The sequence below is a fragment of the Acinetobacter sp. BY419 genome (assembly GCF_019038395.1).
In the GTDB taxonomy this organism is placed as follows: Bacteria; Pseudomonadota; Gammaproteobacteria; order Pseudomonadales; family Moraxellaceae; genus Acinetobacter.
In genome coordinates this window covers 1-57671 of the sequence record NZ_JAGFXZ010000014.1, presented here as the reverse complement: position 1 = coordinate 57671, position 57671 = coordinate 1, and the positions used below count along the sequence as shown (strand labels likewise).

Here is a 57671-nt window from a genome sequence, read left to right as displayed (position 1 = left end):
ATAGACAACATGGCTCACGGAACTCCACCCTGAAACTCTGCTACAATATTGCCAATTTTTTCATATTGATCGAATTTGATCTCGAATGCTGTGCATTGAGCAGTAGGTGTATTTCATGAGCTTTAAGCAAGAACTGGCGGCACAAGTCGCCCAGCGACGTACGTTCGCTATTATTTCCCACCCCGATGCCGGTAAAACCACCATGACAGAAAAATTGCTGTTATGGGGTCAGGCTATTCAGGTTGCTGGGATGGTAAAAAGTCGTAAATCTGACCGGGCCGCTACATCGGACTGGATGGAAATGGAAAAAGAACGTGGTATCTCGATCACGACGTCGGTAATGCAATTCCCGTTTAAAGACAAGATGATCAATCTTCTGGATACCCCGGGACATGAAGACTTCTCGGAAGATACCTACCGGACTCTAACCGCAGTCGACTCGGCACTGATGGTGATTGATGGTGCAAAAGGGGTCGAAGACCGGACGATTAAATTGATGGATGTGTGTCGTATGCGCGATACACCGATCATTTCATTTGTCAACAAAATGGACCGTGAAATCCGTGAGCCACTCGAGCTTCTGGATGAAATTGAAAACGTTCTGAAAATTAAATGTGTCCCGCTCACTTGGCCGCTGGGTACTGGTCGTGATTTCGCGGGGGTATTTAATTTAATCGAAGAAAAATTCTACGTTTATAAAACTGGTTTCGGTTCAACGATTCCTCAGATCGAAGTTCGTGATGGTTATGACTATCCTGATCTTCGTGAGAAAGTCGGTGAGCTGGCTTGGGCGGCATTTGAAGAATCACTTGAGCTGGTACAGATGGCCAATGAGCCTTTAGACCATGAAGAATTCCTGGCCGGACGTCAAACACCTGTCCTGTTCGGTACAGCCTTGGGTAACTTTGGGGTTGACCATGTTCTGGGTGCATTCGGTCAATATGCGCCGCCGCCTAAAGCCCATCCGACCCAGGACCGTGTGGTGGAAGCGGATGAAGAAGGCTTTACTGGTTTCGTGTTTAAAATTCAGGCCAACATGGACCCGAAACACCGTGACCGTATTGCCTTCATGCGAATCTGTTCAGGCAAGTATGAAAAAGGCATGAAGATGAAGCATGTACGTCTGGATAAAGAGGTACGTATCAGCGATGCCTTAACTTTCCTGGCCGGCGACCGTCAGCATCTGGAAGAAGCTTGGCCAGGTGATATTATTGGTCTGCATAACCATGGCACGATCCAGATCGGTGATACATTTACCTCGGGTGAGAAACTTCAGTTTACCGGTATTCCGCATTTTGCACCTGAAATGTTCCGCCGTGTCCGCTTGAAAGATCCGCTAAAATCCAAGCAGCTGCAAAAAGGTCTGAAAGAGCTTTCTGAAGAAGGGGCAACCCAGGTCTTTATGCCGCAGAACAATAACGACTTGATCGTAGGTGCTGTGGGTGTGCTGCAGTTTGAAGTGGTGGCTTACCGTCTGAAAGAAGAATATAAAGTTGATTGTGTTTATGAACCGGTCAGCATTAATACAGTGCGCTGGGTGTCATGTGATGACGAGAAAAAATTCAATGAATTTAAGAAAAAAGCCCATGACCAGTTGTCCATCGATGGCGGTGGTCATTTGACTTATCTTGCGCCAAGCCGAGTGAATTTACAGTTGATGCAAGAGCGTTATCCGGACATCGTATTCCACAATACGCGTGAACACTAAAGTCTCTGGCTTTAGGGCTAAAGTTTAAAAATATAAAACAGCTTCTCCGGAAGCTGTTTTATTTTATGCTACATTTAAGCAACTAATAACTTGATAGATATAGCAAAGAGAATGAAGCTCAGCAAGGAAGTCGTCCTCGGTTCTGTGATTGGTTTAAGTCTTGTCCTGAGCGGCTGTGATAAAAGCGAAAAAGAGTCCGCTATTAGCCCGCAAAACGAGAAAATTACCGCAGCTCAGCAGACTGCAGATGTTTTGCCCTATCTGAATATTCAAGAGCAGCCGGCCAAAATTGCCTTGCCGTTTTGTGAAAATAAAAACTGTATTAATCTGGATATTCAGACTTTGCATACGGTTGATCCATGGATGAATCAATGGATTGAAAAGCAGCAGGCCAAAGTGATTCAGGATCAAATCGGCTTGAAACAGGACATGAATTTACAGCAGGCCATTAATGCCTATGTGAAAAAATCGGATGCCTGGCAGGCTCAGCTTGATTTAAACAAGGCTTATGAGTTGTCGCTGTATACCCGCATTCCCTACCAGCGCAACCAATATGTATTGCTGCAGATCGGGGTCGATACCAAACAGGAAAATGTCAGCGTACATGAGCGTTATTATTTTTTTGTAGCCGATCGTCGCCAGCAGAAAATGCTGACCCCACTCGATATTATCGATTCCAAGCAGCAACTGCTGATGGATCAGATCATTCAGCAAGCTTATCAGACATGGCTCAAAGAAAACGATCAGGACGTTCAGCACAAAGCACCCAAAAAACTCTATTGGGGGCAGGCGGACTGGTTCTTTGATCAGGAAGGTATTGGTCTGCATTTTCGCAGTCATGAAATCAGCAAAGACGCCAAACAACTGGATATTTATTTAACAAAACAACAAACACAACAGGTCTTGAAAGCTGAGATCTATCAGCATATGTTTTAAAGCTGATGATTTCGCAAGATTATAGGTTCCAAACAGGTGAGTGAATGCCAATATATAAGAATATTTTTTGTCTATCCATACTGGCATCAGCGATCTTGCTGAGCGCCTGCCAGCCCAAGGGCAATGAACCGAAAGAGTCAACTGCTCCTGAAGTGGTACAAGCCGAACCTGAAGTACTTAAACTCAGCGGTGATACCGAAAAGCTTAAACTGACCATTCCTGAATGTGAAGATAAAAGCTGTCCAGAAATCTCGATTGAACGTCTGAACAGTAATCAGGGCTTTATTAATGAATGGATCGATCAGCAGATTCTGCAACAGTTGAAAAATATCCTGTCCGTGGATGCGATTGAACCGGCAAAAGTGACCACGGCCAGCGAAGCAGAAGTTGCTGCCTCTGAACCCAACGCTGCTTTGACAATGGTGCCGACACCAAAACAAGAGCTTGAACAGCAAGTCCAGCCCTATATACAGACTTTTTTAAATCTGGATAAAGAACTCAAAGCCCTGAGTGCCAGTCATAGCATCAGCCTGATGATTAAACCCAAGATTCTGAATTCAGGGGATCCATTGGCGACTGTAGTGCTGAACAGCAGTTACTATCTGGGAGGGGCACACGGCTCATCGGCACAGACTTATTATAATTTTGATCTGGAGCAGCAAAAACTGGTCAAGCTGGACGACATTATTGCGGCTAAACAAAAAGCCAAACTCGAAGCGCGTGCTTATGATGCATTTAAAAACTGGGTGCTAGAATCCAAGCTAGCCAAAGATGTAGCTGAGTATGAACAGGCCTGGAAGTTCAAGCTTACCGATAATTTCTATCTGGCCCAGCAAGGTCTGGTATTGCAATATGCTGAATATGAAATTGGGCCTTATGTGGCCGGTTTGCCGCGTTTGATGATTCCTTATGAGCAGTTGCAAGGCGTGCTGAAACCTGAATACCTGCCACACACAGAACAGGCTGCCTCTGAGGCACAGCCAGCGTCTGCTGCAAAAGCCAAATGACCTTAAAGCTGTTTGATACGCATACCCATTTTGATGTTCCCGATTTTGATCATGATCGGGAACAACTGGCGTATGCGGCCAAAGCGGCAGGGATAGAGCATCTGATCTTAATTGGTTTCTTGCAAAAGCGCTTTGCCGACCTGTTAGGAACTCACGACTTTATCAATCACCTGGAAAATGCACCGCAAAGTCATTTAGCGCCGGGCTTGCATCCGTTTTATATTGAACAGCATCAAATTGAGCATTTACAGGATCTGGAGCAGCTGCTTAAAAATCAAAACTGTATTGCCATTGCTGAGATCGGTCTGGATACGTTTTTAAAACAGCACAAACAGGCTGAAATGTTTCAGAAGCAAAAAGATTTTTTTGCTGCACAGCTTGAACTGGCACAACAATTCGATAAGCCGGTTTTACTGCATATCCGCAAATCACATGCGGAGGTTTTGCATATTTTAAAACAGCAGCAGTTTAAACAGGGTGGCATTGCACATGCCTTTGGTGGTGGTGTCGAAGAAGCCAAGGCCTTTATCAAGCTGGGATTCAAGCTGGGTATTACCGGGCAAATCACCAATCCAAATGCTAGAAAACTGCACCAGGTGGTCCAGTATGTCGGTCCGGAGCATCTGGTGCTGGAAACTGATTGTCCGGATATGACGCCCCTTTGTTGTCAAAGCTCGACCGAGCAGCGTACCCGCAATACGCCTGCAAATTTACCTTATGTGCTGCAAGGACTGGCAAAGAGCCTGCATATGAACAAAGAGGTACTGGCAGAACAGCTCTGGAAAAATACCCATCAGGCCCTGCATTTGGCCATTTAATTGAAAGCTTTTCACTGGGTTTTGGATTGTTAATTCATCATAAATAGAAAAAAGGTGCATTATGCAATTTCTAAAATGCTTGAGACTTGGCATCATGCATATACATTCTTTTAGGTGAGATTCACATGGCACAAGGACTTTTGGCGGGTAAGCGCTTCTTGATCGCGGGCATTGCGAGTAAATTATCGATTGCTTTTGGTATTGCTCAGGCATTGCATCGTGAAGGTGCTGAATTGGCTTTTACTTATCCAAATGAAAAGCTGAAAAAGCGGGTAGATGACTTTGCTGAACAGTTTGGTTCTAAACTGGTTTTTCCTTGTGATGTGGCAGTAGATGCTGAAATTGACAATGCATTTGCTGAACTGGCCAAACACTGGGATGGTCTGGATGGCGTGGTGCACTCTATTGGTTTTGCACCGGCACATACGCTGGATGGTGATTTTACCGAGATCACGGATCGTGAAGGTTTTAATATTGCGCATGACATTAGTGCCTATAGCTTTATCGCAATGGCACGTGCGGCAAAACCGTTGCTGCAAGTCCGTCAAGGCTGCTTGCTAACGCTGACTTATCAGGGTTCTGAGCGTGTAATGCCGAACTATAATGTCATGGGTATGGCCAAAGCCTCTTTAGAAGCTGGCGTACGCTATTTGGCATCTAGTCTGGGTCCGGAAGGTATCCGTGTGAATGCCATCTCTGCGGGTCCAATCCGTACCCTGGCAGCTTCAGGCATTAAATCATTCCGTAAAATGCTCGACTTAAATGAAAAAGTTGCCCCATTAAAACGTAATGTAACTATTGAAGATGTAGGGAATGCTGCATTATTCCTGTGCTCGCCATGGGCCAACGGAATTACCGGTGAAATCCTGTATGTCGATGCCGGTTTTAATACGGTGGGTATGAGCGCTGATTTAATGGCAGATGCGGAATAAAAGCCTGTTCTCTCCCTTAGGAGACGGCAGGGATGAGAGGCTTTTCATTTTCCCTCTCCTGCTGGGAGAGGGCCAGGGTGAGGGAATGATTAAAATCCCCCCTCTTTCTCCCTTTGATTAAGGGGGAGGTTACTCAAGATAATAAAAAAGACCGCTTAAGCGGTCTTTTTTAGATTTGAAGGGCAGCGATTAAGCTTGACCATCCACAGCAGCGGCTTGGGCACGTTGCATGTTGGCTTCAAATTCAGCATCGAAGTTGATTGGTGTCAGCAGTAACTGTGGGAAGCTGCCTTTAGTAACCATGTCATTGACTGCTTCACGCAGGAATGGGAACAGGATGTTCGGGCAGTAAGCACCAAGAATATACGGAAGACGCTCTTCTTCTACGCCATCAATCAGGAAAATACCGGCTTGAGTTACGTCTACGATAAACGCGGTATCACCTTCGTTGTTCGCTTGAACCACGACTTTCAAAGCCACTTCAAAATGGGTCTCATCAATTTTTTCTGCAGAAGAAGAAAGATTGATGTTTAACTCAGGCTGCCATTGTTTGGTAAAAACTTGCGCCCCAGGAACTTCAAAAGAAATATCTTTGGTATAAATACGCTCTAATGCCAATTGTGGTTGAGCTTGTTGTTCTTCACTCATTTTTTGATCCTTAATATGAAGTGATAATTTTAGTAAAAGTTAAGCCAGCAATTCATCAAGTTTGCCTTCACGCTCTAAAGCATAAAGCTGGTCAAAACCACCGATGAACTGATCATTGATGAAAATTTGTGGCACGGTACGGTGATTGGTACGCTGCATCAATTCAAGACGTACTTCAGGTGCTTCTTGCGACAGGTTAATCTCTTTATATGCCACACCTTTACGTTCAAGCAGCTGTTTTGCACGCACGCAATAAGGACACACAGTCGTCGAATAAATAGTAACTTCAGCCATGATCAATCTCCTGTTCGTGGATTATTTGCTTTTCACCAAAGGTAAACCTTGAGCTTTCCAGTTGCTGATGCCGCCATCAAGACGGTAGGCATCGGCATGACCTACTTGCTGTAGCGCAGTACCAGCCACCTGTCCAAGGTTACAAATGAACACCAGAGGGCGATCAGATGCTTTCAGCTCTTCAACATGCTTTGTAATCTGGCTATATGGAATATTACGGCTGCCACTGATATGACCCTCACGGAAGTCTTTTGCATCACGTAAGTCAATCAGCATGGCATTTTTTGCTTTGACTAAAATCCCCAGCGATTGCGGAGAAATTTTGCGACCGTTACGTTGACCTTCGACAATGAAGAACAAAACCACTAATACCGCGAGTGTTCCAAATAAGAAGGGGTGATTCCCCATAAACTCGAACCAACGTTCCACAATTCACCTAATTACAATTTTAAAATTGCCAAGAGTATAGCTCATAAATATGGTGATCAAAATCACCGCTTCAAGGGCCAGGGGTTAAGAAAATTAATTTTTTTGCTGTGCTTCAGTGATTTCGTCGATTAAACGTAAATAGCTGTCCAGTCGACGCGGTAAAATTTCACCTGCCGCGGCGGCCTGGCGCAAAGCACATTGTTTTTCATGTTTATGGGTACAGTTACGGAACTGACAATGTCCAAGCAGGTTTTCAATTTCAGGAAAACCGATTTGTACCTTATCTGAATTCAGATGCCACAAGCCGAACTCACGAATTCCCGGCGAATCGATCAGGGCAGCGCCTTCACCAAAACTGATCAAGCGTGTAGATGTAGTGGTGTGCTGACCCAGTGCTGAGTTTTCCGAAATAATATTGGTTTTCTGCGCTGCATCCGGCACGATTGCATTAATCAAGGTGCTTTTACCCACACCCGATTGACCGACAAAGGCCACGGTTTCATTTGCAAGACGATTAGATAATGCAGTCAGATCACCATCAGATTGGGTCTGCATCACTTCATAGCCCAGGTCTTGATATTCTTGTAGCAGCTTCACCAGAGGATCATTTTCTTTGAGCAAATCGGCTTTATTCATCACCAGCAGTGCAGGAATATCAGCATCGGCACAGGCCACCAGATAGCGATCGATCAGACCGGGTGCAGGATCAGGCAGCGGCGCAAATACAATCACAATCAGTGAAATATTGGCTGCGACTGGTTTGACCTTGTGATAGCGGTCAGGACGGGTCAGTAACGATTTGCGAGGATGAATCGCCGTGATAATTCCCAAACCGGTATTCGGATCGGCTTGCCATTTCACCCGGTCACCGGTGACCAGTAAATCCAGATTGGTTCGGGTATGACAGCGCCAGACACTGCCTAACTCGATTTCTTTCCAGAAAGGTTCAGGTTCGCCATCTTGTACCACCGGTTTTTCAGGATGAATGTCAGGAGTAGACAAAGCCTGCACTTCAAGTTGGCGGCCGTAGTGTTGCACCACTAAACCTTCCAGATCACTGGAGGTATCGAGATCTTCTTGACGTGTTTTCTGTTGTTTCTGAATGCGGCGCTGTTGTTGCTCTGTCAGACGACGCTTACGTATTAAGGCCATTCATATCCTAAAAAAAACGGGTAAATCAGATGGCAAAAATAGCATGAAGCAGCCCTAGAATGACACCCAAGATGTAATTAATTTGCTACTATAGTTTTTTTTAAACCCAATAAGATTGCACATTTATGAGCAGTACCGCTGATACCCGCCTGATTTGGATTGACCTTGAAATGACAGGTCTAGACACAGACAATGACCAAATTATTGAAATTGCGACGATTGTAACCGATGACAATTTGAATATTCTGGCTGAAGGTCCTGTGCTTGCGGTGCATCAGCCTGCACGTCTTTTAAATGCAATGGATGAGTGGAACACCCGTCAACATGGCCAGTCAGGTCTGGTTGAACGTGTGCGTCGTAGTAAATTGACGGCTCAGGATGCAGAACAGCAAACCATTGAATTCCTGAAAAAATGGGTCAATCCAAAATCCTCCCCAATGTGTGGCAACTCGATCTGTCAGGATCGCCGCTTCTTGCACCGCCTGATGCCTGAACTGGAACAATATTTCCACTACCGTAATCTGGATGTGTCTTCAGTCAAAGAATTGGCAAAACGCTGGCGTCCAGAAATCATGAGTGGACTCAAGAAAAATGCCTCGCATCTGGCGATGGATGACATTCGTGATTCAATTGCCGAACTGAAATATTATCGTCAATATTTCTTTATCATGAATAAAGACTAATTCCGATAGATGGAAAAGAGGCGTAAGCCTCTTTTTATGGTGCTGATGTTTTTTTCTTTTTATAGCGGCCTTCTATGATTTCAAATATAGCCCATGATACAAGCACCAAAATCAAATGGGTCTGGGTTTCATAGCGATCCAGAATCACAAAGCCAAACAAGCCTAAAGTCAGCAAACGAATAAAAATACTCAACCCATAGTTTTTCTGTTTTTGGCTACTGTAGAAATATAAATGTAACGCGATCAGTATGAAATTGAGAGTCAAAAGAGCATTGATGAGCACAGGGTTTGACTCCTATATTTAAAATTATATGTATAAATTTTATTCAATTATAAAGTGTTCCTGAATTTATCTTTCTGATTTTCCTGATGGATTTTGTATCGAAATTTTAGAAGCAGTAAAACAATGCTGACTTTGCTAAAATAAACCGTGATTTAACTGCTATTGATGACTTATGACTGATCTGCTTCAAGACGATGAATATGAGCGCCGCTTCGCGGGTGTTGCCAAAATTTATGGAGAAGACAGCTTTAGCCATTATGAAAAAAGTCATGTGATGGTGATTGGCATTGGGGGCGTAGGTTCATGGGCAGTAGAAGCTCTGGCGCGTAGCGGAATTGGCGAGCTGACCTTGGTCGATATGGATGTTGTCGCGGCATCGAATATTAACCGTCAATTGCCTGCCATGAGCACGACCTTAGGTCACGAAAAAATTGAAGTTATGGCCGAGCGGTGCCGTGCAATTAATCCGCGGATTAAAATTAATCTGATTGATGATTACCTGACGCCTGAGAATATCAAAGAAATTTTAGCTCAGACACCGGATCTGATTTTAGATTGCATCGATGATGTGAAAGCCAAATTTGCCCTGATGCTACATTGTCGCTTTAACAAGATTCCTTTAATTGTATCTGGCGGGGCAGGGGGTAAACTGGATCCGCTAAAAATTCGTGTTGCAGATTTATCTAAAACCGAACAGGACCCGATGCTGGCCAAATTGCGTGCTCAGTTACGCGGCAAAGGCATCTGTAAAAAGCCTAAAGAAAAATTCGGCATAACCTGTGTCTATTCAATTGATAATCCGTTCTCAAGCGCCGATGTCTGTGCCAGTGCCGGTTTGCGCTGTGGGGGGTATGGTTCGGCTGTGGTGGTGACCTCCAGTTTTGCCATGGTTGCCGTGGCAGAAGGGCTGAAAAAGCTGGATAGTAAAAGAGCAAAAGCCTGATTTGAAAAATAAAAGCACAGTATCTGTGCTTTTTTTCAAGTGGCGTTTAGAATGAACGGATTCATTCACAGAACAAAAATAATGTTTTGGAGCAGCTATGTGGTTTTTGCTGGTATTGGTTTTGGGGATAGGGGCTTTAGGTATCTGGATGTGGAAACGTCCGGATCCGGTGAAACGTGATCAGGCCAAAGCCGTGCAGCATGATTTATGGATTGAGCAGATTGATGCGCAGCTCAAACATGCAGCACGATTGAGTTCGGATCCGGAGCATCCGAATTATGAACGTGCCTATCAGATTTATCAGGGTCTTGCCCAGCAACAGGAAATTCCACAGGCTTATGTGGGTCTGGGCCTGATGCATCTGCAAGGTCTTGGACATGAACAAAGTACTGAAAAAGCCATCAGTTATCTGGACACGGCCTTTCGTCTGGGCAGCGATGAAGCAGCCTATCATTTGGGGCAGATTCATGATGATCATCGCTATCAGTCTGCTGATCAGGAAAAAGCACTGTACTGGTACCGCCATGCCATAGCACGCGGCAATCTGGATGCGCAGTACCGTATTACCGAGCTTTCTTCTAGTGAAGATAATAAAGATAGTCATCAAACAGATATGACGGCTGAACAACAGCGCTTGGCATTGCTGATTCAAAATGCCGGGCAGGGACATGCCAATTCGCAGTATCAGCTGGCCCAGTATTATCTGGCAGATTCAGCGTCCAAAGATTTAGTGCAAGGGATTCATTATCTGTTTCTGGCTGCACAGCAAGACCATTTGGCTGCCAATCAGCAGATTGCCGACTATTATGCGCGTGGACTGATTCTGCCCCATGACCAGATTCAGTCGCTGCAATTTATTAAGCGCTGTATCCGTCTCGGCGACCAGAAAGGTCTTTATGATTATTATGCCGGGGTACTGCAAGGTCGTATAGATACCGATCAACGACAGCGTGTGTTTCAGCATTTGTTACAGCAGTCCAAAGCACAGGCCGATGCGCATGCCAAGACTTTAATCGGGCTGGCATATTTTCATGGCTGGTATGTCGAAAAAAATGAAACCATGGCATTTCGTTACTGGTCAGAAGCAGCCAATAGCCAGCATATACCTGCACTATGCATGATTGCTGCACTGTATTTTGAACAGCACCTAGTAGCCAATGAACCACAAAAGGCATTTGAGTTATATCAGGCTGCCCACCAGCTCAGTCCTGACTATTTTTATGCCCAGATGGGTCTGGCACTGTGTTATTTAAATGGTGTCGGTACAGTGAAAGACACTGCCAAAGCTACCCAGATGATTCAGCGCGTGGCACAGCAATATTGGCAGATCAATGCCCAGTCTGAGGCAGATTTAATTTATGTAGTTGGACGTTTTTGTAGTCTGGCTGAATATCCATTACCGACACGCGACAAAGCCATTCAGTATCTGAATCAGGCTGTCGCTAAAGGGTCGAAAGAAGCTGCCTGGTTTCTTTATCAAACCCTGTCAGGTGTTTATCCTGTCTTTGTGAACAATGCAGAGCTGGCAAACCGCTATCTGCATCAGGCTGCACAATTGGGGCATGCCCAGGCACAGGCGGAGTTGGGCTTGAAGTATCTTAAAGGTCAGCAGATCGCACAGGATATTGCCTTAGGCTTGAGCTATCTGCAAAAGGCAGCCGTTCAGCAGAATAGTGTGGCACTGAATGCTTTGGGTGAAGCCTATGAACAGGGTCAAGGTGTTGAAGCCCGTATGGAGCAAGCCGTGCAGTATTATCAGCAGGCGGCCGCGCAGGTGAATGCGGATGCTTATAGTCATCTTGGTCGTTTATATACCAAAGGCATTGGGGTGGAACGGGATATTGGGATCGCGCGAGACTGGCTGGAAAAAGGCAGTTTGCTTGGGCATGAGCGATCAAATGAATTATTGAAAAATGTGAATGCTTATTTGCAAATGCAATAATTTTCCTCGAATCACACGAACTAAAAAAACCGCTGTTCAACAGCGGTTTTTTATGAGTCTAGCTGGATTCAAGGCAATTCCCGGAGGGGACTCCCGCCCAGTGCCTGCATTAAAGTCACATAGGCATTGTATTGGTTTTGTCGGGTTTGCACCAAAGACAACCGGGCATTCCGTGTAGTTTCCTGTGCATCCAGCAGGTTTTTCAAAGCTATAGCACCATTACGATAACGCACTTCAGTCAGACGCTCTGTACGTTCAGCTAGTTCGACATTACGTTGCTGTAATGCGACCTGTTTGGTCAGCTCGGTACGGTTCGACAGGGCGGTTTCTACATCGGCAAAAGCCTCATACATGGTCTGGCGATACTGGATAATCGCTTTCTCATATTCCAGTTCATTGACCTGTAAATCACGCTTCATGTCATTCCATTGCAGGAATGGCAAGCTCAGTCCGGCACCTAAGGCTGCAACCGGATTTTTAAGTGCATCAGACAATGACGTACTGCTGCCCACACCGGTACTTAAACTGCCGGTCAGGCTGATAGACGGATAATAACTGGCTTTGTTGGCATCCTTGTTGGCCAAGGCCTTGCGTAAACGCAGTTCGGTTGCTCTCAGGTCAGGACGGCGAGACAGCAGGCTTGCAGGCAAGCCGGCTTCAATCGCAGGCAAGGCAATATTGGGTAAACGTTGTGGTTCCTGAATCGAGAGTTGCTGTACTGGCATATTCAGCAGCACCGCAAGTGCTGTACGCGTTTCTACCCGTTGCTGTGCAATCTGGCTTAAAGTGGTCTGCTGGCTTTGAATTGCCTGTTCGGCCTGAGTCAGATCGAGGCCAGATACTGCACCGGCACGATATTGAACATTCACCAGATCGTAAGTACGCTGTGCAGTCGCCAGGTTCTGTTGCACCACACTATAACGCTCATTCAAATAAGCCAGCTGCCAATAGAGTTGCGCCGTGGTGCCGATCAGGCTTTGTGCAGTTGCCTGCAAGTCTTCTTCAGAGGCTAAGGCTTCCCAGCGAGCGGCTTCGGTCTGATTGGCCAGTTTGCCAAACAGATCCAGCTCATAGCTTAAACCTGGATAATTAATCCCAAAACCAGATGAACTACCACCATCCTCTAAATCAAAACTTCTACGTGTTGTCAGTCCGGCATCGCCAATACGCACCCCTTGCTGGCTCTGCGTTTGTCTGGCCTGAATCCGGGCCTGCTGTAAATTAATGCCGGCTACAGCCAAGTCACTATTGGCTGCCAGAACTTCATTCACCAGATTATTCAATTGTGGATCTCTAAATAAAGTCCACCACTGATCTGTCAGGACGTCGGCATGGATCTGCCGGCTTAAAGCCTGGTTATTTTGAAAATTGTTAGGCACCTGAAGAGCAGGTGACTCATAGGGGGTTTTTACCACGGCGGCACAACCGGCCAATGAGCTTCCCAGCAACAAGGCACTGGCAAGCTTGGTTAAATTCATTTGCATCTCAGATTCCTTATTCGCGAGAAAGTGCATCGACTGGATTCAGACGAGCGGCATTACGTGCCGGGATAAAGCCAAACACAATCCCAATCAGACTGGAACAGACGAATGCAGCCACAATAGAGGTCGTAGAATAGGCCATCTGGAATGTATCGCCGGCAAAATGGGTAATCAGCTGGCCGATCCCGAGCGAGAGCAGTACACCCAAAATACCGCCTAAAATACACACCAGCACCGCTTCGATCAGGAACTGCTGCAAAATGTCACTTTGACGTGCACCCACCGCCATACGTACCCCAATTTCCTGAGTACGTTCAGTCACTGACACCAGCATGATATTCATCACCCCGATCCCGCCAACGACCAGTGAAATCACGGCAATCGCTGAAATCAAAAGGGTCATGGTCGCTGTAGTCTGCTGGATGGTTTCACGGATACTGTCGGCATTCTGGGTAAACACATCCTGCGCACCATGGCGCTGTACCAGCAGGTTCAGAATTGCATTTTCAGCTGCTGCACTTGGGTATTCATCCTTAATTCGCACGATGATGCTTCGAACATTGGATTGCCCCAGCATACGGCTCATCACGGTGGAATAGGGCAGGTAGACATTCAGGCTGTCATTATTGCCCATCATGCCTTTTTGCGCGTCGATCACCCCAATAATCCGGCTCGGCACGCTACCCAGTAAAATCACCTGACCCACCGGATTGGTGCCATCCTTAAAGAACGTGTTTTTGGTGTTGGTATCAATCACCACGTCCTGTGCCTGTTGCATGACGCTAGTGCGGTCAAAGGGCTGACCAGACTGAAAGGTCATACCACGCACATAGAAGAAATCTTCACTGACGCCATTTATCGTGGTTGAGGCTTCAATTTCTTTATAACGGCCCGTGACACTGCTATTCACCGACGGACTGACACCATCAACATACGGCTGTTCGGCCAGCGCATCGGCATCGGCTGGAATCAGGGTTTTGGCTTGTGAGGAGCGGGAATTATCTCCAAAGCCCCGGCCCTGAAATACGGTAATGGTATTGGTCCCCAGACTGCTGATATTTTCCAGGATCTGCTTTTGTGAACCATTGCCCAGTGCGACGACCGAGACGACCGAAGCAATACCGATAATAATCCCGAGCATGGTCAGGAAAGTTCGCATCCGGTGCGCATTCATGGCCAGCAAGGCCATACGGAAGGCTTCACCCAAACGGTCAACCGCGGAACGCCATGAAGAAATCTTCTTTTTTTCATTACGGATCAGCGGCTGTTTTTCCAGCTCGTCTTCGACTTCAGGAACATTTGGCTGATCGGAAATGATATTTCCGTCCGAAATCTCAATGATTCGTGTCGCGTTTTTTGCCACATTATGGTCATGCGTGACCAGAATGATGGTATGACCCTTGGCATTCAGTTCACGCAAAATACGCATCACCTCAATACCGCTGTTCTTGTCCAAAGCCCCTGTCGGTTCATCGGCCAGAATCACGTCACCACCATTCATCAGCGCACGGGCAATCGAGACACGTTGCTGCTGCCCGCCTGACAGTTGACTCGGACGGTTCTGGGTTTTTTCACCCAGACCTAAATCGGTCAGAATCTTGACCGCACGCTCACGCCGTTCCGATGAATCCTCACCGGCATAAATTGCGGGAACTTCGACATTGCCGGCTGCGCTTAAGTCCCCGAGCAGGTGATAACGCTGGAAAATAAAGCCAAAATATTCACGGCGTAATTGTGCCAGTTCATCAGCTTCCAGTTCTCGGGTTTCACGGCCTTTGACCTTATAGCTGCCAGTGGTCGGTTTATCCAGACAACCCAAAATATTCATCAGGGTCGATTTACCCGAACCGGACTGGCCGACAATCGCCACCAGTTCACCTGGATAAATCTCCAGATTGACCCCTTTTAAAATCTGGACAGTGCCTTCACCCGCAGGGAATTCACGGACCAGATTTTTCACCTCGAGGAGAGGTTGCTGTTGTGAATTCATGCTTACATTCTCATTGGGCCACGGCTATTGCCACCACGTTTTGCTGCATCATTGGAGGTATCAGAGCCATCGGCAATCACTACCTGCTCACCACGTTTCAAGCCTTTGATCACTTGTGCAGTCGCACGGTTATTCAAACCGATCAGTACCGGGGTTGGTTTTGCAGTGCCGTCGGCTTGCAAGACACGAACCATGGCACGCTGTGCTTTACCTTGTTCAATCAGCGCACGTTCCGCTTCAGACAGGTTTAGGCGCGCTGGGCGCTCATCGGCAGGACGGTTGCCTTGAGCCGATTCAGCTTCAGGACGTGATGCCGGACCGCCTTCACCGCGAGAACCTTCACCACGATTGGCACGTGCCGGACGATTTGAGCTTTGAATCGCAGCGGCTGGAATGGTCAGCACATTTTTAGCTTCATCCAGTATGATATAAACTTGCGCAGTCATATCAATACGCAATTTGCCATCTTCATTCGGTACGTCAAATAAAGCGTTGTAATACACCGCAGAACTTGAAGATGAACCAGAGGCATTTGAATCGGTATTAATCGAATTTGGTGCAGGCTCGACCTGACGCAGTTTGGCGTAAATCTTTTTATCGTTATTGCCTAAAGTCGTGAAATAAACAGTTTGGCCTTTGTGGACTTTCATTACATCTGCTTCAGAAATTTCAGCTTTAATGGTCATGGTGTCGAGTTGGGCCAGTTTGACTATAGTCGGTGCACTCTGGTTGGCGTTCACTGTTTGACCTTCTTCGGTCACAATCGCCACAATAGTGCCATCCATCGGTGCCACAATCTGGGTATAGCCGAGGTCTTCTTTGGCAGTCGCCAGGGTCAAACGTGACTGTTCAATCTGTGCATTAATAGCTGTGATATCAGCCTGGGCAGTTTTATAGCTTGCCAATGCAGATTCTAATTCAGAACGTGAAGTCGCATCTTGTGCATACATGGCTTGCTGACGCTTGTACTCAGCTTCAACTTTGGCCAGATTGGCCTGTCTGACTGCCAGTTGGGCCATCTGATTTTTAATGCTGGCTTCTGCTGTTTTTAACTCGTTTTCCTGGCGGACAGAATCAATTTGGGCAATCAGCTGGCCTTGCTTGACCTGATCTCCCAATTGCACATACATTTTTTTGACCTGACCAGAAACCTGCGCTCCGACACTGACCATTTTGGTGGCTTCTAAAATTCCGGTTGCCAGTACTGAGCTTTCAATGTCTCCCACAGTCACCTCAGTGGTAATATATTGCGGAGGCTGTTCTTTGGGTTTGAGGAAATACCACCCTGCAGCGACTAACACAATGGCAATCACGGCTGCCATAATTAATTTCGTCGGTTTTATTTTTGGCATATTGAATACGAATTCGGATCAAAGATAGGGTTTGATTATAAAAGCGAAACTGGGATAAATCGTGAATTTTTTTAATTTATAATGAGAATTATTTTCTATTGACTGAAGTTTAAAAAATATAGCCCCTACAGACCATTTTAAGATGATCAATGAATAGATGTCTCTCATATTGAAGACAGGGTTTTGATTTTCTAAAGATAACACCGATATCGCTTAAAAGATTAATCATGTGGCTATTGAATAAAATGATAACTATCTCCAATAGTATTTTTCAAATAAAAGCGCTGCAAAGATAAAATTTATTGTGAATCAATAAAGACATCAAACCAAAAAAATATATTGGATTTGTTATGTGATATTTGTTCTTAGGGTATTTTTGGCTGAATTCTCATTTTTCCATTCGTGGTAACGAAAACCGATTGAAAATTAACTAGAAAAAAAATTTAAAAAACCCATGTTTTATATATGGATTTAAGTAAATAAAACTTGTAAGATCTAATTCAATATGAAAATAATGGTTATATCACTTAAGAAGAAAACGCACTTTTATTGTGCAGAAATAATACAAATTTAAATCAGAATTGATGAGGTTTAGAAGTGGAATGGAATGAAAGTTATAATATTGGGATTGACGTAATTGATAATCAGCACCGTCAAATTTTAGATTATATTAATGCCTTAGAAGAGATCCGAAGCACCGGTCAGCGTGATCGAATCAAAGAAATTCTGAATGATTTAATTGATTATACCCAGTGTCACATTTCAGCTTTGAAGAAAACCTGCTGGAACAAGTCAGCTATCAATATCTACCTTCGCATCGCGGTATACATGAATTATTTGTGAAACGATTAAATGATTATCGCCTAAAATTCGAGAAGGGAGAATCCATCGAAAACGATTTATATCGTTTATTGTCCAAATGGCTGATTAATCATATTCAACATGATGACCAGGATTATGTCGATGCAGTGCGCGATAATATGTTGAGTTGTCTACGTGCCCAGGAAACCAAAAAGGGCAAAGGCTGGTTTGCACGTTTCTTTAGTTAAGCGCTCGGTGTTAAAAACAAGCTTTGACCGCACATTTCAGCAATGGCCTGTAAGATGAGATGTTCAGGGTTCTCTTTGGACATCCCTTTAATGGCTGCATCAATACGGATTAACAGCTGTGGCCAGGTCAAAAAGCGTTGTGGGCTGAGACGGCGTAAAGCTTGCTGATACAGCCCGACTTTGGTTTTCCAGATCCCCAGTTGCAAGGCATTCTGCGGCTGTTCAAACAGCTGCATCAGCAGACGCATTTCCTTGCTGAGACTCCATAAAATCAGGCTCATTGGCTCGCCTGAAGCAACCAGATACTGAAAAATCTTAATGGACTGGGAAAGGTTACCTTGCAGCAGGGCATCACTTAAATCATAGGTGCTATAGCGTGACTGATCCTGTAAGCATGCATATAAATGATCAACCTGAATCACATCGATGTCAGCAAAGGTGTCGCTGACCCGCATCAGGCTGTTTTTAGCTGCCAGCAAGTTGTGTTCATGATGTTGTTCCAGCCATTGCCAGGCATCATTAGCCAGTTTAATCCCAAGTTTTCCCGCTTCAACGCTCAGAATCTGCTGACGGTCTTTGGGGTAATTTGCTACCAGCGAGACATTCACACCATTGGCATCAATCAGCTGAAAGAAACTGGATTTCAGGCTATTACTGTCCTGTTTGGGCATCACCACCAACAGCAGGTTTTGTTCATTATGCTGCAAATAGCTTTTCAGTAGCTTGATCGCACTGGCATCCGGTTTGATATTGCCATGTACTTCAATCGCCAGTTGGGTTGAAAACAGCGACAGACTGTTCAGGGCATTAAAGACAGTTTTCCAGTCAGCGACCGAACTAATGTCATAGCGCTGACGCTCAATATCCTGCTTTTGCCAGCTGCTGCGAAAGGCGTCAATTAAATTCTGTTCCAGCAAAGGCTCTTGACCATGCAATACCCAGGCACCGCGAGCTTCATCAACACGTTTTAAGGCTTGCAGATAATCAAGTTTCATAAGGCGGTCTTATTGGGCAGGTTGCACTGAGGTATTTTGTTTGACTAATGGTAAGCGGTTCGATGAAATCTGACGCGCGATCTGCTGCGCCACATCATCAATAATCACATGATCCAGAAACTTTTGTTCCTGGTCATCAGTGTTCACTGTTTCAATGTCATATTGATAAGAACGTGTGGCTACCACAGTCCGTGGTTCAGTGATCGGATTGCCTTGTGCATCTTCAATCTGGAATGTCACATTTAAACGTAACAAGGTTTCGACCAGTTTACCGTTCAATTCTAAACGGCGCGGCGTGTAATCGAGTACACGAAGCACATATGCATTTGGTGCATTACTCAATTGTATGCCTGCAGCCCCCAGGTAAACTGCCAGTTTTTCTTGCAGCTCATCCGTATCGGGTGGTAAAGACAGGCTCATGACAGAGTAGGCAATAGGAGCGGAGCTCGGATTGGTTCCTTTCAGATGAAAACCACAGCCGGCCAAGCCTGCACTCAGACCACAAGTTAAAACAATTGCTGCTAAACGTTTGCCCAAATGCATGTGTTGCCCTCTATGCTTCCCGAAGGGAAATATTTAAAATCCTGAACTGGATTGTAAAGTCAAAGCCCGTTGGCTGGCAACGGGCTTTGGTTGGGAATTGTGAAATCCTTAAATTCCCCTCTTTTTAAAAGAGGGGGTAGGGGGATTAAACCACCAAATTCACTAACTTATTCGGTACCACGATTTCTTTCTTGGTTGGACCGATCAAGAATTGCTGAACTTCAGGCAACGCTTTGGCCTGAGCCAAAATATCATCTTTAGAAGCATCGACTGATACTTCTAGCTTGCCACGCAGTTTACCGTTCACTTGTACCACAATCGTTTGCGTATTACGTGTCAGTGCAGACTCGTCCACAGCAGGGAACAGGGCTGAATTCAATTCAATCCCAAATTCAGCCAATAAAGTCTGGCTTAAATGCGGTGCAAATGGTGCAAGTAGAATTAACAGCGTGGTAATCGACTCACGTGCAACGGCAACATCGTTATCATCTTTTGCTTCAAACTTGTTGTTCGCATTTAATAATTCCATTAATGCGGCAATCGCTGTGTTGAATGCATGACGACGTTCAATGTCATCACCCACTTTCTGGATGGTTTCATGTGTTTTGCGACGTAAGTCCTGAGCAGCTGTTGAAAGCGCAGCTTTGTCGATGTTTGATGCCGCGTTACCTTTTTCAAGAAAGCCAGTTGCCAGACGCCAGACACGTTTCAGGAAGCGGTTTGCACCTTCAACCCCGGCATCAGACCATTCAAGTGACTGATCAGGTGGCGCAGCGAACATCATAAATACACGTGCGGTATCTGCACCGTATTGGTCAATAATCGATTGCGGGTCGATACCGTTATTTTTCGATTTGGACATTTTTTCCTGACCGCCGACCACAACTTCTTGGCCATCTTCTTTATATTTGGCAGAAAGCACCCGGCCTTTTTCATCTTTCTCAAGCTCGATATCTGCCGGGTTAAACCAGGTTTTCTTGCCAGATTCAGCTTCACGGTAGAAGGTATCTGCTAGTACCATACCTTGAGTGAGCAGATTGGTGAATGGTTCGTTGCCTTGAACGACACCTTCATCACGCATCAATTTGTGGAAGAAACGGGCGTATAACAAATGTAGAATCGCATGTTCAACACCACCGATGTATTGGTTTACAGGTAGCCAGGTTTGACCAGCTTCTGGTTTCACCATGCCATCAGTAAAGTCTGGCGATGCATAACGGGCATAGTACCAAGATGATTCTACAAAGGTGTCTAACGTGTCTGTTTCACGACGAGCATCGCCGCCACAACAAGGACATTTGGTCTCAAAAAATTCAGGCATTTTGTTCAGCGGATTACCTGAACCGTCTGGAACTACATCCGTTGGCAATACCACAGGAAGTTGCTCTTCCGGTACCGGCACCTGACCACATTTTTCACAGTTGATCATTGGAATTGGACAACCCCAATAACGCTGACGAGATACACCCCAGTCGCGTAAACGGAATTGAACTTTAGAATTCGCAAGTTCAGTTGGTTCTAATTTTGCAAGGAAAGCATCATAAGCACCTTGTAAATCTAGACCGTCAAACTCGCCAGAGTTTACTAATTTGCCTTCTTTCGAGCCGTACCATTCTTGCCAAGTTGCAGCATCAAAATCTGCATCGTCTGCGCCTTTGGCATCAATCACTTGTTTGATGCTCAAGCCATATTTGTTGGCAAATTCGAAGTCACGTTCATCATGGGCAGGAACAGCCATTACCGCACCTGAACCATAAGACATCAGCACGTAGTTGGCGATCCAAACTGGAACTTCTTCGCCTGTGACAGGATGCTTAACAGACAAACCGGTTGCCATGCCTTTTTTCTCGGCAGTGGCCAGATCCGCTTCAGCCACAGAACCCATACGGCATTCTTCAATAAATGCAGCCAATTCAGGGTTTGTTTCAGCCGCTTTCAGCGCCATTGGGTGTTCTGCTGCAACCGCAACATACGTCACACCCATTAAAGTATCGGCACGGGTGGTAAAGACGGTTAAACTATCGGCATAAATTTCTGGATTTGCAGAAGGGAAGGTAATGTCCATCCCTTGTGAGCGACCAATCCAGTTACGCTGCATGGTCAAGACCTGTTGTGGCCAGCCATCTTTCAGTGTGTCTAAATCATCAAGTAATTCTTGCGCATAGTCGGTAATGCGGAAGTAGTACATTGGAATATCACGCTTTTCAACCAGTGCACCTGAACGCCAGCCGCGACCATTTTCTACCTGTTCGTTGGCAAGTACAGTCTGATCAACCGGATCCCAGTTCACAGTTGAAAGCTTGCGGTAAATCAAGCCTTTTTTATAAAGCTGAATAAATAGCCATTGTTCCCAGCGGTAGTATTCAGGGGTACAGGTGGCAAATTCGCGATCCCAATCCACCGCAAGACCGAGTTTTTTCAACTGGTCGCGCATGTAGGCGATATTTTCAAATGTCCATTTTGCCGGAGCAACCTGGTGTGCAATCGCTGCGTTTTCAGCAGGTAGACCAAAAGCATCCCAACCCATCGGTTGCAGAACGGTTTCACCTTTGAGACGGTGGAAACGGCTGATCACGTCACCAATCGTATAGTTACGCACATGACCCATATGCAGCTTGCCACTTGGGTAAGGAAACATCGAGAGAATATAACGACGTGGACCTTCTACTTTGTCGGCAACTTTAAAGGCTTTGCGAGATTCCCAATCCTGTTGGACTTGAGGCTCAATCGCACTGGCTTGATATTCGGAATCAATATGAGTAGTCATAAACGTATCAGTGAATTACGGTGAAAAAGTCTGTTGCACAGCATAGCGCAAAATGTACCTAAAAGTGAATTTTGCACCGGCATTTCCCGAAGAAAAAACCGCTGTTCTATCTACAGGCGCCTTATAAAGCTACCGCGCGATTTTTAGATTGCTGCAAGGCTTCGTTTGCTTCACGTTGCTGCTGGTCCTGATGTGCAGGAACTTGAGGTGTTTGTTGCAGTTGTTCTTGAGACGTATTCTCGGTTTGCATTTCAGTTTCAGTAGTTCTAGACGGTGTCGGTGCCGAATTTTTCCAGCCATAGGTGTCCACTGTCGTGGATTTTTTCGCAGATTTCGGTGGTGGCGTCTTGGTGTAGTGTGTGATGCCTTTGGCATCGACCCATTTATGATACTGAATTGCGGAAGCGCTCATACTGAAGAGACTTACAGTAACAGCGCAACTTAAGCTGAAGGTAGATAAAAAAGATATTTTCATTGTTCTTGGGTCCCGGCTTTCTCGGCATGGAATACTGCAATTATTGTAGTGATTTTTTAAGTAAAAATGATGGCTTTTTATCTGCTTTATTCGAGGTTAACTGCTTATATAAGCTCGGCCTGGAGTTTAAGAAAATAAGGGGTAAATTTTCATATACAAAATTTATTGATAAACAATTTCCTTTAATTTAATAAAAATTCATTCATTTTTTTTATATAAGACATATTAAAAATTTATAAAATTAAACGAATAACCCTATGAATTTTATTGAATTAGATAAATATACCAGAGGGTAAATGCAGAGCTGTAAGCGGAGATTGCTGTTAAAAACAGCAGATTTGGACACTATAAGCATAAATTGGCTGTTTTTTAAACTTGACTTTAAAGCCTGAAAACACAAGAATGCTGCAATAGTTTTATATGCCTTAGATCGATCACCCTTCGACTAAGTGTCATTTCATGCAGTGGGCGATTTCTCTAGCCGAGAAATTGAACAAAGCTAAGCAAAATATGTTTATCCCAACATGTTTTAGGTCTTGTATTGCTCGAACAGCAAAGAGATCAGATTTTTTTCCTATTGCTATGAAAACTATGAAATTATTGTGCTATAACAGTGCAGACAGTTAACAAATGAAACACTGCAAATGCCTCCCATTTGTGCAGTGTAATAACATTAGGGTGAATCACGTTGGAACTTCTATCTGGTGGTGAAATGCTTGTTCGTGCATTAGCGGACGAAGGCGTTGAACATGTTTTTGGATACCCAGGCGGCGCAGTTCTTCATATTTATGATGCGCTATTTCAACAAGACAAAATCAATCATTACCTCGTACGTCACGAACAAGCTGCCGGTCACATGGCAGATGCTTACTCACGCGTAACAGGTAAGACCGGTGTGGTGCTGGTGACCTCAGGTCCGGGCGCAACCAACACGGTCACGCCAATTGCAACGGCCTATATGGACTCAATCCCGATGGTGATTTTGTCAGGTCAGGTTGCGAGTCATCTGATTGGTGAAGATGCCTTCCAGGAAACCGATATGGTCGGTATTTCTCGCCCAATCGTGAAACATAGTTTCCAGGTACGTCATGCCAGCGAAATTCCTGCAATCATCAAAAAAGCATTCTATATCGCCTCATCTGGTCGCCCTGGCCCTGTCGTGATCGATATTCCGAAGGATGCCACCAATCCTGCAGAGAAATTTGCTTACGAATATCCGGAAAAAGTGAAGATGCGTTCGTATCAGCCACCATTCCGTGGTCACTCAGGTCAAATTCGTAAAGCGATTGAAGAATTAATCAATGCCAAACGCCCAGTGATTTACTCGGGTGGCGGTGTAGTTCAAGGTAATGCATCTGCACAATTAACAGAGCTTGCGCATCTATTGGATTATCCAGTAACCAATACCCTGATGGGTCTTGGTGCATTCCCGGGCGATGATCCACAGTTCATCGGTATGTTGGGTATGCACGGTACTTACGAAGCCAACATGACCATGCACAATGCAGATGTGATTTTGTGTGTAGGCGCGCGCTTCGATGACCGTGTCACCAATAATCCGGCAAAATTCTGTCCGAATGCCAAAGTGATTCATATTGATATCGACCCAGCGACGATTTCAAAAACCATTATGGCCCATATTCCAATCGTAGGTGCTGTAGAGCCTGTGTTGAATGAGATGTTGAACCAGCTGAAACAGCTCGATGTTTCCAAGCCAAATCCTGAAGCGATTGCGGCATGGTGGGAACAGATCAATGAATGGCGCAAGGTTCATGGCGGTCGTTTTGAAGCAGGTGTTGATGGTGTAATGAAGCCACAACAAGTGGTTCAGGCATTGGACAAAATAACCAATGGCGAAGCGATCATTACCTCTGACGTAGGTCAGCATCAGATGTTTGGTGCGATGTATTACAAATACAAACGTCCGCGTCAATGGATCAACTCAGGTGGCCTGGGCACCATGGGTGTAGGTTTACCTTATGCGATGGCAGCGAAGCTCGCATTCCCTGATCAGCAAGTAGTGTGTATCACCGGTGAAGCATCGATTCAGATGTGTATCCAGGAACTTTCAACCTGTAAGCAGTACGGTTTAAACGTAAAAATTTTGTGCTTAAACAACCGTTCCTTGGGTATGGTGAAACAGTGGCAAGACATGAACTACGAAGGTCGTCATTCTAGCTCTTATGTAGAATCACTGCCTGATTTTGCCAAGTTGATGGAAGCATATGGTCACGTCGGTATTCAGATTGACCATGCCGATGAGCTTGAATCTAAGCTTCAAGAGGCAATGGCGATTAACGATAAGTGCGTATTTATTAACGTGATGATTGATCGTACTGAGCACGTTTATCCGATGTTGATTGCAGGCCAATCAATGCAAGATATGTGGTTAGCAAAAGGGGAGCGCACAGCATGAGACATATCATCTCTGTCCTTATTGAAAATGAAGCAGGCGCGCTTTCCCGTTTAGTGGGCTTGTTCTCACAGCGTGGCTACAACATCGAAACATTGAACGTGGCACCGACTGAAGATCCGACACTTTCACGTTTGACGTTGACCACTTATGGCGATGATCACAAGATCGAGCAAATCACCAAACAGCTTAATAAACTGGTGGAAGTGGTTAAAGTGGTTGATCTGTCTGAAGGTGCGCATATTGAGCGTGAACTGATGCTGATCAAAGTCAAGGCATTGGGTTCATCTCGTGACGAAATCAAGCGTACTGCCGATATTTTCCGTGGTCAGATTGTCGATGTAACGCCCACGACCTATACCATTCAAATTGCGGGTACGACCGAGAAAGTAGATGCATTTATTGATGCACTTGCAGAACACACCATTTTGGAAGTTGTGCGTTCGGGTGTTTCAGGTATTGCGCGCGGCGAAAAAGTACTAACAATCTAAATTTCAAGTATTTCCTCATCTTAATAAGAAGGGGGATCAGGCAATGTAAATTCAAGGACCATTGCCTGATTTAAACAGACAAACAAGCATTCAAGCGGAGACAGCAATGCAAATTTTTTACGATAAAGACTGTGACTTATCTATCATCCAATCTAAGAAAGTAGCGATCATTGGTTACGGTTCACAAGGTCACGCGCATGCGCTTAACCTTAAAGACTCTGGTGTTGATGTCACTGTAGGTCTACGTGCGAACTCTACTTCTTGGAAGAAAGCTGAAAATTCAGGTCTTAAAGTTGCTGAAGTTGCTGCTGCTGTAGCACAAGCTGATGTAGTTATGATCTTGACTCCAGATGAATTCCAATCTCAACTCTACCGTGACGAGATTGAGCCAAACATCAAGCAAGGCGCAACTTTAGCGTTTGCTCATGGTTTCTCAATTCTTTACAACCAAGTTGTGCCACGTGCTGACTTAGACGTGATCATGGTTGCACCTAAAGCTCCAGGTCATACGGTTCGTTCAGAATACCAACGTGGTTCAGGTGTGCCTGACTTAATCGCAATTCACCAAGATGCGTCTGGTAATGCACGTAACGTTGCGCTTTCTTACGCTTCAGGCGTAGGTGGTGGTCGTACAGGTATTATCGAAACTTCATTCCGTGAAGAAACTGAAACTGACCTTTTCGGTGAGCAAGCAGTTCTTTGTGGGGGTGCGGTTGAACTGGTTAAAATGGGCTTCGAAACTTTGGTTGAAGCGGGTTATGCTCCAGAAATGGCGTACTTCGAATGTCTACACGAACTTAAATTGATCGTTGACTTAATGTTCGAAGGCGGTATCGCGGACATGAACTACTCTGTATCAAACAACGCTGAATATGGCGAATACGTAACGGGTACTGAAGTAATTAACGAACAGTCTCGTGAAGCGATGCGTAATGCGCTTAAACGTATTCAATCTGGCGAATACGCGAAGATGTTCATCAACGAAGGGGCTTTAAACTACCCTTCTATGACTGCTCGTCGTCGTCAAAACGCTGCTCACGGTATCGAAGTAACGGGTAACAAGTTACGTGCTATGATGCCTTGGATTCAAGCGAACAAGATTGTAGATAAAGAAAAGAACTAAGTTCTAATTTCTAAGTCAAAAAGCCCTTGTTTTTAACAGGGGCTTTTTTTTATACAAAGTGGGGCTTTCCTATTTGGTACTTCGTTTAAAGCTGTGTTTTCCTCTCTTTTCGTGGCTTAGATTCAAGCGAACAAAATCGGTGAGAAAGAGAAAAACTGATTTTCTGAATTATATGCTATGAAACCCTGCGCAAGTGGGTTTTTTTATGGGTAATTTACTGATTTTTAATGGCAGAAAATATTTTTTGATTTGTTGATATATGTCCTATCTCTGCTTTTATAATTATCATGATAAGTAAGTTTTTGATCGCTTCATTAAGTGTGAAGTAAGAAAAAGGAAATGTAATTAAAACTCCAGAAAACTTGCAAATTAAAATTAATTTTTAAGTCTAAATAAACTATATTATGGGTAAATAATAGACCTCTTGCGGAAAGTATGCTTTTACCTAATTTTTGAATTAGCTAAAACCTTATAAAATATAGCTTGTGGCTGTTTAAATTTTGACTAACGCAAGAGGACTAATATTATAATTATATTAATTAAAAAGTGATATTTATTTTAAATAATTCAGATGAATAATAATTAAAATTCCCAGGAGGGAATAGTGGTTGGATATAAATAAACTTTTATTTAAAGAATCATGTAAGATTTAAAATTAAGTAATTAAATGTATTTGGGAAGAGAGGTGTTGAAATTTTTAAAAGTAGGGTATATTTGAAAAATAACAAAAAAATATCGATGTAATTATGATTTATATTGGATTTAATTGTAAATTGTAAGGCTTTGTAAAAATAAAAATGTAAAAAATTAGAACAATTGAAGTTTGTTGAAAATAATATAAGTATCAATATTTTATATTTGTATTGAGGTTTTGGACAAAGTTTATATATAAATATTAATGGTAAATATAAGCTCATTAATATTTGGTAACATTAAAGATTTTTTAAATAAATATTTATAAAATAAAGAATTTTTAATAAAAAATAAAAAATATAGTATAAGTCAATATATTGTGAATATTAGAGCTTCTGTATGTTTTTTTAGGAATAATAATAAGATGGCTGCACGCCTACATAACATTACTCATAATAACAAGAGTTCATAATGTAAGCGTAAAACTTAATAAATATATTCTTCCAAAAAGGAATGGAGCATACTCATGAATAAAATGACTCAAGCCGTATTGGCAACTGTAGTATTGAGCTTTGGTTTAGGTTCCACAGCAGTTTATGCGAATCAGGTTGCAGGAAAACCAGGTTCACATAAACCAGGTAAACATGGTTGTGGGGATAAGTGTGATGGAAAAATTGACATTGTGTTAGATGTTCCAAGACATTGTGATTTGGATGTGGAGACACCCCAATTAACACTTGCCCAAACAACGGGGGGGAATTGGAGTGACGCGGGTTTCTTTAATGTAAGCACAAATGCCCCTTATCGATTAAATATTAATGCACCAAACAATTTGCGTAGTGGTCAGAACACTGTACCTGTATCTATGACTACTACACGTGGTGGAAAAGCTTATTCTGGAACTCAAACAAGTACCAAAGGACAGGCTCATCGTTGGGATGTAGCAGCTACAGTGGCGGGTAGTGCGATTGCAGCAGCCGATGCTGGAACTTATCTTGGTACATATAATGTCGAAGTTCGATTCTAATAATAAGAAATTCATTCTTTATAAGCACTGAATGGATAGGAGATGTGTGAATCATCTCCTATTTTAATATTTTTTTATTGAATAATAACTATATAAATCTTGGGAGTAAAAAATGCATAAAAAAATAATCGGATTTTTTTTATTATTGCTATGTAGTGCTACCCTCTCTGCAGGAATAAAGTTTAGTCCGATCCAGTTGTATATTCAGGATTTTAAAAAACAGAGAAGTACGACAGTCAATATTGAGAGTACAGGGGTGAAGTTTTCAAAAATATATGAAATTTCTGCATTTAAATGGCAGCAGGATGAAAGGGGGGAAGATATTCTAGTCGAAGATAACACATTATTATTTAATCCAAGAACCTTCGAATTAAAGCCGGAAAGCAAACAAATAGTCCGGATCGGATTTAGTCAGCCACTTATGGATACTGAAAAGCAGCAAGCATGGAGAGTTATTTTTAAAGAGGTTACGCCTGTAGATGACACCTCAACGATCAACTTTTTATTTAATTTTTCCTTGCCACTTTTTGCGGGAAAACAATTACCTCCACAGCTTAATGTGAATCTGGAGAAAGTAAATGATTTGGCCTATTTGAAAGTGGATAATAAAGCCAAATCACATGCGAAGATTGTAGAAGTCATAGTATTAGACAGCAATAATAATGAAGTATTAAAAAAAGACCTGACTCAATATGTTTTGAGCGGAAATAAAATCAAATTTGAAATTGGGGAAATAAAAACTACTGGAAACCTGAAGTTAAAAATAAAAGTGGAAGAATATGGGGAATATTTAGAATACCCTATCAATGCTTAGAACGGATTGTAAGAAGAATAAAAAATAGTCAAAGGATGTGCTATGAAAGCCACTAAAATTCTCATGATGATCGTATGTGGTATTGGTGTGACGCCTGGAAAAGCAAATACGAACCTGGCAGAAAGCCAAAGAAAAGATCCAGAGATGTTAATCGTGAATATATGGATAAACGGCCTAGATTATAAAACTGAAGCAATTACTTTTACTGAGGAGGGGAAAAAATTTATTGAATGTGAACCCTTACATAATTTAGGAATCAAAGTAGAAAAGTTTCACCGTCATTTAAAGAAAAATGATTTTTGTTTAATCAGTCAAACAGGAATTACAGTAGAGGATGATTATAGTCTTCAGGCGATTAAAATTAATTTTCCGGTAAGTTATTTTGAAGATCAGGCTTATGATCTGGAAGTACTGCAGCCTGAAAAGGCAGATTTTGGAGGATTCGTTAACTACAGTCTATTCTACAGTCGAGATAGTCGTGATCATGAATTTAATACATTTTCAGAAGTGGGAATATTTAAAGATTACTGGCTATTTAAAAATGCCTTTTTATATCGTAATGAACCTGAAGGAAATGAACAGAAATTATTGCGGGTGAGCAGCAGCCTGGATTTTGAATTTCCTGATAAGTTTTTAAGATTAACAGTAGGGGATACCACTAGCCCCTATAGTACTTTAAATAGTTCTTTCCGGTTTGGTGGTTTAAGTCTCGGTACAATTTATACAGATCGTCCAGATTTTATTTACTGGAATATTCCTGCTCTGAATGGCAGTGCCAGCCTACCTTCGACTGTAGATTTGTATATCAATGGCATAAATTTATATAAGGATTCGGTTGTGCCGGGTAATTATAATCTGCCCGCAGGTTCAATCGTAAATCAGGCAGGTGATGCGCAAATTGTGGTGGAAGATATTCTAGGGAATAAAACAGTCAGAAGTTTCCCGGTATATATTAATAATCGTTTATTAAAGCCAAAATTGAATGAATATAATATCTCCTTAGGGAAGCTAAGATATAATTATGATTATGTTGATGATGACTATCGTGATTTTTTTACTAAACTATTTTTCCGGAGAGGACTCACCTCTTCGACTACCATGGGCGGGGATCTTTTATACAGTGAGAAAGTAAGTAATTTTGACTTATTATGGACCCAAGGGGTGAGTAAGTATTTTCTGCTGGATACTGTATTTTCGGTAAGTAAAGCCGATAAAGAAGACCAGCAGGGCTATGCGGGATCCATTGCCATAACACGGGATTTTACAAATTGGTCATTTGGGTTGAATAGCCGATATTTCACTAAAAAATATGAATATTTAAGTCAGGAAGATTATAACTCCAATATTAAAACTTCAGATATTATCTATTTTAATTTTTTTGATTTAAAAATTATTGACAGTTTAAATGTTAGTTATGTGCAGCAGTCAAGTTACTTGGCTGAAGATTTTTTGGAAGATGATCGTAAAATTTTAGACATTAGAGCATCAAAAAAAATAACAGATAATTTATATACAAGTTTGGGTTTTTTTAAGGATTTTGGCGATGGTGATGATGGAGGATTTAATGTCGCTTTTTCTTATGATTGGGGAGATAAAGGTCAGGTCTATCTAGATCATGATACTGATAATAACGAAACTGGCTTAAGTTATAGTCGAAGAACCATGACTCAAAATGGTTTTGATTATGTCCTAGGGGTAAATCAACGTGATGATGAAATTAATTATAATGCCTATGGTTTATGGAAAACCAGTATCGGGAATTTACAGCTTTCACACGATGAGTTTGAAGACCGCCGCAATTCACAGGCCATGTTTGACGGTGCCTTAGTCTGGCTAGGGAGCAAAGTGGCGTTGACGAAATATGCGGATAATGCCTTTGCACTGGTCAATGTAGATCAGCATTCAGATTTAGATATTTATCGTTCAGCCAGTTTAGTAGGAAGTACCAATAATAATGGCTACATGTTTATACATAATATAATTCCTTATATTAATTATGATATTTCTTTTGATCATAACCAATTGGCGATGGAAGAAACTTTTAAGCATTCTTCTAAGAAAATAATTGGCCTGGATCAACGTGGATATAAGCTAGATTTCCCTATTTATAAAACAAAGCGTATTGCATTAAGAATAAAAGACTTCAAGCAAAATAATCTAATAGCAGGATCAGAAGTGGTTGTTGATGGTCTAAGTACTGATTCGTCTTTCGTAGACAGTCAAGGGATGGTCTATTTATATCTGATTAAACCTGGTCCATATACGCTTAAAATAAAAACACAAGGTGGACAGCAATGCCAAGCTCAATTGGCTCTTAATCAAAATCAATTTCAAAATTCAGAAAATCAAATTTTGGAAACCATATGTAGATAGGTGTAGAAATGAAAAAACTTTTTTTATTTATTTTAATTGGCATGACGGGGATAGCAAATGCTCAGTATTGCTCAATTGATGGTTTTACGAGCCCGGAATTACGTCTGGCAAGTTACCAGCGTAGTCAATCCGCAACCTCTTTTAATATTTCATGTGATACAGGCTATTCAATCCTGTTTAATAGTCAGAATCTAGTCAGTTCAAGTGGTGTCAGCTATGTTTCCAATGGTCCTTATAAATTGCGGACCAAATTAAATTTGACCGGTGCAAATAATAACTTGTGGGGGGTGAGGCTCAATCAGGGGGCTGCCCAGCGACAAAAATACATTGTTTCTGTTCAACTTGAGGACAATCCCCTCAATGGTGTCCCGGCAGGCAGATATAGTGATCGGGTTTCGATAGATATTTCCTTTTAGTTTTAACAGGTTATTTTCTTAGAAATAAGCTAATAACTCGTGCAACTGATTTGAGATGGATATCAGATTGAAATATAAATTGAGGTGTAAAATGAATCTCTGTTTTGATTTATATGACTTTAATAGAGATTTATTTATTAGATTAGACCTCTTGCGTTAGTCAAAATTTAAACAGCCGCAAGCTATATTTTATAAGGTTTTAGCTGATTCAAAAATTAGGTAAAAGCATACTTTCGCAAGAGATATATTAATAATTTGAAAAACCGCTATTCCTTTTGTTTTTTATTATTCATAAGTTGGTCATATATTCTCCTTAGAGTATATTGAAAATATAAGTAGATAGGTGCGAGATGCAACAGATTTCCATCTCGGAATTATTAAAGCAACGCCCTGTTATTCATAAACTCCAGTTTGATTTAAAAGAACAACGCAAGCAGGCATTTCATAACAAAATAGTCTTAGCCGGTCTGATACGTTCCCGTTTGAAAATTGCAATAGTTGCTGAAACTTGGTCTCTTGAAATCAATGGTGTCGCACAGGATTTATTACAGCTTTGCAAAAGATTACAAAAACAGGGCCATAAGATTTTATTAATTCATCCGGAACAGCGAGAAGCCTGTACCGAATTTAAACCGCATAGCGAATGTCGGGTTAGAGTGCATTGCATTCCTAAATATAACAATTTGCAGTTTGGCAGACCGCAATTTCTAAAGATTCATCAAGCGGTTGAGGCCTTTACACCGGATGTTATCGATATCGTCACCGAAGGCCCTTTGGGTTTGGCAGCTCAGCAGCTTGCGAAATTCCATAAAAGTCCAGTTTCTAGCGGTTTTCCTTCGTCATTCCAGGAGTTTAGTCGTTTTTTCGATTTAACTTTTTTGCTTAAACCGATTCAGAGCTATTTAAAGTGGTTTCATAATAATACTGATTTGACCTGTGTCCCGAGTCGATACACTGCTCAAGCCTTAAATCAGTTTGGGGTAACGTGTCCCTTGGCAGTCGTGGGTAGGGGAGTCGATCCAGATACATTTTCACCAAAGTGGCGATCAGCAGATTTGCGCTATGCTTGAGGTGCTTCAAACGATACCCGCGTGATGTTGTATGTTGGACGGCTTTCTCCTGAAAAGGAAATTGACGTGCTAATCAAAACCTATTTTATCCTGCGCCAAGTTCGTCAGCAAGATATACATCTGATTATCATCGGAGATGGGGCCCGATCGAACTCGACTGCAACAGCTGAATCAGGATGGCAGCATTGTTTTACCGGTAGCCTGACAGGAGAGAAACTCTCAGCGGTTTATGCCAGTGCCGATGTATTATTCTGTTTCGCCAGTCAGGTAGAAACCTTTGGAAATGTGGTGTTGGAAGCGATGGCCAGTGGCTTGCCGGTAATTGCTTATGATGATGCGTGTTGCATATACAGCATGGTGAAAATGGGATGGTTGAGCAGACTTGGACATCGGCAGGATTTTATCCAGCAGATGCTCGGTTTGCCTGATCTGTAAAGATTGTGGCAGATGGGCGTACAAGCACGTAAAAAGGCCGAAAAAGTCGGTTGGCAATATCCAGTCTGGCAATTTGAACCAGCACTGTATTCACTGGTACAGCATCAGGAATACAGCATATAAAACAAAAAAGGAGCATCAGGGTGAAACTCCAGAATGTAAAAATTAAATTTTTAGAAATTGATTTAAAAGGTTGTGTTTATCTGAATCATTTTTCGCATTCAGCCCGTATTGCTGCTTTTTTTAAAATTATTAGTCGTTTGGGCAATGGTGCATTTTGGTATTTCATGCTGATACTGGTTTGGATCATGCAGGGCTTGATCTACACCCTGCAGATTGTTTATCTGATTCTGGGTAGTACCCTAGGTACCATTATTTATAAAATTCTTAAAATCAAAACTGTACGACCACGCCCTTATCAGGTGCATCAGGTGATCCGTCTGGGTGAACATCCACTGGATCATTTCAGTTTTCCCTCGGGACATACCTTACATGCCGTAATGGCAACAACTGTTTTAGGCTATGTTGCACCTTTATTGCTGATGTTAATGTTGCCATTTACGGTTCTGGTGGCAGTGTCCAGAATGGTGTTGGGCCTGCACTATCCAAGTGATGTAGCAGTGGGTGCAATTCTGGGTGGAATGATGGCAATTGCCATTGTACTGACCGCACCTTATCTGAATGTTGTGTTGTAAAAAAAAACAAGTGAAAGCCGGGGCAAAGGCTCGCAGATTTTTACAGATTTGTTAAAGTACGGCATCAAAGCAATTATGGTGAGAAATAGAGATGAGTTTACGTTGGACTGACACTCTCGATATCGCGATTGAACTCTACGAAGCGCATCCGGATGTGGACCCGCAGTGGATTCGTTTTACTGATTTACATGCCTGGGTATGTGCCTTGCCTGAATTTGAAGATGATCCGACCAAGTCTACGGAAGGTTTGCTGGAAGCCATTCAAATGGCATGGATGGACGAAGCACGTTAAGTGTCCGATTGAAAAAAGCATATTTTTACAGTGTAAAAGCAGAAAAATGCGCATTATCTCGGTATAATGCGCCAAATTTTCATGTCAACAATTGACTTAAGGAGCCTATCATGGCTATCGAACGTACTTTATCTATCGTTAAACCAGACGCAGTTGCTAAAAACCACATTGGTGAAATCTTTGCTCGTTTTGAGAAAGCTGGTCTTCAAATCGTTGCAACTAAAATGAAACACTTGACTCAAGCTGAAGCTGAAGGCTTTTACGCTGAGCACAAAGAACGTGGTTTCTTTGCTGACCTAGTTGCTTTCATGACTTCTGGTCCAGTTGTTGTTTCAGTTCTTGAAGGCGAAAACGCTGTTCTTGCTCACCGTGACATCCTTGGCGCGACCAACCCTAAAGAAGCTGCTCCTGGTACAATCCGTGCAGATTTCGCTGTAAGCATCGACGAAAATGCTGCTCACGGTTCTGACTCTGTAGCATCAGCTGAACGTGAAGTTAACTACTTCTTCGCTCAAACTGAGATTGCTCCACGTACTCGTTAATTCGCAGTATTCAAGCCAGATAAGTGTTATTATACTTATCTGGTTTTTTTATTCTCTGAATAATTCTTTGCTCATATATTGAGCTTCTCCTTTCATCTTTTAGGCATGGTTTAGGTAATATACACATGAGTACTGAAGTCGTCGCTGTATCTGCAGTTTCAGCTGCACAGCAACCATCTCCGTCCACTCCGGTACAGCAGAATGCTGTGGAAAAAGTGAACCTACTCGGCATGTCTCGTCCGCAAATGGAGAAATTCTTTGAGGATATGGGTGAGAAGAAGTTTCGTGCCGGGCAGGTTATGAAATGGATTCACCAGTTCTTTGTGACTGATTTTGCCGAGATGACCAATATCTCGGGCAAACTGCGTGAAAAACTGGAACGTATTTGTGAAATTAAAGCGCCCGAAGTGGTGCATAAAAACTATTCTAAAGACGGTACCCGAAAATGGGTATTCCGTGTTGGCGATGGTGAGGGCTCACTCGTCGAAACTGTATTGATTCCTGCTGAGCATCGCAGTGGTTTACGTCGCACTTTGTGTATTTCTTCACAAGTGGGCTGTGCACTGGACTGTTCATTCTGTTCAACCGGTAAACAGGGTTTCCAGCGCGATTTGACCCAGGCAGAAATTATCGGTCAGCTCTGGATGGCCAACTATTCCTATATGGAAGATGTGCCGGTACTTGAGCGTGAACGTTCAGTCACGAACGTGGTGATGATGGGCATGGGCGAGCCATTGCTCAACTACGATGCAGTATTAAATTCAATGCGCATTATGCTGGATGACTTTGCATACGGGATGTCGAAACGTCGTGTGACTTTATCGACTTCTGGTGTAGTGCCGAAGATTGATCAAATGGTGAAAGACATTGATGTTGCACTGGCAATTTCATTGCACGCACCAAATGACGAACTGCGTAATGAACTGGTGCCAATTAATAAAAAGTATCCTTTGGAACAGTTGATTGCGGCCTGTCAGCGTTATATTGCCAAAGATGGTAATGAAAGTTCGCGTAAGCATGTGACCATTGAATATGTCATGCTGGATGGTGTGAATGATCATCCGGAACATGCACAGCAAATGATTAAACTGCTTAAAAACTTACCTAGCAAGATTAATTTGATTCCGTTTAATCCTTTTCCGCATGCGCCTTATGGGCGTTCAAGCCGGAACCGCATTATTTCTTTCCAAAAAACTTTGTCTGATGCCGGTTTTGTGTGTACGATTCGTCAGACACGCGGTGATGACATTGATGCGGCGTGTGGACAGCTTGTAGGTCAAGTAGCTGACCGTACGCGTCGTGCGGAACAGTGGAAAAAGAAAATTGCGCAGTCGAATGAGATTATGCGTTCACAAGGATAATAAGAGGTCGCCAGTTGAGAAATCCAACATCTAAAATTGCTTTGATTTCAACAGTATGTATGTCTTTAGGTTTGGTAGCATGTCAAACGCCAGATTTGGGTCAGAAAGATCCTGAAAAAGCCACTAAAGTCCGTACCCAATTGGCGGCAGAATATTTAAGAACAGGTGATCTGGATGCAGCCAAACGTGCGCTGGATCAGGCACTTGAAACGACTCCGCGTGATTCTCAAGCAAATATGATGATGGGTGTGCTGCTGCAACAGGAAGGTAGTAAACTCAATCTTGAGAAAGCAGATGCTTATTTCAAGCGTGCGATTTCGGCAGATCCGAAAAATGCACAGGCACGAAACAACTATGGCACGTATTTATATCAGCTTGAACGCTATAATGATGCGATCGAGCAGTTTAAAATTGCCGGTGCGACTTTAGGCTATGACCAGCGCTTCCGTGCACTGGAAAATATGGGGCGTATTTACCTGAAAATGGGCGATGTAGTGAATGCTGAAAAATCATTCAAACAGGCGCTTCAGGCTAATCGCGATTCATATATATCAATGTTAGAGTTGTCAGAGATTTTTTATTTAAACCAGCAGTTCCCGGCGGCGACACAACTGTATCAACAGTTTGCGCGTGGTGTGGGACAGAAAAACCAGGGTGCTCGTGCACTCTGGATTGGCATTCGCACTGCGCGTGCCAGTGGTGATCAGTTGGGTATGCAGGTATTGGTTAACCAGTTACGTGCATTGTTCCCTGAAAGCCAGGAATACCAACGTTATTTGCAATTACAGTACAGTACTGAGGCCGTATGGAAGTAAATCCTAATTCACCTTCGAATCATTCGAGCGTAGCTCCAAATGCGTTAGGAAATATTCAACGTCCGGGCGAGTACTTGCGCCAGATTCGTATCAATCAGCAATGCGATCTGGAAGAGGTTGCCAAAGAACTGAATATTCCGGTCAAAACCCTGACTGCTCTTGAGCAGGATGAATATAAGTCTTTGCCTGAAGCAACTTTTATCAAAGGGTATTATCGGATCTATGCCAAATTCTTAGGTGTAGATGCTTCGAACATTATTCAGCGTTTTGATGAAATTTATACCAATGATACGGGGTTGTTGCCCAATCATGCCCTGAATAATTCCCCCATCAAAATTATGGGGAAATTGCCAGGTTCCAAGCGTGACCGCAATCGTAAGTGGTTAAAGCGCATTTTTATTACGCTGGTGTTATTGCTGATTTTAGGCGCACTGTTTGCCATGATTCAGAACTGGTCAAGTAGCAATTCACAAAATAGCAGTGAAGGCTCTGGCGTAGGCGCTTCCAATGTCGAGATTCTGAATCTGGATACAGGTGCTGCACGTTCTGGCAATCAGCTGAAACTTGAGTTTAATCGTCCGACCTCTGTCCATATTGTTGACTCGGCGGGCAATGTCTTGGCGACTGGTCGTCAGGCCTCGAGCTTGCAGCTGAATGGTGAAGCACCGTTCCAGATTCGTCTGGATGATGCATCGGCTGTGGCACTCAGTTTAAATAATGAAAATATTTCATTGTCACCCTACACTGTGAACGGAAAAGCAGAATTCCGTTTATCACCTTAATAGATCAAGAGTAGAGCAGAACAATGATCGTAAATCCAATTAAACGTCGTCCAACACGTAAAATTCGTGTGGGTTCAGTTTATGTGGGTGGTGATGCACCAATCAGTATCCAGTCCATGACCAATACTGAAACCTGCGATGTGGCAGCCACGGTTGCGCAGATTCAGCGCTGTGTAGATGTCGGTGCAGACATCATGCGGGTGTCTGTACCAACGATGGAAGCGGCGGCGGCATTTGGTGAAATTCGAAAGCAGGTAAGTGTGCCTTTGGTGGCTGATATTCACTTCGATTATAAAATCGCACTGGCTGTTGCAGACTTGGGTGCCGACTGTTTGCGGATTAACCCGGGCAATATCGGTTCAGAAGCAAAAATCCGTGAAGTGGTGGCTGCAGCACGTCATAACGACATTTCGATGCGGATCGGGGTTAATGCCGGTTCACTCGAAAAAGATATTCAAAAGAAATATGGCGAGCCGACCGGTCAGGCGCTGCTTGAATCTGCGATGCGCCATATCGATATTTTAGACCGTCTGGATTTCCAGGAATTTAAAATTTCAGTAAAAGCGTCCAATGTGTTCCTCACCATGGATGCTTATCGTTTGCTGTCACAACAAATTGATAATCCGCTGCATTTGGGTGTGACTGAAGCTGGTGTCTATCGTACCGGTTCGGTCAAATCTGCGATTGCCTTGGGCGGCCTGTTGATGGAAGGCATTGGTGACACCATGCGTATTTCACTCGCGGCAGAACCTGAAGAAGAAATTAAAATCGGTTTTGATATTCTAAAATCGCTGGGTCTACGTTCAAACGGGATTAACTTTATTGCCTGCCCAAGCTGTTCACGTCAGGAATTTAATGTAATTTCCGTGATGCAGCAACTTGAAGAGCGTTTAGAAGATATCCGTACCCCGATGGATGTGTCAGTGATTGGCTGTAAGGTCAATGGGCCGGGCGAAGCCAAAGAAGCGGATATTGGTGTGGTGGGTGCAAGTCCGCGTTCACTGGTGTACCGTAATGGTGAAAAAAGCCACTTAATCGATACCAATCAACTGGTTGATGAAATCGAGACCATGGTTCGTCAACGTGTTACCGAGCTTGAAGAAGCTAAATCTAAAGAAATTATTCGCACAAGTTTTCCTGAGTAGATCATGAGTTCAATCGTCGCAATCAAAGGTTTTAATGACATTCTCCCAACGCAAACCCCAGCTTGGAGACGTCTTGAACAGCATTTATCCGGTTTGATGGATGCTTATGGCTATCAACAGATTCGTTTACCCATCGTAGAACAGACTAACCTGTTCAAACGTTCGATCGGTGATGCCACCGATATTGTTGAAAAAGAAATGTACACCTTTCTGGACAAAGGTAATCCGCCTGAGTCTTTGACGCTACGTCCTGAAGGAACCGCAGGCTGTGTACGTGCCATGCTGGAGCATAACCTGCTTCGTGGTGCGACTCCTCGGGTCTGGTATATCGGGCCAATGTTCCGTTATGAAAAACCACAGAAAGGCCGTTACCGTCAGTTCCATCAGTTTGGTGTAGAAACCTTTGGTGTGGCGACTCCCGACATGGACGCAGAACTGATTCTGATGACAGCGCGTCTGTGGAAACGTATGGGTATGGCAGACAAGGTTCAACTTGAATTAAATACACTGGGTGAGTCGGATGAACGTGCGAATTATCGTGCAGCCTTGGTTGAATTCTTAGAATCACATAAAGGTGATTTAGATGAAGACTCACAGCGCCGTTTGACCACGAATCCACTGCGTATTCTGGATTCAAAAGATGCCAAAACGCAAAGTATCTTGGAAAATGCACCGAAACTTCATGACTTCATGGGTGAAGAAACTCTGGCGCATTTTACCCAGCTACAACAGTACTTGACCGAGGCAGGCGTCAGCTTTGTAATCAATCAAAAACTGGTACGCGGTCTGGACTATTACAACAAAACGGTTTTTGAATGGACAACCACACACTTGGGTTCCCAAGGAACCGTATGTGCAGGTGGTCGTTATGACGGTCTGGTGGGGCAACTTAAAGGCAAGCCTGATCAATCTGTCCCTGCTGTTGGTTTTGCCATGGGGATCGAGCGTTTATTGCTTCTGCTTGAACTGGTTGAAGACAATAAGCCAACCCGTGATTGTGAAGTATTCCTGGTGGCTGAACCGGCTTCTCAAGGTAAGGCTTTGGTCATTGCCGAGCAGATTCGTGACCAGCTTGAAGCAGCAGGCAGCAGCATTCGTTTAAAAGTTGGCTCCCAGGGTTCAATGAAATCGCAAATGAAAAAGGCCGATCAGGCCGGTGCTTTGTATGCGGCGATTTTGGGTGAACGTGAACTGGAAGCTCAGACTTTTACCGTGAAAGAGCTGGCAACCGCAGAGCAATCGAATGTACCATTTACGGAATTCGTTGCATTTTTTAGTACTAAAATTTCTTCAAAATAATCGATAAAACATTAGGAAAAGGGTAATCTCATGAGCGCAGTGGGTGATGAACAATTTGAAAGCTTAAAATCCTTTACGAAGAAGTATGGTTCTTCGATCATTTCAGGGATTTTAATTGCGCTGATTGCCTTTTTCGGATGGGAATATTGGCAGAAGAAAAACCTGGCAGAATCGCAAATGCACACTGCCAAGGTTCAGCAGTTGATGGATGATGCACAATCGGTGCAGGGTGATGCCTTTGCCAAGCTGTCTGAAACTGCAGATAAAATTGTCAAGGAAGCACCTGATTCAGCTCAGGCGATTCAGACTCAGCTGGTCATGGCTAAACTGGCATATGACAAAGAAGATTATGCTGCGGCCGAAAAAGCCCTACAGAAAGTTGAAAATTCGAAAGTAGATGATAAAGGCCTGGTTCAGGTGGTTAAACTTCGTCTGGCTTATGCGCAACTGGCACAGAAAAAATATGATGCTGCTCTGAAAACTTTAGAAGCAGTCAATGATCCTGCATTCAAAGCAACTGCCGATGAAGCGCGTGGCGATATCTATGTTGCCAAAAATGATATTGAAAATGCGAAAAAATTATATCAAAGTGCATGGGATGCTTTGACTGAACGTAAAGAAGAACGTCAGATTTTACAAATTAAGCTCGAAAGCGTAGGCGTGTTGGTCGATGATCCGGAAATCGAACGCCCAATTATAGAAACACAAGCGGAAGAAGCTGCATGAATAGAAAATACAAAATTACCTGTGCCTTGACTATTTTAACGCTTGCACTGGCTGGCTGTGCAGGTAAAACCACTAAAGTTCCAGAAGTAAAACCGAATCCACTTCCAAAACTGACTCAAGCCAAAACACTGGTCCCTGTATTTTCCACCAGTGTGGCGTCGACAGATGCTGCAGATCCGTTGCGTTTACGTCTTGATGCGGACAATGGCGTGGTTTTTGCGATAGATCCAAAAGGTGAAGTGTCTGCCTTTAAGGGCAATCAACGTCTCTGGCAGAAAAAAGTCAGCAAAGATGGTTTAAGTTCTGGTGTTGAAGCAGCTCAGGGAATTGTCGTTGTCGGCAATCAGAAAGGTCAGCTTTTTGCGCTCGACCAACAAACCGGTGAGCAAAAATGGACTGCACAATTAACCGGTGCTTTACTGGCTCCGTCCTTGATTCATGCGGGTCGTGTCATTAGCGTGAGCAATGACGGCACCGTGTATGCACATGAAATCGCGACCGGTACACAAGTTTGGACTTATAACTTACCTAATGTACAATTCAGTCTGCGTGGTATGGCTGCACCTGTTGCATTAGATGCACGTAATGTACTGATTGCATCTTCGAATGCTTATATCTATGCATTGGATGCCTTAAGTGGTGTACCAAAATTACAGCGTCGTGTGGCGGTTTCTGATGGACGCTCCGATATCCAGCGTCTGGTCGATATTGATGGTGAACCGGTCGTTGCAGGCCAGTTTTTGGTCACCACCAGTTATCAAGGTCAGGTCACTGTACTGGATTTAGCTTCACAACAGGTCGTCTGGAGTGAAGATGCCAGCAGTATCCAGCGTCCAGAAGTCGTGGGCAATGGTGTATTTGTGGCGCAAACCGATGGCAAAATCAAGGCTTTTGAGATTAGCTCGGGGCAACTGCTTTGGGAAAATGACCAACTGCTGAATCGCAAGTTAAGTAATCCGGTGATGCTGGGTACGGACCTGGTGGTAGGCGATCTGGATGGCGTTTTGCACCTGATTGACCCGCGTACTGGACAGATTACTGGCCGTTCGAAAACTTCGGGGGAAGTGCGTAACTTACGCGTCATCGACAACCAGCTTTATGTTTCTACACGCAAGGGCGCATTAAGCATTTGGCAGAACCGTTAATTTTAACGAGCCTTATGTTAAACTAGCCATAACCGTATTTTGTGAACGCGGGGTGATTGAAAAATCAATGCCCCGTGTTTTTATTTAGGGTATTTACCCCTTATATCTTCCTATACTTTCTGATGTTCAGGCCACTTTGACGCCTGATATTGAATAAAGGTTACTCTATGAAACCCGTAATTGCGCTCATTGGTCGTCCGAACGTCGGAAAATCAACTCTGTTCAACCAGATTACCAAGAGCCGTGACGCATTGGTGGCAGACTTTGCAGGTCTGACACGCGACCGTAAATATGGCGATGCAACCTATCAAAATAAATCTTTTATTGTGGTCGATACAGGCGGTATTGGCGAAAATGAAGGTGGGATTGACTCGTACATGGCAGAGCAATCCAAGACTGCCATTCATGAAGCCGACATCATCATTTTTGTGGTCGATGCACGTGCCGGACTGCTGGCTTCAGATGAACAGATTGCACGTGAACTGCGTACTTTAGGTAAAAAAGTCTTCCTTGCGGCCAATAAAGTCGATGGCGTACATGCTGAAGCTGCCCTGGTTGAATTTTACAAACTGGGTATGGGTGAGCCGCTGCAAGTGGCAGCCAGCCATGGCCGTGGTGTTCAGCAAATGCTGGAAGACGTACTTGCCGATGTGCCGGAAGATGAAAATCCAGAAGAGCATGACAAAAATACTGGTTTGCGTTTAGCAATTATTGGTCGTCCAAACGTAGGTAAATCAACGCTGGTGAACCGCTTGCTCGGTGAAGAGCGTGTGGTGGCATTTGACCAGCCAGGTACAACACGTGACTCGATTTATATTCCATTCGAGCGTGATGGCCGTCAATACACCCTGATTGATACTGCAGGGGTGCGTCGTAAAGGTAAAGTGGATGAAATGATTGAGAAATTCTCGATTGTTAAAACTTTACAGGCGATTAAAGATGCCAACGTGATTGTGGTGGTGGTCGATGCACGTGACGGTATTGTTGAGCAGGATTTGCACCTGATTGGTTATGCGCTTGAAGCTGGCCGTGCGATGGTCATTGCAGTCAACAAATGGGATAACATGACTGAATATGATCGCAAGCAATGTAAGCTCGATATAGAGCGTCGCTTCGATTTCATTCCATGGGCAAAAGTGCATTTGATTTCTGCCTTGCATGGTACAGGTGTGGGTGATCTGTATCCATCGATTCACCGTGCCTATGATTCATCTCGCTTGAAAGTATCACCGGCAAAAATCACGCAAATCTTGAACGATGCGACTGAAGCGCATCAGCCACCGATGGTTCAGGGTCGTCGTATTAAAATGCGTTATGCACATATCGGCGGACAAAATCCACCAACGATCGTTGTGCATGGTAACAAGGTCGATAAAACGCCTGCTGATTATCGCCGTTACCTCGAAAACGTATTCCGTAAAGTCTACAAACTTGAAGGAACACCGGTGCGGATCGAATTCAAAACCTCTGAAAATCCATTCGAAGGCCGTAAGACAGAAATGGATGAACGTATTGCAGCGCGTAAACGTCGTTATGTTCAGAAATTCAAAAAAGCCGAGAAGAAATTTAAACGTTAATTGCTTATTTTAAGTTTTTGATAAAAAGCCTGCTGATGCAGGCTTTTTATTTGGAGAAATAATAGAATTTCTCTCCCTATAAGAATGTAAATTCTTTTACACTCAAATCAATTGACATCTTTCATAATGGATTTACGTGGCTCGGCTGATTCAAATTCATCTGCATAAACTCTCTGATCTGACCTATCCTCAGTTATCAGACCGAAAAACTCAGGTTGCCGATAGGAAACGGGAAGTAGCGTGTTTACGCAATCAGCTTTTATCCCACTATTTTGAATCTCTCATTGAAGACCATCAGATTGTGCGGACGAGTTTTGGCAAACCTTATCTCCCTGCGCATCCTGATTTCAGCTTTAACCATAGCCATAGTCAAAACTTCTATGCATTGGCCACAAGCAGAAATATCCAGCACTTAGGGGTCGATATTGAAGAACTGAGCCGTAAAGTGCGTTTCGAAGCGTTGGCACAACACGCTTTTCATTCTGAAGAACTTAGGCAATGGCAGGCCCTAGACTATGCACCTGAATACTGGTTCAAGGTCTGGACCACCAAAGAGGCGGTATTAAAGGCTTCGGGTCTGGGAATCCGGATCAACCTAAATGAACTCAATACCAATATCCATCCTGAGCAGGATGGCGGATGCTGTCAGCATCCAGAGATTGGATTCTATGCCTATCAAAATTATACACTTGCTGGCTGTATGCTCACTGTGGCCTGGCAAAGTGAGCAGGATGGTCAAGGTTTCGAATTTCCTCAGATTCAGATTCATCAGTCCGTTTAAAAACCATTTATCGAAACAAGTCCTTTCTATTTTCTGGCAATCAGCAGGTTACTCAGGCGATTAACAAACTGCGGGCTCATTCGCGATAAATGAAATAAAAACTGGCTTTTGAATCCGACCGGATGATGAGTCGCTTGCCAGATTGAATCTTTGAGCTGTGCCAGTTTCAGAATGTCTTGTGCGACATCCTCTGCTTTTAAATGCACGCCCATTTTTTTAATACTTTCCGCCTGCATATCTTTGACCATCGAAGTACTGACGAAAAGCGGCATCACATCTAATACCCGGATCCCATGGGGTTGCCACTCGATATCCAGACTTTCAGTCAGGCCACGCACTGCAAACTTGCTGGTGGAATAACTGGCTAACTCGGCCTGCCCATAAATCGCCGATGCCGAAGATAGATTGATGACGCGGGCAAAAGAAGATCCTTTTAAATAGGGAAAAGCTGCATGACAGCCGTTTATGACCCCATTGACATTAATTTGCATGGTGCGCTGGTGGGCTTCAATCGGCGTCTGTTCAAAAGGTCCCGAATATAAAACTCCAGCATTATTCACCAAAATATTAATTTCACCCGCCCAGACTGAAAATTCAGACAAGGCTGTTTCCCAGGAAGCATAATCTGCCACATCCAGAAAACCGGCTTTGGCATGTTCGCCCAGTTGCTGGGCCAGCTGTTCAGCCTGTGCCATATTGATATCATAAATACCGACTTTATAGCCGTGCTGGTAAAACAGGGCGGCCGTCGCGGCGCCAATTCCTTGTGCTGCCCCACTAATCAATATACTGTGCATGTGTTTGATCTCCTTATTGTGTTTTTTTTTGAGCATAACAAGAAACAGGCATGTTGACGCGACTATTTGGTAAAAAAAAGAGGTTTTTGAAAATGGAACAACTACTCAAGGTCATGCGCGAATTACGTGAAAAATGTCCATGGGATCAGCAGCAGACCCCCGAATCACTGACCAAATACGCGATTGAGGAAGCTTACGAAGTAGAAGCTGCGGTACGCTCCGGAAAAGCCGATGATGTCCGTGATGAACTGGGCGATTTGCTGTTGCAGGTAGTGTTCCAGTCGCAAATGTATAGCGAGCAGGGCGCTTTTGATTTTCAGGATGTGGTGCAGGCCATTACCGAGAAACTGATTCGTCGTCATCCACATGTATTTCAGGCTGAACAATTTGCGCAGCTTAGTCCGGAAGATGTGTCACAGTTATGGAAAGAAATTAAACAGCAAGAAAAGCAGGGCAAGCCACGTTCACGTTTAGATGAAGTCAAGCATGCACCTGCTCTGGTGCAGGCAGATGAGATTCAAAAAAATGTCGCCAAAATCGGGTTTGATTTTCCCGATGTAGCGGGGGCGTATGGCAAATTAGAAGAAGAGCTGGCTGAGCTTAAAGAAGCTGTTTCCGGACAAAATTCCGATGAAATACAGGAAGAATTTGGTGACTGCTTATTTTCTCTGGTGAATGTTGGTCGTAAACTTGGCATTTCCAGCGAGATGGCATTATTGGGGACGATCCATAAATTCCGGACCCGCTTTGCCCTGATGGAAGATCAGGCAGAACAACAACAATTAGACCTGGAAAAGCTGTCAATGGTTGAACTTGATCAGCTCTGGGAACAGGCTAAATTAAAAATAAAACAAAGAGCTGCACATGAAAAAAATACTTTATCGAATCAGCCCGACATGGATTAATCTTCTTCTGGGTTTATGGCTAGGCTATATTTCTCTCGGCACTGCGCATGCAACCGCGACCGATTATATGGAATGGAAGACCAAACAGCAGCAACATGATGCGCGTCTGAAGAAAAAATCTGCCACAACCGCTTCATCAGAAAGCAATCACTATTTGGCCAAGCCTGCATTAGAAACGTCTTCTGCTACTGATAAAATCAGTTTAAATAGTGCAACTGTTGAACAATTACAGCAGTTAAATGGCATCGGTCAAAAGAAGGCTGAAGCCATTATTGAGCATAGACAAAAAAACGGTAAATTCAAAAGCATTGAAGAGATCCAGCTGGTCAAAGGCATTGGGTCGGGGTTATTTGCTAAAAACAAGGCCAAACTCGCCTTGTAAGGCGACAAAATTGGTCATGACTAGCGGATTGATTTGACTCGCAGGATTGACATAATCAAATTGCCCTTTAGTCGTGTAAGCGATATGATTAGCGTCATCTTAGAATTTTACGTTCAGACGTAGGAGACAGCGTCTTTTGCAAACTTTGCGCGCGTCAAAATGTGGTTTATCAACCGCTCAATTACCTTCTTATATTCTCGATGTGATTGATGCCTTAAACAAGGCAGGCTATGAAGCTTATATCGTGGGTGGTGGTGTTCGAGATCTGATGTTAGGTTTGAATCCTAAAGATTACGATGCAGTTACCAATGCAACCCCGGCTCAGGTCAAGGAAGTTTTCGGACGACGCTGTCGAATTATCGGACGGCGTTTCGAGCTGGCGCATGTCTATTCAGGGCGGGAACTGGTTGAAGTTGCCACCTTCCGCGCGCCACCCAAAAAAGCAGTCACCTCGGCCGCGGGAATGATTCTGCGTGATAATAACTGGGGCAGCATCGAGCAGGATTTTTCCCGTCGTGATTTTTCCATCAATGCAATGTACTACCAGCCACGTAAGGGCATTGTGCTAGATTTCTGCAATGCCGTGGATGATATTCACAGTAAAACGTTACGCTTACTGGGTGATCCGGCTTTAAGATTTGAAGAAGATCCGGTGCGGATGCTAAGAACCTTACGTTTTGCCGCCAAACTGAATTTCAATATCGATGAAGCCATTCTGGATGTTTTTACTCCGGAAATGACCCAGTTGCTGCGTGATGTTTCTCCGCATCGACTCTATGATGAATCACAGAAACTGTTCACCATGGGACACCTGAATCGGGTCTTGCCGATGCTGGTTGATTTCGGGATCTGGCAGCAGTTGTTTGCAGATATCCCGCCTGAAATTACGCCGTTTATGGAGCGTGCTGCGAAAAATACCGATCAGCGTATTTCGATTGGCAAGACCATCAACCCTGCTTTCTTCTATGCAGTGTTGTTATGGAAACCATTCCAAGAACGTTGTGAATATTATCTGAGCAAAGGTGTCGTGGCAGCAGAAGCACGTGCTCAGGCTGGCCTGGATGTATTAAAGCGTCAGGCGACCCGCACCATTATTCCACGCTTTGCGGAAACCTTTATTCGTGAAGTCTGGGAAATGCAGACCCGGTTGCTGAATCCAAAACCACAGCAAATTGAGGCCTTGTCTAGTCATGCGCGTTTCCGTGCCGGCTTTGACTTTTTGTTGTTGCGTGAAAAATCAGGCGATGCAACTGCACAAGGCATGGGCAGCTGGTGGGATGCTTACCAGCAAATGAGCGGTGACGAGAAAGAACGGGCTATTAGCCAGTATAACCGTCAGCGTGCCAAGAGCCGTCGTAAGGCCACTCAAGAAGAGCATTTGGAACAGAAACTTACCCCACAGCAAGATCTCACCGAGATTGAACCGTTAGTGAATGAACCTGAACCACGTAGCCGCCGTCCACGCAAAGCCAAGTTTGAAGACAAGGCGAAAACCCTGTCGCATGTGGCAGCCAGTGCCAGTGGGGAAATTGGTGCAGATCATCCGATTATGAAACGTAAGCGGGTGAAACGTGATCTTAGCCAGGTGGTGTTTGGACCAACACAATGATCGTGACGTATATTGGCTTGGGCAGTAACCTGGGCGATTCACGCCAGATTCTGGCAGAAGCTGTACAGAAACTGGCGACATTGGGACAGGTGAAAATCTCGCATCTGTATCAAAGCCCACCCATGGGGCCACAGGATCAGCCGAACTATTTGAATGCAGTGGTGCAGTTAAGGACTGATCTGGCAGCGTTAGAGCTTCTAGATCGTCTGCAAGCCTTTGAGCAGGATGCAGGGCGGGTACGTTTACGTCACTGGGGCGAACGTACACTGGATCTGGACTTGTTGATCTACGGAGACGAGCAGATTCAGAATGAACGTCTCACCGTGCCGCATGTCGGGGTATTAGAGCGTGATTTTGTCTTGATTCCACTTCTGGATATTGATTCCGAACTACAAGTCAATGGAACATCCTTAAAAGACCTGGATATCGTCAAGCAATCGACCTTAGCAACACTTGATGATACCAACTGGGCAAATATTTAATTTTTGAATTATTGGTATGTTCGCGAGAACTTCAATCATAGAGGAATATCTTCATGGTCAGTCTGAGTGATTTAAGACGCTTTAAAGCAGAGGGACGCAAATTTTCATGCCTGACTTGCTATGATGCCAGTATGGCCAAAGCCATGGAAATTGCAGATGTAGACAGCATTTTAATTGGCGATTCTTTGGGAATGTCAATTCAGGGCCGTGATTCGACTTTGCCGGTAACGGTTGCAGATATGGCCTATCATACTGCCGCAGTACGCCGTGGTAACCAGCATGCCTTTATCATGACTGACTTGCCCTTTATGAGTTATGCCACCTTGAATGATGCCTTGCAAAGTTCGAAAACCGTGATGCAGGCCGGTGCACAAATGGTGAAAATGGAAGGCGGTGCATGGCTGGCAGAAACCGTGCAGGTGCTGACCCGTAATGGTATTCCTGTATGTGTGCATCTAGGTTTAACCCCTCAGTCGGTACATGTCTTTGGTGGTTACAAACTGCAAGCCCGTACTCGTGAAGCAGCTGATCAGCTCATTGCGGACTGTAAAGCAGTGGTCGATGCTGGCGCGGCATTATTGCTTCTTGAATGTGTACCTGCGCAGCTAGGTCAGGAAATCACGGAACTGTTTCCGCATATTCCGGTCATTGGCATTGGCGCGGGTGCAGCCACCGATGGTCAGGTACTGGTGGTTCAGGACATGCTCGGTCTGACCTTTGGTCATACCGCAAAATTTGTACGTAATTTTATGCAGGAACAATCGGGTGCTACTGCCATTCTGGATGCTTTTAAAGCTTACCATGCTGCAGTTTTAGATGGATCTTTTCCGGCACCAGCACAAACTTTTCAGGTTGAATTATAAGATGAAAACAGAAACCACCATTCAGGGATTAGCAGCGTCATTAAATCCGGCACGGGCGAAACGCAAGATTATTGGTTTTGTACCTACCATGGGCAATCTGCATCAGGGACATTTAAACCTGGTGCGTGAAGCGCGCAAGTTATGTGATGTGGTAGTGGTCAGTATCTTTGTCAATCCAATCCAGTTTGGACCGAATGAAGATTTTGATAATTACCCGCGCACGCTGGAGCAGGACCAGCAGCTTCTGGCAGAAGTCGGTTGTGACATCGTGTTTGCACCGACAGTTGAGCACATGTATGGCAAAAAGCCACGTCTGACCAATATCAGTGTCTCTGACATTACCGATGACTTATGTGGTTTGCAGCGTCCTGGTCATTTTGATGGTGTGGCGGTGGTGGTCACTAAATTATTTAACATCGTACAGCCGAATTATGCTTTCTTTGGCCAGAAAGATTATCAGCAGCTGGCTGTCATTCGTCAGTTTGTACAAGACCTGAATATTCCGCTGGAAGTGATTGGCGTGCCGATTGCCCGTGCAGAAGACGGTCTGGCTTTAAGTTCGCGCAACGGTTATTTAAGCAAAGAGCATCGGGCAATTGCACCGGCGATTTATCAAAGCTTGCAAAAGGCTGAACAGCAGTTACATGCGGGTGTGGAACTGGAAGCAGTATTGGCAGAGATTCGCCAGACTTTAACAGATGTCGGGTTTGTCGTAGACTATGTTGAAGCTCGAACGCCAGAATTACAGAAAATTCACATGTTTAATCAAGATCTTGTGTTATTCGTAGCTGCAAAGCTGGGGAATACACGTCTGATTGATAACCTGCAGGTCAAATACACTGCCGGATAAGATGAAAGGGTAGCATGCATGAAGCGTATTTTAATTGTCACAGGGCAATCTGGTTCAGGTAAATCATCTGCATTGCAAGTACTTGAAGATCTGGGTTATTACTGTATTGATAATCTGCCTTTGGCATTGCTTCCCGAAATCGTGGCAAAACTGGACAGTGAAAATAATCTGGAACAGTTGGCGCTGGGCGTCGATGTACGTAGCACCCGGGCGGATTTACAAGAATTCGATCATGTATTTGAACAGCTGCAACAGCATGGTTCGGTCGACATTATCTATCTGACCACACAGGATCAGGAACTGATTGCCCGTTTTAGTGCTTCACGTCGGCCGCATCCGCTGGCTTCACGCTTTAAAAGTCTGAATCAATGCATTCAGGAAGAAAAAATCCTGCTGATGCCTATCCAGTTGCGTTCTACGGTGCATATCGATACCACCGATAAAAGCGTGCATGACCTGAAACATACTTTATTGTCCAAGCTTGGACAGGCCGACAACCTGATCCTGATTTTGCAATCTTTTGGTTATAAGCATGGAATTCCACTGGATGCGGATTATGTCTTCGATGTCCGGCACTTGCCTAACCCGCATTGGGAACTGGAATTGCGCAAATTTTCAGGGCTAGATCAGCCGGTGCAGGAGTTTTTAGAAAAGAGCGATCAGGTCGAAGATATGTTCAATGATCTGTATCATTTTCTGGACAAGTGGTTGCCGACCTTTGCCGAAGGACACCGTCATTATATGACCGTGTCGATTGGCTGTACCGGTGGTCAGCATCGTTCTGTTTATATTGTGGATAGACTAAAAAAAGCCCTTGAGGCAAAATGGTCTATTCAAGTCCTCCATCGAGAAATGAAGCACTGGTCATGATTGATACGACAGTTGACGTAATTAATAAACTGGGTTTACATGCACGCGCATCTGGTAAACTTATAGAAGTTACCACCAAATTTCGTTCCAATATCCATATTGGCAAGGCTGAAAAGCTGGTAGATGCAAAAAATATCATGTCCTTGCTAATGCTCGGTGCAGGCAAAGGAACAACTTTACGCTTGGTGATTGAAGGAGCGGATGAGGACAAAGCCTTATCTGAAATTCAGGCACTATTTGCAGCAAAATTTTATGAGGCAGATTAATCGTGGCACGTCGACCGAACAGTTTAACTGAAGAAGATTTTGATTCTTTAGAGGGACGCGCAAGTAAAACCGAACAGAAAAAAGCAGTCCAGCGTATGGCTGCTTTAGGTGCACAGCTTGCAGAGCTGAGTGCTAAACAAATTAAAAATTTACCCGTAGATGAGCGCTTGATTGATGCCTTGCTTGATGTGCAGGAAATTAGTTCACATGAAGCACGTCGTCGTCAATTTTCACGGATTGGTAAATTACTCCGCAATGAAAATGAAACGGTGATCTTGTCTTATTTAACACCCAAACAAGGTCTTAAAAAGACAGCCCAGTTACAGCGTTGGGTTGATCGAATTGTCAAAGATGGTGATCCAGCCATCAATGAATTTACCAAAACCTATAATGCGACAGAGCGTCATACTTTACGTCAGCATTATCTTCGGGTACACCGTGATTTAAAGAATCAGGCATCTGAAGAAGATGTGGCTGCTTCCAAATTAAAGCTGTTTAACTATGTACAGCAAGTGGCGTTGATTTCAGATAATTAATCGCTATTTAAAAAAGCGGTCATTTTTTTGGCCGCTTTTTTTGCATCTGTTTTTGATCCAACACACTTGGATATGAATTACCTATAGCTAAGGTCTATCGACTTCAATATTTCAGTTTCTAAAACGGTATTGATGATGAAAATCATAAAACTTCTGCAATTAATTTGTTAATAAATGTAATTCTTTTACAATTCCAGGCTGGTTTTTTGGATTTTCTTTCATCGACATTCTAAGGTTGAAAGATTTTATATTTTACAATTGTTAAGATAATTTAAAAAATTAAAAGTTAACTCTGAGCTTTAAGGGGTAGATAAAGCATGCTATAGGTTTTTAATTTAAGCGAAATATTAGCCTATATAATTGAAAAATCATTAGCTTTCACTCTAAGTACTGTAAAAAGCGATATTGGGTATTTTTTGCTCGATAGTATGTTAAAGTGTATAAAAATCAACAGGCTTATTTTAGGTGACAGATAGTAATTTTAAATACTTATATAGGGTTTTTTTGAGTAGTAACTTTTCAAGTTATTCTTAATGAATTAAATATCAGTGTTTTGCGGTTATGAGTGTGTCTGGATAGAAACAGGTTAACAAATCCTTTAACCTATATATGAGCTTTCATCGTTGAGTAAATATAGAATCTTTGTTATTGATTGTATAAATTTAGTCGGCTGTGTTTCCTATATTCCATAAACATTCAAAGAGGTAGACATGGAACTAAAACTGCTAGAGATCGGTCAGAATCCGGAGCTCTTAAGCTCGTGCCGTATATCTCTCATTTTAGGTGTCTATACCTCTGACAATTTATTAGACACCTTCTGTAAGGTCGCACGTAAAGTCTTGGACGTTAAAACCAGTATTATCGGATTCCACACGGAACCTTATATCTGGTACAGCTGTCCGCACGGTTTTCGAGCCTTGCACACTCCACAGGATGTCAATCTACCTGCGCATCTGCAGCAGGCAGATGTGGTAGATCAAAATCATCCCGCCTATGTAGAACTGTCAAATCATGTAAAAAGTCTTGGCGTGGCGCATCAGAGACTCGTTGCATTTAATTTAAAATCGAGTCAAGGCCAGTCTTTGGGTCAGGTGGTTTTCTTTGATGATCAGACAGAGTTGTTTGATCAGGATGATATTAGCACTGTTCAGCAATTTGCTAAAAGTTTAGTAAAGCGAATCAAGCTCAATCAAGAACATGCTCAATTGAAAGAGTTATATGAACAGCAGTGTGCACAAAACTTTAGTAAAACCAAATTTTTCCAGATCATCGCGCATGATCTGCGGGCGCCATTTCATGGCCTGCTGGGCTTTTCCGAAGTTCTGGCGCAGGAACGCGACACTTTAGATGAATCCAGTATCCAGAGTATTGCGGATTATTTATATGATAATGCGCAATCTACCTATAACCTGCTGGAAAGCCTGCTGACCTGGGCGATGGCAGAGGGTGGGCGCTTTGTTTATCATCCGATTAATTATGAACTCAAGCAATCCAGTAAAATTGTCTGCAGTGTATTGAAAAGTCTGGCTTTGAAGAAAAAGATTGAATTAATCGACAATATCCCTGAAGACATTAAAGTCCATGCGGATATCAATATGATAACTTCAGTGTTGCAGAACCTGGTGTCCAATGCACTGAAATTTACTCCGGTTGATCAAGGCGGTAAAGTCATTTTAGAAGCAGAAATGGAAGACGAACAGGTCAAAATTACGATTCAGGATACAGGTCTGGGCATGACCGAAGAGCAGATGCAGAATCTGTTTAAACCGACTTTGGGTGTGAGTGTCAGAGGTACGGCTGCAGAGAAGGGTGCCGGTTTAGGCTTGGTGCTGTGCAAACGCTTTATTGACCTGAATCATGGCCAAATTGAGGTAGATTCTAAAGAGGGTCGAGGTACGACCTTTACTGTGCATTTGCCTATGGTTACCAATGATCATCAGGCACTGGTACTTGAAGATCTGCAGGCCGAACAATCTTAAAAAGTAAATTTCGAACTAAAACATTCCCACTGAGATAAAACTCCTGCTATAACTAAGCAGAATATTTCAGGGGAAGAGTTGAGTAATGAATGCGGCACAATTGCAGAAAACCTTAAGAGCAAGCCAATATGCTGAACAGATATTGGCCAATCACCAGGACTTACTGGAACAGGATTATGCAATTGACCAGTTTCAAGGCTCACTCAGTCGGGAATATATTGATCAGCTGGTGCAGCACTGCATCCTGAATATTACAGATGAAGCCGCCTGGATGCGCGCAATGCGTATTCTGCGGGCCCGTCTGATGTTTCGCTGGATCTGGCAGGATGCCAATCAACTTACAGATGTCATTACCCTCACCCGAGAACTCTCCGATTTTGCCGATGCCTGTATTTGTGCAGCGAAAGATTTTGCCCGAATTCCGATTGCTGCCAAGTATGGCCAGCCGATTGGGTATAACGGCAAAGTTCAGGACCTTATTGTTATCGCCATGGGGAAGCTCGGCGCGCAAGAACTTAATCTTTCCAGTGATATTGACCTGATTTTTGCCTTCGATGAGCAGGGTGAAACTGATGGGCGTAAATGTATTGATGTGCAGCAGTTTTGCATCCTGTGGGGACAAAAACTGATTCATTTGCTGGATCAGATCACTGCCGACGGTTTTGTATTCCGGGTCGATATGCGCCTGCGTCCCTGGGGCGATGGTTCAGCACTGGCGATTAGCCACGTGGCCTTGGAAAAATATCTGAGCCAGCATGGGCGTGAATGGGAACGCTATGCCTGGATTAAAGCACGTATTGTCAATCCGAGTCCGGAAGGCGATGAACTGCTGGAGATGACCCGGCCATTTGTATTTCGCAAGTATGTCGATTACAGCGCTTTTGAAGCCATGCGTGAAATGAAAGCCATGATCGAGCGCGAAGTGCAGCGCCGTAATATTGAAGATGATATCAAGCTTGGTGCCGGTGGTATTCGCGAAGTTGAATTTATCGTGCAAGTGTTTCAGTTGATTTATGGCGGAGCCAAACTAGAATTACAGGATCGCCAGTGTCTGGTGAATTTGAATCATCTGGATGATGCCGAGTTGCTGGATGAACAGGCGGTACAGGATCTGGAAGATGCCTATCTGTTCCTGCGCCGGGTTGAACACGCGATTCAGGCACTCAATGATCAACAAACGCAATCACTGCCGACAGAGCCGGATTTGCGTCAACGCATTGTAGATACCTTTGGTTTTGCCGACTGGTCTGAATTTATGCAGGTTCTGAACCAGAAGCGGGCCAAAGTGATTTATCAGTTTGAGCATCTAATTAAGGAAAATGAACCGGAAGCTCAGGCAGGAAACTTTGTCCAACTGGAGCAGAAGCTCAATGATGTATTAGATGAGGCTGCGAAGAATCTGATACATGAGTTCTGGCATGGTCATGCCCTGAAAAAACTGCCGGCCAAAGCCATGCAACGTTTAAAAACCTTTTGGCCGCATTTAATTGAAGCGATTTTACAGTCAGATGATCCTCAGACGGCTTTGGTGCGCTTGATGCCCCTGGTCGAATCAGTGATGCGCCGTACGGTATATCTGGTGATGTTAATCGAGAGTAAAGGTGCATTACAGCGTCTGGTCAAGATGGCCACGGTCAGTCCGTGGATTTGTGAAGAACTCACCCATTATCCGGTGCTGCTGGATGAATTCTTATCGATGGATTTTGAATTGCCCAAACGTAAAGATCTGGAAGATTCCTTACGCCAGCAACTCTTGCGAATTGAAATTGATCAGGTGGAAGATCAGATGCGGGTACTTCGCCTGTTTAAAAAATCCAATGTTTTAGCCGTCGCAGCCAGTGATGTTCTGGCTGAAAGTCCACTGATGAAAGTTTCTGATGCTTTAACCGATATTGCTGAAGTATCAGTCAATGCGGCCCTGCATTTGGCCTATCAGATTGTCGCGAAAAAGCATGGCTTCCCACTTGATGCTGAAGGCAACCGTTGTTCAATTGAACATACTGCTTTTGCAGTGATTGGTTATGGTAAGGTCGGTGGAATTGAATTAGGTTATGGTTCAGATCTGGATCTGGTCTTTATTCACTTTATGGGGGAACAGGCGGATACTGACGGACTCAAGCCGATTAGTGGTTTTGAGTTTGCCATGCGGGTGGCACAAAAACTCATGTTACTCATGACCACTCAAACTCTGGATGGGCGTGTGTATGAAGTCGATACCCGCCTGCGTCCTTCGGGCGAAGCTGGGCTTTTGGCGACCAGTCTAAAAGCCTTTGAACAATACCAGTTCAAAAGTGCCTGGTTATGGGAGCATCAGGCACTGGTACGAGCCCGTCCGATTGCGGGTGAAATGAGTTTGCGTAAAAAGTTTGAAGTCTTGCGCCGGAATATTTTGATTCAGCCCCGCGATGAAAATTATGTGCGGGCAGAAGTGCTGAAAATGCGCCAGAAAATGAAGGAGCATCTGGGCTCATCCAAAGAGCAGAAAAAAGATGGTATTTTTCATTTAAAACAAGATGCAGGTGGTATCGTAGACATCGAATTTATGGCACAGTATGCGGTGTTGGCTTGGAGTGGGACGAATAAAGATCTCGCCCATTTCTCCGACAATGTACGAATTCTTGAGGATGCCGCAAAATCAGGTTGCTTATCCAGCGACGATGCGACTGCTCTGATTCAAGCTTATCTCCGTGAACGCGCCGAGAGCCACCGCTTAGCCCTTGCAAATCAATCCATGCAAGTGTCTGCAAGCGACTGGCACGATACCCGAATGACCGTTTGCAAGTTATGGCAAAGACTAATTGATCCAGGTGCAGACTTTGCACTGGATAGTGAATAATTGTGAAAAATTGGAGTTTGTGGCATGAATTTGGCTGATCGTGATGGTTTCATTTGGCAAGATGGACAACTGGTAGACTGGCGTGAGGCGAAAACTCACGTATTAACACATACTTTGCATTACAGCATGGGTGTGTTTGAAGGCGTCCGTGCTTATGAAACCCCGAATGGAACGGCTATTTTCCGTCTTAAAGAACATACAAAGCGGTTACTGAATTCTGCAAAAATTTATCAAATGAAAGTTCCATTTGATCAAGCGACTTTAGAGCAAGCCCAAATTGATGTGGTGCGTGAAAATAAACTGGCATCTTGCTATTTACGTCCAATCATTTTTATCGGTTCTGAAAAACTGGGGATTGCTGCAACAGATAACACCATTCATGCAGTGGTTGCTGCATGGAGCTGGGGTGCTTACCTAGGTGAAGAAGCAATGGCGAAGGGTATTCGCGTAAAAACTTCTTCATTTACCCATCATCATCCGAACGTGACCATGTGTAAAGCCAAAGCATCAGGTAACTACACCTTGTCAATTCTTGCCCATCAAGAAGTGGCGCATTCGGGTTATGACGAAGCAATGCTTCTTGACCCACAAGGTTATGTTTGCCAAGGTTCAGGCGAAAACGTATTCCTGGTACGTGATGGTGTGATTCATACTCCAGATGTCGCAGGTGGTGCACTGGATGGTATTACTCGTCAAACCATTATTACCATTGCCAAGGATCTTGGCTATGACGTGGTTGAACGCCGTATTACCCGTGATGAGTTCTATATTGCAGATGAAGCCTTCTTTACCGGTACTGCTGCAGAAGTGACGCCAATTCGTGAATATGACGACCGCCAAATTGGTGAAGGTGTCCGTGGTCCAATCACGACTCAAATCCAGAAAGCTTACTTTGATGCAGTTCAGGGCAAAGA

General features: G+C 43.8%; 52 protein-coding genes and 2 pseudogenes. 41 read left to right on the top strand and 13 right to left on the bottom strand.

The features are described 5' to 3' along the window. Positions 1 to 115: 115 nt before the first annotated feature. From KUG37_RS07460 to KUG37_RS07440, 5 genes are all read left to right on the top strand, one after another. The gene (locus KUG37_RS07460; RefSeq protein ID WP_216935093.1) at positions 116 to 1708 is read left to right on the top strand and encodes a peptide chain release factor 3; all 1593 of its coding nucleotides are present in this window, start codon (positions 116 to 118) and stop codon (positions 1706 to 1708) included. Between the two features lie 111 nt (positions 1709 to 1819). Beyond that, on the top strand, positions 1820 to 2644 hold the full coding sequence (locus tag KUG37_RS07455; RefSeq protein ID WP_216935092.1) for a hypothetical protein: 825 nt from the start codon (positions 1820 to 1822) through the stop codon (positions 2642 to 2644). 44 nt (positions 2645 to 2688) lie between these two features. Further along, positions 2689 to 3651, top strand: a complete 963-nt coding sequence (locus KUG37_RS07450) for an RsiV family protein (RefSeq protein ID WP_216935091.1) — start codon at positions 2689 to 2691, stop codon at positions 3649 to 3651. Further along, entirely contained in the window at positions 3648 to 4469 is an 822-nt protein-coding gene (locus KUG37_RS07445) for a TatD family hydrolase (RefSeq protein WP_216935090.1), read from the top strand. Before KUG37_RS07450 ends, KUG37_RS07445 begins: the two co-directional genes overlap by 4 nt. Before the next feature lie 125 nt (positions 4470 to 4594). Next, a complete protein-coding gene (locus KUG37_RS07440) occupies positions 4595 to 5401 on the top strand; it encodes an enoyl-ACP reductase (RefSeq protein ID WP_216935089.1) in 807 nt (268 codons plus the stop codon). Between the two features lie 189 nt (positions 5402 to 5590). Here the strand turns inward: KUG37_RS07440 and secB are convergent, their stop codons facing one another. From secB to rsgA, 4 genes are all read right to left on the bottom strand, one after another. Beyond that, positions 5591 to 6049 carry a protein-export chaperone SecB gene (secB, locus tag KUG37_RS07435; RefSeq protein WP_216935088.1) on the bottom strand — a complete coding sequence of 153 codons (459 nt, stop codon included), beginning with the start codon at positions 6047 to 6049 and terminating at the stop codon, positions 5591 to 5593. Between the two features lie 39 nt (positions 6050 to 6088). After that, a complete protein-coding gene (gene grxC, locus KUG37_RS07430; RefSeq protein ID WP_171054285.1) occupies positions 6089 to 6346 on the bottom strand; it encodes a glutaredoxin 3 in 258 nt (85 codons plus the stop codon). Between the two features lie 18 nt (positions 6347 to 6364). Next, entirely contained in the window at positions 6365 to 6772 is a 408-nt protein-coding gene (locus KUG37_RS07425) for a rhodanese-like domain-containing protein (RefSeq protein WP_064094799.1), read from the bottom strand. Positions 6773 to 6865: 93 nt separating this feature from the next. Beyond that, the gene (gene rsgA / locus KUG37_RS07420; RefSeq protein ID WP_216935087.1) at positions 6866 to 7924 is read right to left on the bottom strand and encodes a ribosome small subunit-dependent GTPase A; all 1059 of its coding nucleotides are present in this window, start codon (positions 7922 to 7924) and stop codon (positions 6866 to 6868) included. 125 nt (positions 7925 to 8049) lie between these two features. Between rsgA and orn the strand changes: the two genes are divergently transcribed. Next, a complete protein-coding gene (gene orn, locus KUG37_RS07415; RefSeq protein ID WP_216935086.1) occupies positions 8050 to 8607 on the top strand; it encodes an oligoribonuclease in 558 nt (185 codons plus the stop codon). 34 nt (positions 8608 to 8641) lie between these two features. On the opposite strand, the gene KUG37_RS07410 is transcribed toward orn, so the two are convergent. Continuing rightward, positions 8642 to 8890 (bottom strand): hypothetical protein, encoded by a 249-nt coding sequence (locus tag KUG37_RS07410; RefSeq protein WP_216935085.1) that lies wholly within the window; start codon positions 8888 to 8890, stop codon positions 8642 to 8644. A 172-nt stretch (positions 8891 to 9062) separates the two neighbouring features. Here KUG37_RS07410 and KUG37_RS07405 point away from each other — a divergent pair, with 172 nt between their 5' ends. Next, positions 9063 to 9833 carry a ThiF family adenylyltransferase gene (locus tag KUG37_RS07405; protein ID WP_216935084.1) on the top strand — a complete coding sequence of 257 codons (771 nt, stop codon included), beginning with the start codon at positions 9063 to 9065 and terminating at the stop codon, positions 9831 to 9833. Positions 9834 to 9930: 97 nt separating this feature from the next. Continuing rightward, positions 9931 to 11775 carry a tetratricopeptide repeat protein gene (locus KUG37_RS07400; protein ID WP_216935082.1) on the top strand — a complete coding sequence of 615 codons (1845 nt, stop codon included), beginning with the start codon at positions 9931 to 9933 and terminating at the stop codon, positions 11773 to 11775. 68 nt (positions 11776 to 11843) lie between these two features. Here KUG37_RS07400 and KUG37_RS07395 read toward each other — a convergent pair whose 3' ends face one another. From KUG37_RS07395 to KUG37_RS07385, 3 genes are read right to left on the bottom strand one after another with little or no spacing between them, the layout of a single operon-like run. Then, on the bottom strand, positions 11844 to 13259 hold the full coding sequence (locus KUG37_RS07395) for an efflux transporter outer membrane subunit (RefSeq protein WP_216935081.1): 1416 nt from the start codon (positions 13257 to 13259) through the stop codon (positions 11844 to 11846). A 10-nt stretch (positions 13260 to 13269) separates the two neighbouring features. Then, a complete protein-coding gene (locus KUG37_RS07390) occupies positions 13270 to 15246 on the bottom strand; it encodes a MacB family efflux pump subunit (protein ID WP_216935080.1) in 1977 nt (658 codons plus the stop codon). Positions 15247 to 15248: 2 nt separating this feature from the next. Then, positions 15249 to 16598 (bottom strand): MacA family efflux pump subunit, encoded by a 1350-nt coding sequence (locus KUG37_RS07385; RefSeq protein ID WP_216935079.1) that lies wholly within the window; start codon positions 16596 to 16598, stop codon positions 15249 to 15251. A gap of 597 nt (positions 16599 to 17195) precedes the next feature. On the opposite strand from KUG37_RS07385, the pseudogene KUG37_RS07380 reads away from it, so the two are divergent. After that, positions 17196 to 17647: pseudogene (locus KUG37_RS07380) on the top strand (bacteriohemerythrin). Here the strand turns inward: KUG37_RS07380 and holA are convergent. The 4 genes from holA to KUG37_RS07360 all read right to left on the bottom strand — a co-directional run bounded on the left by holA (position 17644) and on the right by KUG37_RS07360 (position 22427). Next, on the bottom strand, positions 17644 to 18642 hold the full coding sequence (gene holA, locus KUG37_RS07375; RefSeq protein ID WP_216935078.1) for a DNA polymerase III subunit delta: 999 nt from the start codon (positions 18640 to 18642) through the stop codon (positions 17644 to 17646). The pseudogene KUG37_RS07380 and the gene holA sit on opposite strands and share 4 nt — an antisense overlap. A 9-nt stretch (positions 18643 to 18651) precedes the next feature. Further along, positions 18652 to 19185, bottom strand: coding sequence for an LPS assembly lipoprotein LptE (gene lptE / locus KUG37_RS07370; RefSeq protein WP_216935077.1), 534 nt, complete (start codon positions 19183 to 19185; stop codon positions 18652 to 18654). 145 nt (positions 19186 to 19330) lie between these two features. Next, the gene (gene leuS, locus KUG37_RS07365; protein WP_216935075.1) at positions 19331 to 21952 is read right to left on the bottom strand and encodes a leucine--tRNA ligase; all 2622 of its coding nucleotides are present in this window, start codon (positions 21950 to 21952) and stop codon (positions 19331 to 19333) included. 121 nt (positions 21953 to 22073) lie between these two features. After that, entirely contained in the window at positions 22074 to 22427 is a 354-nt protein-coding gene (locus KUG37_RS07360; protein ID WP_216935073.1) for a DUF4124 domain-containing protein, read from the bottom strand. Between the two features lie 688 nt (positions 22428 to 23115). Here KUG37_RS07360 and KUG37_RS07355 point away from each other — a divergent pair. The 20 genes and pseudogenes from KUG37_RS07355 (at position 23116) to KUG37_RS07260 (ending at position 44382) form a co-directional block, all read left to right on the top strand. After that, positions 23116 to 24843, top strand: coding sequence for an acetolactate synthase 3 large subunit (locus tag KUG37_RS07355; RefSeq protein WP_216935072.1), 1728 nt, complete (start codon positions 23116 to 23118; stop codon positions 24841 to 24843). Continuing rightward, positions 24840 to 25331, top strand: a complete 492-nt coding sequence (gene ilvN, locus KUG37_RS07350) for an acetolactate synthase small subunit (RefSeq protein WP_216935070.1) — start codon at positions 24840 to 24842, stop codon at positions 25329 to 25331. The genes KUG37_RS07355 and ilvN overlap by 4 nt, the downstream gene beginning before the upstream one ends. Positions 25332 to 25437: 106 nt before the next feature. Further along, the gene (gene ilvC, locus KUG37_RS07345) at positions 25438 to 26454 is read left to right on the top strand and encodes a ketol-acid reductoisomerase (RefSeq protein WP_216935068.1); all 1017 of its coding nucleotides are present in this window, start codon (positions 25438 to 25440) and stop codon (positions 26452 to 26454) included. A 1159-nt stretch (positions 26455 to 27613) separates the two neighbouring features. Beyond that, positions 27614 to 28114, top strand: coding sequence for a hypothetical protein (locus tag KUG37_RS07340; RefSeq protein WP_216935066.1), 501 nt, complete (start codon positions 27614 to 27616; stop codon positions 28112 to 28114). Positions 28115 to 28226: 112 nt separating this feature from the next. Beyond that, complete coding sequence (locus tag KUG37_RS07335) at positions 28227 to 28928, top strand: molecular chaperone (RefSeq protein WP_216935064.1); 702 nt, start codon at positions 28227 to 28229, stop codon at positions 28926 to 28928. A 42-nt stretch (positions 28929 to 28970) separates the two neighbouring features. After that, the gene (locus KUG37_RS07330) at positions 28971 to 31301 is read left to right on the top strand and encodes a fimbria/pilus outer membrane usher protein (RefSeq protein WP_216935062.1); all 2331 of its coding nucleotides are present in this window, start codon (positions 28971 to 28973) and stop codon (positions 31299 to 31301) included. Between the two features lie 8 nt (positions 31302 to 31309). Next, positions 31310 to 31717 carry a hypothetical protein gene (locus KUG37_RS07325; RefSeq protein WP_216935059.1) on the top strand — a complete coding sequence of 136 codons (408 nt, stop codon included), beginning with the start codon at positions 31310 to 31312 and terminating at the stop codon, positions 31715 to 31717. Between the two features lie 350 nt (positions 31718 to 32067). Beyond that, positions 32068 to 33345: pseudogene (locus KUG37_RS07320) on the top strand (glycosyltransferase family 4 protein). A gap of 20 nt (positions 33346 to 33365) precedes the next feature. Further along, complete coding sequence (locus KUG37_RS07315; protein ID WP_216935057.1) at positions 33366 to 33917, top strand: phosphatase PAP2 family protein; 552 nt, start codon at positions 33366 to 33368, stop codon at positions 33915 to 33917. A gap of 91 nt (positions 33918 to 34008) precedes the next feature. Beyond that, on the top strand, positions 34009 to 34209 hold the full coding sequence (iscX, locus tag KUG37_RS07310) for a Fe-S cluster assembly protein IscX (protein WP_216935055.1): 201 nt from the start codon (positions 34009 to 34011) through the stop codon (positions 34207 to 34209). Positions 34210 to 34319: 110 nt separating this feature from the next. Continuing rightward, positions 34320 to 34751, top strand: coding sequence for a nucleoside-diphosphate kinase (gene ndk / locus KUG37_RS07305; protein ID WP_216935053.1), 432 nt, complete (start codon positions 34320 to 34322; stop codon positions 34749 to 34751). Between the two features lie 125 nt (positions 34752 to 34876). After that, positions 34877 to 36112, top strand: coding sequence for a 23S rRNA (adenine(2503)-C(2))-methyltransferase RlmN (rlmN, locus tag KUG37_RS07300; protein WP_216935051.1), 1236 nt, complete (start codon positions 34877 to 34879; stop codon positions 36110 to 36112). Between the two features lie 59 nt (positions 36113 to 36171). Next, entirely contained in the window at positions 36172 to 36927 is a 756-nt protein-coding gene (gene pilW, locus KUG37_RS07295; RefSeq protein ID WP_254202642.1) for a type IV pilus biogenesis/stability protein PilW, read from the top strand. Further along, positions 36918 to 37709 carry a DUF4115 domain-containing protein gene (locus KUG37_RS07290; RefSeq protein WP_216935046.1) on the top strand — a complete coding sequence of 264 codons (792 nt, stop codon included), beginning with the start codon at positions 36918 to 36920 and terminating at the stop codon, positions 37707 to 37709. The genes pilW and KUG37_RS07290 overlap by 10 nt, the downstream gene beginning before the upstream one ends. Positions 37710 to 37732: 23 nt before the next feature. Beyond that, on the top strand, positions 37733 to 38854 hold the full coding sequence (ispG, locus tag KUG37_RS07285; protein ID WP_216935044.1) for a flavodoxin-dependent (E)-4-hydroxy-3-methylbut-2-enyl-diphosphate synthase: 1122 nt from the start codon (positions 37733 to 37735) through the stop codon (positions 38852 to 38854). Between the two features lie 3 nt (positions 38855 to 38857). Next, a complete protein-coding gene (gene hisS, locus KUG37_RS07280; protein WP_216935042.1) occupies positions 38858 to 40153 on the top strand; it encodes a histidine--tRNA ligase in 1296 nt (431 codons plus the stop codon). A gap of 30 nt (positions 40154 to 40183) precedes the next feature. Continuing rightward, positions 40184 to 40879, top strand: coding sequence for a tetratricopeptide repeat protein (locus KUG37_RS07275; protein WP_216935040.1), 696 nt, complete (start codon positions 40184 to 40186; stop codon positions 40877 to 40879). Then, on the top strand, positions 40876 to 42024 hold the full coding sequence (gene bamB, locus KUG37_RS07270; protein ID WP_216935038.1) for an outer membrane protein assembly factor BamB: 1149 nt from the start codon (positions 40876 to 40878) through the stop codon (positions 42022 to 42024). Before KUG37_RS07275 ends, bamB begins: the two co-directional genes overlap by 4 nt. A gap of 167 nt (positions 42025 to 42191) precedes the next feature. After that, a complete protein-coding gene (gene der / locus KUG37_RS07265) occupies positions 42192 to 43601 on the top strand; it encodes a ribosome biogenesis GTPase Der (protein ID WP_216935036.1) in 1410 nt (469 codons plus the stop codon). A gap of 136 nt (positions 43602 to 43737) precedes the next feature. Next, positions 43738 to 44382 carry a 4'-phosphopantetheinyl transferase superfamily protein gene (locus KUG37_RS07260; RefSeq protein WP_216935034.1) on the top strand — a complete coding sequence of 215 codons (645 nt, stop codon included), beginning with the start codon at positions 43738 to 43740 and terminating at the stop codon, positions 44380 to 44382. Between the two features lie 26 nt (positions 44383 to 44408). Here KUG37_RS07260 and KUG37_RS07255 read toward each other — a convergent pair whose 3' ends face one another. After that, positions 44409 to 45179 carry an SDR family oxidoreductase gene (locus KUG37_RS07255; RefSeq protein WP_216935032.1) on the bottom strand — a complete coding sequence of 257 codons (771 nt, stop codon included), beginning with the start codon at positions 45177 to 45179 and terminating at the stop codon, positions 44409 to 44411. Between the two features lie 92 nt (positions 45180 to 45271). Here KUG37_RS07255 and mazG point away from each other — a divergent pair, with 92 nt between their 5' ends. The 12 genes from mazG to KUG37_RS07195 form a co-directional block, all read left to right on the top strand. Continuing rightward, the gene (mazG, locus tag KUG37_RS07250; RefSeq protein ID WP_216935030.1) at positions 45272 to 46084 is read left to right on the top strand and encodes a nucleoside triphosphate pyrophosphohydrolase; all 813 of its coding nucleotides are present in this window, start codon (positions 45272 to 45274) and stop codon (positions 46082 to 46084) included. Beyond that, positions 46044 to 46466 carry a ComEA family DNA-binding protein gene (locus tag KUG37_RS07245; protein WP_216935028.1) on the top strand — a complete coding sequence of 141 codons (423 nt, stop codon included), beginning with the start codon at positions 46044 to 46046 and terminating at the stop codon, positions 46464 to 46466. The genes mazG and KUG37_RS07245 overlap by 41 nt, the downstream gene beginning before the upstream one ends. Before the next feature lie 136 nt (positions 46467 to 46602). After that, positions 46603 to 48075 (top strand): polynucleotide adenylyltransferase PcnB, encoded by a 1473-nt coding sequence (gene pcnB / locus KUG37_RS07240; RefSeq protein ID WP_216935026.1) that lies wholly within the window; start codon positions 46603 to 46605, stop codon positions 48073 to 48075. Beyond that, positions 48072 to 48557: a 2-amino-4-hydroxy-6-hydroxymethyldihydropteridine diphosphokinase gene (gene folK, locus KUG37_RS07235; protein WP_216935024.1), complete on the top strand. Its 486-nt coding sequence runs from the start codon at positions 48072 to 48074 to the stop codon at positions 48555 to 48557. The genes pcnB and folK overlap by 4 nt, the downstream gene beginning before the upstream one ends. A gap of 53 nt (positions 48558 to 48610) precedes the next feature. Then, complete coding sequence (panB, locus tag KUG37_RS07230) at positions 48611 to 49420, top strand: 3-methyl-2-oxobutanoate hydroxymethyltransferase (RefSeq protein WP_216935022.1); 810 nt, start codon at positions 48611 to 48613, stop codon at positions 49418 to 49420. A 1-nt stretch (position 49421) separates the two neighbouring features. After that, positions 49422 to 50270, top strand: a complete 849-nt coding sequence (gene panC, locus KUG37_RS07225) for a pantoate--beta-alanine ligase (RefSeq protein WP_216935020.1) — start codon at positions 49422 to 49424, stop codon at positions 50268 to 50270. 18 nt (positions 50271 to 50288) lie between these two features. Beyond that, positions 50289 to 51140: an RNase adapter RapZ gene (gene rapZ / locus KUG37_RS07220; RefSeq protein WP_216935018.1), complete on the top strand. Its 852-nt coding sequence runs from the start codon at positions 50289 to 50291 to the stop codon at positions 51138 to 51140. Beyond that, a complete protein-coding gene (locus KUG37_RS07215; protein ID WP_216935016.1) occupies positions 51137 to 51406 on the top strand; it encodes an HPr family phosphocarrier protein in 270 nt (89 codons plus the stop codon). The genes rapZ and KUG37_RS07215 overlap by 4 nt, the downstream gene beginning before the upstream one ends. Positions 51407 to 51408: 2 nt before the next feature. Then, a complete protein-coding gene (gene yjgA, locus KUG37_RS07210; protein ID WP_216940325.1) occupies positions 51409 to 51942 on the top strand; it encodes a ribosome biogenesis factor YjgA in 534 nt (177 codons plus the stop codon). A gap of 710 nt (positions 51943 to 52652) precedes the next feature. Continuing rightward, the gene (locus KUG37_RS07205; protein WP_216940324.1) at positions 52653 to 53921 is read left to right on the top strand and encodes a sensor histidine kinase KdpD; all 1269 of its coding nucleotides are present in this window, start codon (positions 52653 to 52655) and stop codon (positions 53919 to 53921) included. 85 nt (positions 53922 to 54006) lie between these two features. After that, entirely contained in the window at positions 54007 to 56757 is a 2751-nt protein-coding gene (glnE, locus tag KUG37_RS07200) for a bifunctional [glutamate--ammonia ligase]-adenylyl-L-tyrosine phosphorylase/[glutamate--ammonia-ligase] adenylyltransferase (RefSeq protein ID WP_216940322.1), read from the top strand. Positions 56758 to 56781: 24 nt separating this feature from the next. Continuing rightward, a partial coding sequence (locus KUG37_RS07195; protein WP_216938456.1) for a branched-chain amino acid transaminase occupies positions 56782 to 57671 on the top strand: 890 nt, incomplete at its 3' end.

Coding starts and splice junctions, on each gene's coding strand:
- KUG37_RS07330 (WP_216935062.1), top strand. CDS start 28,971: ATGAAAGCCACTAAAATTCTCATGATGATCGTATGTGGTATTGGTGTG.
- bamB (WP_216935038.1), top strand. CDS start 40,876: ATGAATAGAAAATACAAAATTACCTGTGCCTTGACTATTTTAACGCTT.
- rapZ (WP_216935018.1), top strand. CDS start 50,289: ATGAAGCGTATTTTAATTGTCACAGGGCAATCTGGTTCAGGTAAATCA.
- KUG37_RS07325 (WP_216935059.1), top strand. CDS start 31,310: ATGAAAAAACTTTTTTTATTTATTTTAATTGGCATGACGGGGATAGCA.
- secB (WP_216935088.1), bottom strand. CDS start 6,049: ATGAGTGAAGAACAACAAGCTCAACCACAATTGGCATTAGAGCGTATT.
- ilvC (WP_216935068.1), top strand. CDS start 25,438: ATGCAAATTTTTTACGATAAAGACTGTGACTTATCTATCATCCAATCT.
- KUG37_RS07245 (WP_216935028.1), top strand. CDS start 46,044: ATGAAAAAAATACTTTATCGAATCAGCCCGACATGGATTAATCTTCTT.
- ispG (WP_216935044.1), top strand. CDS start 37,733: ATGATCGTAAATCCAATTAAACGTCGTCCAACACGTAAAATTCGTGTG.
- KUG37_RS07340 (WP_216935066.1), top strand. CDS start 27,614: ATGAATAAAATGACTCAAGCCGTATTGGCAACTGTAGTATTGAGCTTT.
- orn (WP_216935086.1), top strand. CDS start 8,050: ATGAGCAGTACCGCTGATACCCGCCTGATTTGGATTGACCTTGAAATG.
- rsgA (WP_216935087.1), bottom strand. CDS start 7,924: ATGGCCTTAATACGTAAGCGTCGTCTGACAGAGCAACAACAGCGCCGC.
- der (WP_216935036.1), top strand. CDS start 42,192: ATGAAACCCGTAATTGCGCTCATTGGTCGTCCGAACGTCGGAAAATCA.
- KUG37_RS07385 (WP_216935079.1), bottom strand. CDS start 16,598: ATGCCAAAAATAAAACCGACGAAATTAATTATGGCAGCCGTGATTGCC.
- KUG37_RS07405 (WP_216935084.1), top strand. CDS start 9,063: ATGACTGATCTGCTTCAAGACGATGAATATGAGCGCCGCTTCGCGGGT.
- KUG37_RS07460 (WP_216935093.1), top strand. CDS start 116: ATGAGCTTTAAGCAAGAACTGGCGGCACAAGTCGCCCAGCGACGTACG.
- leuS (WP_216935075.1), bottom strand. CDS start 21,952: ATGACTACTCATATTGATTCCGAATATCAAGCCAGTGCGATTGAGCCT.
- KUG37_RS07400 (WP_216935082.1), top strand. CDS start 9,931: ATGTGGTTTTTGCTGGTATTGGTTTTGGGGATAGGGGCTTTAGGTATC.
- holA (WP_216935078.1), bottom strand. CDS start 18,642: ATGAAACTTGATTATCTGCAAGCCTTAAAACGTGTTGATGAAGCTCGC.
- hisS (WP_216935042.1), top strand. CDS start 38,858: ATGAGTTCAATCGTCGCAATCAAAGGTTTTAATGACATTCTCCCAACG.
- KUG37_RS07445 (WP_216935090.1), top strand. CDS start 3,648: ATGACCTTAAAGCTGTTTGATACGCATACCCATTTTGATGTTCCCGAT.
- KUG37_RS07255 (WP_216935032.1), bottom strand. CDS start 45,179: ATGCACAGTATATTGATTAGTGGGGCAGCACAAGGAATTGGCGCCGCG.
- rlmN (WP_216935051.1), top strand. CDS start 34,877: ATGAGTACTGAAGTCGTCGCTGTATCTGCAGTTTCAGCTGCACAGCAA.
- KUG37_RS07440 (WP_216935089.1), top strand. CDS start 4,595: ATGGCACAAGGACTTTTGGCGGGTAAGCGCTTCTTGATCGCGGGCATT.
- panB (WP_216935022.1), top strand. CDS start 48,611: ATGGTCAGTCTGAGTGATTTAAGACGCTTTAAAGCAGAGGGACGCAAA.
- KUG37_RS07205 (WP_216940324.1), top strand. CDS start 52,653: ATGGAACTAAAACTGCTAGAGATCGGTCAGAATCCGGAGCTCTTAAGC.
- ilvN (WP_216935070.1), top strand. CDS start 24,840: ATGAGACATATCATCTCTGTCCTTATTGAAAATGAAGCAGGCGCGCTT.
- KUG37_RS07390 (WP_216935080.1), bottom strand. CDS start 15,246: ATGAATTCACAACAGCAACCTCTCCTCGAGGTGAAAAATCTGGTCCGT.
- KUG37_RS07450 (WP_216935091.1), top strand. CDS start 2,689: ATGCCAATATATAAGAATATTTTTTGTCTATCCATACTGGCATCAGCG.
- folK (WP_216935024.1), top strand. CDS start 48,072: ATGATCGTGACGTATATTGGCTTGGGCAGTAACCTGGGCGATTCACGC.
- panC (WP_216935020.1), top strand. CDS start 49,422: ATGAAAACAGAAACCACCATTCAGGGATTAGCAGCGTCATTAAATCCG.
- KUG37_RS07455 (WP_216935092.1), top strand. CDS start 1,820: ATGAAGCTCAGCAAGGAAGTCGTCCTCGGTTCTGTGATTGGTTTAAGT.
- pilW (WP_254202642.1), top strand. CDS start 36,172: ATGTCTTTAGGTTTGGTAGCATGTCAAACGCCAGATTTGGGTCAGAAA.
- mazG (WP_216935030.1), top strand. CDS start 45,272: ATGGAACAACTACTCAAGGTCATGCGCGAATTACGTGAAAAATGTCCA.
- KUG37_RS07290 (WP_216935046.1), top strand. CDS start 36,918: ATGGAAGTAAATCCTAATTCACCTTCGAATCATTCGAGCGTAGCTCCA.
- KUG37_RS07215 (WP_216935016.1), top strand. CDS start 51,137: ATGATTGATACGACAGTTGACGTAATTAATAAACTGGGTTTACATGCA.
- iscX (WP_216935055.1), top strand. CDS start 34,009: ATGAGTTTACGTTGGACTGACACTCTCGATATCGCGATTGAACTCTAC.
- lptE (WP_216935077.1), bottom strand. CDS start 19,185: ATGCATTTGGGCAAACGTTTAGCAGCAATTGTTTTAACTTGTGGTCTG.
- KUG37_RS07360 (WP_216935073.1), bottom strand. CDS start 22,427: ATGAAAATATCTTTTTTATCTACCTTCAGCTTAAGTTGCGCTGTTACT.
- KUG37_RS07395 (WP_216935081.1), bottom strand. CDS start 13,259: ATGCAAATGAATTTAACCAAGCTTGCCAGTGCCTTGTTGCTGGGAAGC.
- KUG37_RS07335 (WP_216935064.1), top strand. CDS start 28,227: ATGCATAAAAAAATAATCGGATTTTTTTTATTATTGCTATGTAGTGCT.
- KUG37_RS07275 (WP_216935040.1), top strand. CDS start 40,184: ATGAGCGCAGTGGGTGATGAACAATTTGAAAGCTTAAAATCCTTTACG.
- ndk (WP_216935053.1), top strand. CDS start 34,320: ATGGCTATCGAACGTACTTTATCTATCGTTAAACCAGACGCAGTTGCT.
- glnE (WP_216940322.1), top strand. CDS start 54,007: ATGAATGCGGCACAATTGCAGAAAACCTTAAGAGCAAGCCAATATGCT.